The organism is Vibrio nitrifigilis, assembly GCF_015686695.1.
GTDB classification, from domain to species: Bacteria; Pseudomonadota; Gammaproteobacteria; order Enterobacterales; family Vibrionaceae; genus Vibrio; species Vibrio nitrifigilis.
Genome location: NZ_JADPMR010000004.1, coordinates 173,014 through 230,684, shown reverse-complemented (window position 1 = coordinate 230,684; position 57,671 = coordinate 173,014). Strand labels below are relative to the sequence as shown.

The window sequence follows — 57,671 nt, the reverse complement described above, 5'->3', positions numbered from 1 at the left end:
CGCAACTTGCAGGCCAACGCCATCTATTTTTAACGGCAACCGTTGCAGGTAAACCCTTGTATGAAAAGCTCGGATTTCATGTATATGGACGTATTAAGCAATTTCAAGGCAATGCAAAATGTCCGACTGATTATCCATCAGGATCACTAAGCAATGAGCTGTCTTTGCGTCAGTACCAAACCTCAGATCATGACTCAATCATCGAGCTGATGAATAGCGCCAGTAAGATGGAACGAACCAAGGTAGCAGAGGAGATCTTTGAGATTTCAGAAGAGATAGTGCTACTAGAAAAAAATCATCAATTGCAGGGTTTTGCCGCATTTAGACCTTTTGGCCGCGGTTATGCCATCGGCCCCGTAGTTGCCCAAAATCAGAGCGAGGCCACAACATTAATTGAATCAATTTTGGCAAAATATCAAGGTCGTTTTATTCGTATTGATACTCCAATTCAGTTCGATTTAGAACCTATGCTTCTAAAATGGAATTTGCAACAAGCTGATGACGTCACTTTGATGTCGCTTGGTCCTCATCCATATTCAGAGCAAGCCCCCTATACATATGGTGTTGTCACTCAGGCCATAGGTTAATTCTCTTGTAGCAATGGATTCAATTACGGTTAGTGACTAATAACGTATAACGTACAAATACCCAATCACATTTAAAAGATTCAGGTATAGCGTTCTTAACCGCTATACCTCCAAATATTGGGTATGTATCATACAAGGAAATGTAGAACATCATGAAAACATTAAAAATTGCAGTCATTCCTGGCGACGGGATTGGTAAAGAAGTCATGCCGGAAGGGATCAAAGCCATTCAAGCCGCAACCGCTGCCTTAACCGATACAAAATTGCAGTTTGACTATTTTGATTGGTCTTGTGAAACCTATCTAGAAACCGGGAAAATGATGCCTGACGATGGTTTAGATATTCTCGCTCAATACGACGCGATTTATCTGGGCGCTGTGGGTTTTCCCAATGTTCCTGACCATATCTCTCTATGGGGGCTATTGCTGCCTATTCGTCGTCAATTTGACCAATATGTTAATTTACGTCCTGTTCGCTTGTTTGATGGTATCGCCTCTCCACTTGCGAATAAAAAAGTTGGCGATATTGATTTCTGGGTCGTCCGTGAAAACGTAGAAGGGGAATACTCCGACATCGGCGGTCATTTTAAGCCAGGTACCGCCGATGAAATTGTTATTCAGCAAAGTCTATTTAGTAAAAAAGGGTGTGATCGCATCATCAACTACGCCTTTGACTTATGCCAGAAGCAAGAACTTAAACGTGTCACCTCTGCTACAAAGTCTAACGGTATGTTCCACTCAATGCCTTTTTGGGATGATTGTTTTTGGAATATTGCTAAGCAGCATCCAACCATAGATTGCGATCAATTCCACATTGATATTCTGTGCGCTAACTTAGTGAAAAAACCAGAACATTTCGATGTCCTAGTTGCTTCCAATTTATTTGGGGATATTTTGTCGGATTTAGGCCCCGCTTGTACTGGCACCATCGCCATTGCCCCTTCAGCCAACATCAATCCAGAGAAAAACTTCCCTTCTATGTTTGAACCCGTGCATGGCTCAGCGCCAGATATTTATGGGCAAAATATCGCTAACCCGATTGGGACGATTTGGGCGGGCTCGATGATGCTAGACCATTTAGGTCTACCTCAAGAAGCCTCCATCATTATGACGGCTATTGAAAAAGTCATAGCCGCACAAGATAACCTCACTCCGGATATGAATGGTAATGCTTCGACTCAACAACTAGGCGATGCTATTACTCACCTAATAGAACAACAAGTTAGCCACTAGGGATATCCTAGAAAGCAGGTATCACTGACCTGCTTTCTTTATCAAACTCTTGATACCGTCCATTGAACCGTATCCTAACGATCGTACTAATTGATCGATTTGCAATAATAGAACTACTTGTTCCGTGAAAAACTGTGACCACGGATTCAAAGTTTGTTCCTAATGCACATAGTCAGACCGGATGCACGACGCCAATCAGTTTATACTGATATAATTCAACTCTATCAAACTGATAACAGCCTTAGGTGGTCATATGTCTGGTAAAAAATCCCAATTACATCCCTCTCTTTGTCGTCTGTTGACTATCGATGAACCTCCCAAGTTTGAGACAGAAACTCTACCGGGTTATATCGACGGAGTGCAGGTCATGCAAATGGGTAAACCAGAACGAGTTCCAGTCGATTCCATTAGTGATGTTGTGTATTCCCAAGTAAAAAAACAGACCGGAAACCGATTACTGAAAATGTCGTTATTAATTCCACGTACATCACAATTAAAACCGGCCATCGTATTTTTCCCAGGAGGTGGCTTTACTACGGCGGAAAGAGATAAGTTTTTGGAAATGCGGGTTGCTCTCGCCCAAGCTGGGTTTGTTGTAGGCTCCGCTGAATATCGTGTTGTTCCTGATGTATTCCCAGCTCCAGTAGTTGATGGTAAAGCCGCAATTCGCTTCTTACGCACCAATGCCACAGAATATGGCATTGATCCAGCTCGCATTGGTGTCTTAGGTAATTCAGCAGGAGGCTGGTTAGCTGAAATGCTGGGGACTACCATCGATATCGAAGAGTTTGATCAAGGATGGTTTGTTGACCAAACATCGGAAGTACAAGCTGTCGCAAGCTTATATGGCATTTCAAACTTGCTTAACATTGGTGAAGGCTACGAAGGAAGTCACTATAAAACCCATCTCCAAGACAATGTAACCGAAGCTTTATTGGTCAATGGTGTCGCTTTCTCCGACCACCCTGGTGGCACCATTGATAGTGATGAAACGAAAGCACTTTACGCATCACCAATGGGACATGTTAAATCTGGCCTGCCCCCTTTCCTACTGATGCATGGCAGTGACGATACTCTAGTGTCACCTATCCAAGGTTCTCAGTTTTATCAAGCTTTAAAAGAAGAAGGAAACCGTGTTGATTATTATCTGGTCGAAGGAGCCGGACACGGAGATGTCAGCTGGTATCAAGAACCGGTAATTAATTTGGTCGTGAGCTGGTTTAAAGAACATCTCTCCGGCCCACAATCACTCTCTAATGACGAGAAAGAGAACCAATAACAACCCGTTGTTCACACCTAAAAGCGAGGCATTAAGCCTCGCCTCCGTCTTTATTAAATGACGTTACTGGATATAGTGTGGCAAATAGCGCTCAACAAACTCTTTATCTGCAGGATAGAGCTTTTCATGTGGTATATCCGTTAAGGGTAACCATGCCAATATATGCTCTGAGTTAGCTTTGTGCGGAAAAACATCTGCAGCAGGCTCAAGAACCACGTAATGACTATCACCACCAAACCGATTCTTACACGTGTACTCTCCCAAAGTGCGAACACCTGATACACCTGTTTCTTCCCACAATTCACGAATGGCAGCAAATACACCAGATTCATTATCAGCAATAGAGCCACCAGGAAATTCATAAATGACGTCTTTTGCTCCACGATAACGTTGTTGCAATAACACTGTATGGTCTTTAACGACAACAGCCATCGATAAGTTTTTCATTGTATTTATCGCTCCTTGCCTCAACACATCCAAGTTCCAAAACTTTCGAGTTATTTATTTTTATGTCTATTTTAATAGCATGAACCCAAAATTTACCCAAGCTCTATACGCAACAAATTTTACATCCAATCCCACCAAGTGAGAAAGTAATGGAAATCAGTGTCATAAATTCTCACTATATGCGACAAGCGTTTGTGATCAGATCACATTTCACTCCTCTGATGAAATCAATAGACCTATAAATAAAATGATCGAACACGAACGTTTATACCTTTCCTCTCTAGCCACCATCCTCTCCCTTGTTTATTATGTGCGGCATTACTCCTGTTGCACCTTATAAAAGAAGAGCGATTTATGTCATTTATCTCTACACACCTGCCTGTTCAAAAAAGAGAAACGCGTTGGGTTTTGCTAGGTGTGCTATCTCTAATGATATCCATTGCACTTCAATATCTAGGTCTGCCAGCATCGTTCTTACTTGGCCCTATGTTTGTCGCCATTCTCTTTGCGCAAAAAAACATTGTCATGCAGCCAACTAAACCTTTGATTCGTTGCTGCCAAGGAACAATTGGAGTCATGATTTCTCTCGCCCTACCACTCGATGCGATTTCAAATATCAGCCAACACCTCTTGTTATTTTTCGGCGGCGTGCTGTCTGTATTAATCGCGAGTACAGTGCTAAGTGGTATCCTTGCTTACCGTCGAGTGGTGCCTGGTACCGTTGCGATTTGGGGAAGTAGCCCGGGTGCCGCAACTGTGATGACACTCATGGCTCAAGACTATGGCGCTGATGTTAGATTAGTGGCTTTAATGCAGTATTTACGTGTCATTATGGTGTCACTTGCTGCAGTCTTAGTGACCCATTTTTTCATGCCAAACATTGCTGGTAACCAAGATCATCAATTACATCTCTATGAAACCGTGCAATGGGCTAATTTTGTAAAAACACTCGTACTTATTGCAGTTAGTGTGATTGCCAGTAAATACCTCAAGTTACCCTCTGGGCCACTTATTATTGCCATTCTTTTGGGTATTGCGGTTAATTACTGGGGTTGGTTCCAAATAGATTTACCAACCCCATTTCTCTTTTTCTGCTATGCCATTATCGGCTGGAATATCGGTGCTCGCTTTACTGGTGAAGCAACACGTTACGCGATAAAAATAATGCCAAATATCTTCTTTTCAATTCTCTTACTGATTGGCTTTTGTTCGCTACTCTCTGTTGGTTTAGTCAGATACTTTGGCATTGATCCCCTAACGGCTTATTTGGCAATGAGCCCAGGAGGAGCTGATTCAATAGCAATCATCGCCTCTACCTCAAGTAACGTTGACGTATCATTTATTATGGCAATGCAAACATGCCGACTATTCTTTATGTTGATTTTTGGCCCATTATTGGCGACTAAAGCCGCCCAAATTGTTGAGCACTATAGAGAAAATAGAAATTAAATGCGTGCGTTGTCTACAAGTATTTGCTAAGAAACAGCATCTTGAAGGTGCTTGAGTATAATCGTTACATTAATAAGTTAGACGCCCCTCTCATTTATGATAGGAGAGCATCACTCCATTTAAAATAGATGATAACTTTTATTAATCTTTGTTTTGCATAAAAAATTTGATGAATAAGATTTTAGCTCCCATCGTACGCGATAAATCGATATATATCGTAGCGTTAATCATTTGTAGTGTGACTTACGTGATCTGCCATGTCTTCCACGCTATGCAGTATTTCGATTTACTTACTTATGTAAAGTTCATGCTTTATGCACTGGGTGCAACCGGAGCCTTATATTTTATATGCTACTATTTCTATTTACTATTCCATCTAAAACCCAACCCATCAAAACTGTTTATTTCAAAGTTTAAATACTTTTTTTCTTATAAACATGAAATGATCAATATGATATTGCTATTTATAGCATTATCACTGGTTTTATCTTGTTTTACCTCTTTAAAAACAGCAATTTCAATCGTTAACCCATATTATCTGGATCCATTGTTATCACAATTCGATAAGATCACTCACTTTGGATATTATCCTTGGGAGATCACCCATACCTTATTTAAGTCTCCTTGGGTCACCGCCTTTGTTAACTTTTTTTATAACATTTGGATCTTCATTATCTGGATATTTTTTGTTTTCGCAACCTGCCAATTAAAACACCCTGTTAAGCGAGAACAAATCATCATTTCTGTATGCCTAGTCTGGTTTGTCGTTGGTGGACTTATTGCTATTCTTCTTTCTTCAGGAGGACCCGTTTATGCGCATAGGCTATTCCCCAATATGACAGCTTACGAAGATTTAATGTCTCTTCTGCATCAGCAAAATGAATACCTTATTGATCAAAAAAGTTTTTTTACCGTTTGGTCTTTGCACACACAAGAATTTCTTTGGAATGCGTACGCTAGTCAATCACTGTCGCCAGGCATAGGGATATCAGCAATGCCGAGCGTTCATGTATCTAGCGTTACGTTGATCGCTTTATCCATTACTAAGCTGAACAAAAAGTGGGGAATCGTCGCCTGGCTATATGTCGCTGTTATTTTCTTCGGATCAATACATTTAGGTTGGCATTATGCATGCGACGGCTATTTAGGAGCCCTAATTACATTCATAATCTGGAAGTCTGTAGGTTTATGGCAAAGACGTTATTCAAAATTGATGAAAAGTTAAAGCTAAAGATTACCTTCGAAAAAATAGGCCTAGCATAGCTAGGCCTATTTTTTATGAAACTGTTTTAGGATTTGGACCAAATCGATTATCTGATGGATCCCCATTTTTAATTAACAAGTATAAAAAGATAATCCAACCAATGAGAGGAACAATTGGAATAAAAATAAACCATCCAGATTTACCCACATCATGCAACCTTCTAACAGTCACAGCCCAACAAGGTAGTATAATTAACGCAATATAAGTGCCACCTATTTCTAATATCAGTTCTGATTGTAGCAATTGAAAAGAAAAGCCGATTACAAATAAAATGATCATATTAAAAAGATAGAACATCCAATATTCTTTTCGCCTTGCTCTATCTTCAAAGTTAATTGCACGCTTTATAACTTGTATATACCAATTCATACTGATTCTAGCCTCTGAAAAATAATTTTTATCAATGCTTTCGCTCACTATAAACACTGCTTTTGATGCCTGAGTTTATATAATCTCATGGTCAACAATTAAGCCTAAGCAGCGTTATCTGAACAAACGAATCCTAGCAAGGCCGAAAAACAAAGCAATTTATTATTTCCTTGATAAGCTAAATTTGAGAGATGTCACTAAGAGTTATGCCGTTAATTAGACAAAGCTATCAATATAATTATCCGCAAATACCTAGCACTTCGAGTCAGAGCCTTGCCTAAGAGCGAAACCATTCTCGCTGAAACAGCATCTTGAGATTACTGGGGTATATATTAAGGTGACTATTACGTTGACTTGGGATTATCAGAATCTGGATTGTGTTAACAATTGTATCGCTGCATCTAGGTATTGTTGAGTCACGTCGTCAACGGATATGGCTGGTAACTCGAGAGTCACATTCGGCAAACAAATTTGCTCACACCAAGTACCAAAAGACCCCGGAGTTTCATACCCAACATTTGCAACTAACGGTAACTGAAATAAATCCGATAAGCGTTCGCCTAACCCTAGTTTATCTATCGAATCAATACAGGCTAAAGGTTCGTGAAAACTGATCACAAACTTGGGGGATAGGTGCTCAATAAGTTTAATTAATGCTTGTGTTTCAGGTTCTGATGCTTTGCAATGACCAGAACTCAGACGCACATTACGTTCGGGACAATTGCTATTCCAGCGATAGACAGTACCGCTAGGGTCCCAATTATTTGCCGGAAAATTTCTGTTAAGGTCAACACCATTCGCGTTACTTCTGACCCCAAGCTGATTACCATCAGGATTAACCGACAAAATAAGGTGATGGCTCAGCTTAGAGTATTCTATGCTACGTAAAGCGGAAGATAATAGAGCAATAGAGGCGGTTTCATCTCCGTGAGTACCCGCAATAATCAAACCAGTTTCTGGTGAATGAGATTGGGCGGGAAAATAGAATAAAGGAGCCCCTAGAACAGAACGTCCATACTCGACAGGTTTGGAGGTAAACGTTCCTCTCTGGGAAAGTTGCTTATATTGATCACCGTTACTCATATCATCACCAATCCATTATCCATTCGCACATAAATTCAACATCTTGATATTAATCCGATTCTACCCACTGTAACTTAATAGCATAACAGGTATAGTATGTTCATTGTGCATAACCTAGGGCCCGTAACCTTTTCCAAGGACGCGTTTATGAATCCATTAATCAAACAGTCTTGTGCTAGCGTATTCTCACTCGCTTTTAGTGTAACCACTTTTTCCGCCTACGCTGCTCATATCCCCGACAATATCACTCTTACTCCAGCAAAAGAACAAACTCTTGTTCGTGGTAACGATGCTGAGGCCGCTACGCTTGATCCAATGAAAGCGGAGGGCCTAGCTGAAATGCATATTATCCGAGACCTCTTTGAAGGTCTGGTCATACAAGATGAAAATGGTCATATTATTCCTGGTGTAGCATCAAACTGGGTTGTACAAGACAACAAAGTCTATACATTTACGTTACGTCAGGATGCCAAGTGGTCCAACGGACAACCTATCACAGCAGACGATTTCGTTTATTCACTACGTCGACTCGCCGATCCAAAATCAGCATCACCTAACGCGTGGTATCTGAAATTGGCGCAAATTGAAAATGCAGAAGCAATTGTTGATGGTAAAAAGCCGATAGATTCATTAGGGGTAAAAGCGATTGATCCGCATACGTTGCAAATTACCTTATCAAAACCGGTCCCTTACTTTATTGCGATGACCGCTCACACCGCCATGATGCCAGTACCTAAATCGGTTATCGAAAAATATGGGGATCGCTGGGCACGAGCGGGCCATATTGTGTCAAACGGCGCTTACACGCTTAAAAAGTGGGTAGTCAATGAACGTATTGAACTGACCCGTAATCCTAACTATTGGGATAATAAAGACACGGTCATTAATAAAGTGGTTTATATCCCATTTGAGAATCAGAACTCTGCGATGAACCGATACTTAACCGGGGAAGTCGATATTACATCTGATGTTCCAGCGGCAATGGCACCAAAGCTTAAAAAAGAGCACGCAGATGCCTATACAGTGACGCCTCTGCTTTGTACCTACTACTACGCGTTCAATACACAACACAAACCTTTCGATAATCCAAAAGTTCGTCAGGCGTTATCCTATGCAATTCACCGCGATGTAATTACCGATGGCATTACCCAAGTAGGCAACATCCCAGCCTATACATTCGCACATAAGGATGTCGCCGGATTTAAAGCAACCCAACCTAAATATGCGCAAATGACCCAAAAAGAGCGAGATGAGAAAGCTCAAGCGTTAATGAAGGAAGCAGGGTTCGATAAACAACACCCTTTAAAAGGAACTTTGCTGTATAACACCAGTGCAACCAATAAAGAGATTGCAGTAGCGATCACTTCCATGTGGAACAAAACACTGGGAACAGACATTACGTTAGAAAATCAGGAGTGGAAGTCTTATTTGTCATCACGCAAACAAGGCAACTTTGACATTATGCGTGCGTCTTGGTGTGGCGATTACAACGAAGCCTCTACATTCTTAAGTCTTTTTACTGCAGGTAATGAGCGTAATTATGCATTTTATAGTAACCCAACGTATGATGCTGTGATAAATCATGCTCAGGTCGCGACGGACCTTGGAGAACGTAATCATAATTACGACCAAGCAGAATCCATGTTAAGTCAGGATATGCCCATTGCACCTATTTATTATTACATGCAAGCAAGGTTAGTACGCCCTACCGTGGGGGGATTTCCAATGCACAATGCCGAAGGCAAAATTTACACTAAAGATCTGTACATCAAAGCGAAAAAGCCTAAAAGCTAACAAACATTGGCTCAGTCATCTTTGCAACCAGCCCACTCTCGTTAGGGCTGGTTTTCTATTTATATCCCCAAGTAACCTTTATGCTTTGATACCTACTCAGCATTATCAACGTGCTCAATCGATAGCTGCGAGATCATTGTTAATTCAGCCATACGCATATTCACTGCCACAAATTGCTCGTCACATTTTTCAGTCGTAACATAATGAGTAATACATCCACAGATAGGACAATGGTAAAATACAACCTGTTCATCGCCCCAACAATACCCTTTGGGTTCTTCTTTCGACCAAGTCACCAAAAATTGTGGCTTAGGTACGTAACTCCAAAGCGCAGCATATCTATGACAAATCGAACAATTGCAGTCACGAGCCCATGTTGGAGTACACTTTAACTCAAGTGAAATATTGCCACAGTGACAAGCTAGCAAGCATGCATTACTCGTTAAGTTTGCGAATCGATTGCTCAATAAATGTATCTCCCTGAGTTAGCTCAATGATTCTTTTTTCTACTTCTTCATGCTCGACTAAGGCGACCAACGTTGCCGCAACATCTTCACGTGAAATGTCGCCGTAAGGAATCGCTGGCCCCATATTGACCAAGCCACTGCCGACCGTATCCGTTAACGTACCCGGACGCAAAATAACCCACTTTAAAGTGGATTGAGCTAAATAGACATCTGCCGCTTTTTTCACCTGCATATAATTTTCAAACGTGTCAGAAATAAATTTGGCCCTACCCGCTTCGGGAAAAGCAGAGACAAGAATAAACCGTGGCACTTTAGCAAGCAGAGCTGCATCGACACAAAGCTCTAACCCTTTACCATCTATGGCATTGGTCATCGCTTCACCACCTTTACCACCCGCCCCGGCAGTAAAAACAACACATTCAGAATCTTTCATCAAAGACGCTAATTCATGGACGGCTAGTTCTAATAAATCTCCATACACAGCGTGAGAACCATACTCTCGAAGTAGTTCTTGTTGCTCATCGTTACGGACCATCCCTAAGACATCATGACCATTTTTCACTAACTTACGCACTAATTGGTGGCCAACTTTACCAGCAGCCCCTACTACGAAAACAGAACTCATCGGTCATTTACCTCTTTTAATACACACTTATATTACTATATACAATCACAGCACATGCTCAATGTGAGGAAGGTGATAATGAACGGTTGTCACGCAATTAAAACAATAATAAACAAGTTGTTATTATCAAATTTAACGTTTATGAACATCAGAAATATGAACGTTTCCGCTGTGAAATTTTGATAAAAAAAAGCTCATCCCCCGCACTGAACAAAACAATCGGATATTGGCCTCTGACCACCAATTCCACTTGCTTCGCATCAATGATGATGATGAGCAACTAACACGGATGTCTCAAAAACGTTGTATTGAGCGTGTTCACATGAATTAAACAAAATAAGTGTAGAACACTAGAGCAAAAAGTCTAATTACAGAGTCTAATATTTTATATTAATTCATTTCATATTTCGAAGTGACCTTATTACAAAGACGCTAAAGCAAGCATCAACGGCAAAGTCACCAAACTTGCAATGGTTGATAGCGTCAAACTCTTACATGGGAAATCAGTATCTTTACCAGTTAATTGTGCAAAAAGAACGGACATGCCAGCGACAGGGCACGCACTTAACGCCATGGCGATGATTAATAGATTACCTTGAATATTAAGTGAGAATAGCCCAATCAATACAATCCCCGGAAACAGCAGATTACGCATGAATACACTAATCCAGGCGTAGCTGTTGAGCCAAATTTTGCGAATTTCGACTTGAGCCATCGCCGCACCCACCAAAATCATAGATAACGCGGTATTCATCGTGCCAACATGACCAATAGCAGAGTGAACTGGGGTCGGTAAATGGATTGAAAAAACAAAGAATAAACAACCTACGATTGAAGCGATAGTATTAGGGTTTAACGCGACTTTGAGTAAAGAGCGGCGATCAAAACGTCCAGAGTAAGTTAGCAGTCCATGAGTCCACACAAATAGACCGTTTACCGCAATGTAAACTGACCCATAAAAAGCCCCTGCACTACCAACCAGAGCCATGACTAAAGGAAGGCCCATAAAGCCACAATTGGAATAGACCGCCGTAAATTGCATCTGTTCTGCTAGCGAACGTTTTTTGAGATGGCGATTATTCAGTAAGATCTTACTCAGCAGGATATACAGAAAATGGATACCAAACGTTAACCCTGCCATCAGCACAAAGTTGTGCCACAGTTCATCAGTAAACGGAATTTGAAAAGCATTAAAAATCAAACATGGCATGACAACGTAGCACAATAACCAAGTCAGCTTATCGCAAGTCGCTTTATCTAGGACTTTATACTTAACCAAACAATATCCTAATCCCATCAAAAGAAACAACACTATAATCTGATTAACTATGACGTCGACGCCCATTACCTACATTCCGTTAAATAATACAAAGTGCCCTATTATACGTCGTAATGCATAATTGGATAAGACTCAGAAACTAATGGCATTTTTTCTATTAATCCAATTTGATTATATTTGGATTGATTCGCTACAAAAAACAAAAAAAAGGAAAGCAATCACTGCTTTCCTTTTATTTTATAGCGAATCGTTGGGTAAAAAGCCCAAAAATATTTTATCAATCCGTGTATTTAGCCATGTTCTCAATGACTTGTTGAGCAAGCTCTTTATGGTCCATTTCCCAACAACGAGGACTAAACAACTCAGCAGACCAACAACCATCGAATCCAGTAGATTTCACTGCATCTGTCCAAGCTTGAACGTCGATATCACCTTCACCAGGCATGTAAGCTCGTAATACAGTTTCTTCCCAAGCTTCTCCTTCTTTTGGTCGACGACCATCACAGAAGTGAACACCGAAAATCAACTTAGGATCAAGCGCTGCAACATCAGCTGGTGTTGAAGTGCCAGTTGCCCATAGGTGCCAGAAGTCGATAACCAAACCCACATTCGGCTTACCAATACGTTTGATCACTTCTAACGCTTGAGGCAAGGTATTAAATTTAGTATGCGCAATCACTTCAATTTGGTAACGCACACCATGTTCAAGACCGATATCAGCAATTTGAGAGATATTTTCAGTCATGATATCCATGATCTGATCTTGTGGTAAATGGTCAATCCCATGTTGAGCCAAAATTTGGATAGTTGGGCAATCCAACTCGGCTGCAATTTTGGTCAAACGTTCCGCTTCAGCGAGCATTTGTGTTTTTTCTTCACCTTGGTAGCGTTCGATATCAATCAACGCATTCAAACAAGCGACTTTTAGACCATATTGATCAACTCGAGCTTTAAGCTCTGCAGTTGAACCACCATTATCTAAATAACGCAGCAATTTATAATGAAGAAATTCTAGAGCATCATAACCCGCTTCAGCAGCGATTCTAACTTCAGTAAGTACGTTACAGTAATGTGTTGAAACGCCGTGTAATGTTTTAAACATAATTACCTCTTCACGTTATTTGTGGCTGAATGTTCAATTGTTGTAGGGTTCACTGAACGATTCGCCAAATGTTTCATATGGTTTGCGATTAAGTCTTCGATATCTTCCAAGGCAACGCCTTTTGTTTCAGGAACATAACGTGTCAGGAAGAATAGGCAGAACACGTTTAACGCCGCAAAGAGCCACATGGAGAAAGCGCCATTAAAGGCTTCTTGTAGAGCAGGAATATCGTTAATCATTGGGAAAACTTGCGCTACGATGAAGTTAACGATCCACATCAACATAACAGCCAAGCCCATTGAATAACCTTTAATACGTGCTGGGAATATTTCTGAAATCAGCACCCAACAACCAGACCCCCAACTGATAGCGAACATCACGATAAAGAACAGAGCGCCAAAGATAGCTAGGTAACCTGATTGGTGGAAATACATGCTGTAAGAAATTATAAGCAGAGCAAGAACCGAACCAACAGTCCCGATTTGCATCACCGGTCGACGGCCAAAACGGTCAAATAAGTTCATTCCCACAAAGGCACCGATAGCGTTCAACAAACCGATAAAGATAGTTTGGAATAAAATCATTTCTTTCGTAGTATCACCAGTTTGCAAAATAACCGGAGCGTAATACATCACGATGGAAGCCCCTGTCAGCTGTTGCAGAGCAGCGACCGTACAGCCCACAATGAGTCCGTAGCGTAGAACGGGGGTTTTAAAAATAAAGCTTAGGCTGTTTGCACCTTTTGAAGCTGATGCATTGGCTTTTTCTTCTTCAACTCGGCGAGCTTCAAAAATGGCACGTGCTTCTTTTTCGTTTAAATCTGGGTAGATTCTACTCAATATCTTAAGTGCATCATCTACTCGACCATTTTTGATACACCAATCAGGCGATTCTGGAAGAATCAGCGTACATACCAGCATCAATACGACAGGAACAAATTGAGCCCCCATCATCCAACGCCAGCCGATTTCAATCAACCATGTGTCGGCCATACCTTTTGCAATCAAAAAGTTGATTAAAAAGATGACCATTTGTGAGCCCACTAAAGATAGGTTCCAAATCCCTGAAGATTTACCACGAATCTCTGATGGAGCGACTTCCCCCATATACATAGGAGCAACGGTACTTGCAAAACCAATGGCGACACCTGAAATGATACGCGCTATGGAAAATACAGTGAATGAATCGGCAAATGTCGAACCAATGGTTGAAAAAATAAATGCAATGGTAGCAAGGAGTAAGGTTTTTTTACGTCCCCATTTGTCCGCTAGCTTACCGGCGATGACTGCACCAAAAATACAGCCGAAGAAGATACTGGATACAAGCCAGCCAGTTTCAGTGGAATTCAACTGGAAGTGCTGTTGAACAAAGTCCAGTGCACCAGCAATTACCCCAGTTGAGAAGCCGAACATAACACCACCTAAAGTGGCGATACAACATAGCCAGTATACGTATTTGGCATTATAACGAGTACGGTCCATTACCTCCCCCCTCAGTAAGACAGTGATTGCTGTAAAGCAGAAATCGAAGTGGATATGCCCGCTTCAACCGACATAGTTAAGTCTTCCATTTCTAGAGAAACCCAACCATCGTAACCAGTCATACTCAGCACTGAGAAAAACTCTCTCCACCACATCAAGTCATGGCCACACCCTACCGCAACATAATTCCATGTCCGGTTTTTGGTATCAGTGACAGGGCGGTATTCAAGTAAGCCATCAATATCTGCAAGACCACGCTCAATACGAGCATCCTTACCGTGGACGTGATAAATCGAACCTTCCAATTTACGAGCAGCAGCAATTGGATCTGCTCCCATAACAAAGAGGTGAGAAGGGTCTAGGTTCATACCAATAATGCCGCCAACTGCTTCACGCAGTTTCAACAAGGTTGCAGGGTTATAAACTAGTTGATTCGGAAATTCTTCAATCGCAATTTGTTCAATGCCTTGATCTTTCGCGTATTGAGCAAATTTTTTCCACCAAGGGATAGCAACTTCGTTCCATTGATACTCCACAACACCTGGCATGTAATCTGGCCAAGACACAGTCGAAGTGATCCAGTTTGGAATGGTATCTTCAGCGCAACCACCAGGAAGACCACTCATCATTACGATTTTTTTCACCCCTAACTTTCCAGCTAGCTCAGCGGCTGCATAACTGCTTTCACTATGCTGACTACCTAATAGGCCCGGAGCTAGAGGGTTACCTGAACAGTTAAGCGCTGCAATTTCTAATTCATTTTCTTCTAGTTCTGCTTTAAATTGCGCCAGTTTGGCACTGTCGCTTAATAACTCACGTGTGTTTACATGAGGACAAGGAGACCAACCACCAGCGGTCATCTCAACACCTTGTACTCCATAACTTTTTGCTTTTTTCAACATGTCACTGAAAGAGAGGTCCGCCAGTACATCGGTACACAATGCCAGTTTCATAATTCTTCCTCTTACCCATTGTTTCGTTATCGACATCAACAGAGATTCAAGTTCAGAGTGTCCAGTTGTAGGGGTTATTTAGCACGACACTTCTGTTTATTGTTCTTTCCTGCTCTGCGAATGGCATTATCATAAACCCTAATGAAATATAAATTCCATACGTTAAATTAACGGATAATTATCTTCGTTAGGTAGTTCATGCTTTTTGGCCAAAAATAGAAAGAAACAGGAGAACGATCACACTAAAAAGACCCTAATTTCGAGGAACTAAGCATGGATCACAAATTCAAATAAACAACTAAAAAACAACATCTTAAATTAAAAATCAACTTTATAGTGATTATAAGATATCTATTTATATTTCTGTTTATGGAATGGATGGCTCTAAGTATTTTAGCCATATCATATGTAAAGCTTAGAAAAGGTAATTGAATATTTATTTCGTAATTTAGCGATCAAATTTGAATAAATCAGAATTTGGAATGTGTCCATCACTCGAAATGAAGGAAAGAAAACAACAAAAAAAGGAAGAAACTTGCAATAAGCTTCTTCCTTTATTATCCAACAGAAGGTTAATTATGATTACGTCATTACACCTTATAAAGCGCCAGTAACGTACTGAGCTTCACCAAAGCCGAAGCTCCAATCACTCTTATCATTATTGATGAAAGTAATCATCAAATCTTTACCTTCAATACCACAGCGTTCTTTGAACTTGTCCGCCAATAGCTTCAAAAATTTCTCTTTTTGATCGGCAGGACGCGGACTGGTAAACACACGTAATAATACAAAGTTATCAGTGCGTTCAAAGCCTAAACCAGTATCTTGAAAAACCATTTGGTAACGTTTGTTTTCTCGTACTAACTGGTAGCGGTCACGCTCTGGAACTTGAAACGCTTCAAGCACCACTTCGTGTGCGGTATCCAATAATGTTTTAATCTCTGATTCAGAGCGCCCTTCAATAAGATCAAATTGCAGTAACGGCATCCTTTTCCTCCCAAAATACGACATAATTGATGAACCAAGGGCGGTATTCATAGTGGAAAATTCCAGCATGCCGCGAACACCTGATTCTTTAAACTTTGATGCTTATTCATCACTTTTCACATAATAAAAAAATGAAATAAAAATTTCAATTTATTTTTATCATTATCCGTGACAAACAATTTCTGAAAAGATTCTGAACAAATAATTCAGAAAACATGTCGAAATGTAAGAGTGTGACCAACTACCAAATGTTGTACTGATAAAGGGTTAATTTGTAGATTTTCACAAGATAGTAACAATAATTAGAACCGTTGATTGGACAACATCGTTTACGTTTAACAGCTAACAAGAATAAGAGAATGATGAGAGTAGTAAAGATGAGGATTAACATGTTCCGAGATGATATATCCACCTTTATAGTAATGGCAAAGCAGGAACTTCCGGCACTGAAAGACTTCATATTGCTGTTTGAAGATGAAGTAAACCAGTTAACGGAAGCGGACATCAATAAATTTCACTTACGGGAGAAAAAGCTGCAAGACTTGATTCATGAGATATGCTGGCGTTCTATCAGTATCAATATTGAATACACCGCCAACTTTATTCGTGAAGTAGTGACGCTATTCCGGGTAACGTTATTACCTGAAAAAGTGCTTCACTAAATCAGCATCTTAAATACAGACAGGAGTTGCACAACTCAAATGATTTATTCGTATGAAGTATTTGAATTGGGCATCTATCAAATGGAATCGATTACAAGCTAGCTGTTTGGATACATCACTTCACGACAAATAGCCCTGTCTCTATCTCTATGACAGGGCTATTCCATTCTAGATTTCAAACATAACCGCATCTTTTTCTAAAAATGGCCAAGCAAGTTTCAACGGATCTTGATGAGTGTCCTGAGCAAAGAAATAGCCCGCTTGGGGTACTAAATAGAGAATGCCACCGCGGCGAATTTTATCACTATCAAATTGACGATGAGATAAACGCACTTCCCAATACTGATCAGATTCCCACCCTTGAGGTGCTAATTCGACACGGACTTCCGCGCCAATCGGTGTCACTGACATGACTTTAGCGGGTAAAGAGGCTTGTTTATTCTCTTTATTGGCCAATGATATCTCATGACTGCGCACATACAACAACCCATTATGCTGAAACTGGGATTCCTGATGAGGTGTAATAAATGCTTGGCCATTACTCCAATGTTGAGCACCATCCCACTGAGCATTAAACACATTCACATTACCTAAGAAATCAAAAACAAAGCGGCTGTTAGGCTGTTCATAAAGTCTCGCGGGCGTATCCACTTGCTCGATGCACCCATTACTCATCACGACAACACGATCGGAAAGCTCCATTGCCTCGTCTTGATCATGGGTAACAAACACGCTAGTAAAACCGAGCTCATCATGTAGGCTTCGTAGCCAACGACGCAGTTCTTTACGCACTTTTGAATCAAGTGCGCCAAACGGCTCATCAAGCAATAATACCTCTGGCTTGGTCGCGAGTGCTCTTGCCAATGATATGCGTTGCTTTTGCCCACCCGATAACTGCTCTGGATACCGTTTGGCTAAATGACCAAGTTGCACAATATCTAATAAGTCTTTAACGCGCTTTTGAATCTCTTGATTTGATGGCCGTTCTTTCTTGTCCATCACTCGTAAACCAAATGCGACATTCTCTTCGATGGTCATATGACGAAACAGAGCGTAGTTTTGAAACACAAAACCCACGCGTCGCTCCCTAACATGGAGATGAGTCACGTCCCTACCACCAAAATGAATCGTGCCTGTATTTGCTGTTTCTAACCCAGCGATAATCCGTAATAACGTGGTTTTCCCCGATCCAGAAGGACCGAGCAAACCGATCATTTCACCATCATGAATATCGAGTGATAAAGGCGTTAACGCCTGAAACTGGCCAAACGTTTTTGAGAGGTTGTTTATTGAAATACTCATGGGTTATCACTCATTATTATCGTTATCAACTCGTCGTGAACGCGCTTGGCGCCATTCCACTACGGTTTTTAATGCTAGGGTAATCAAGGCAATAAAGGCCAGCAAAGACGCACTCGCGAAGGCGGCTTCCGATTGATAATCTTCATACAGTAATTGAACATGTAATGGCAGCGTATTGGTCTCTCCACGAATATGACCAGACACAACCGACACCGCCCCAAACTCCCCGACCGCGCGAGCATTAGTTAAGATCACACCATAGATCAGCGCCCATTTAATATTGGGTAAGGTCACTTTGCGAAACATTTGCCACCATGAAGCGCCAAGGATCACGGCGGCTTCTTCATCCGAACGTCCTTGTTGTTGCATCAAAGGAATCAATTCACGTGCGACAAATGGACAGGTCACGAATACCGTCACCAATACAATACCGGGCCAAGCAAACATAATTTGAATGTTATGCTCAAATAGCCACTCTCCGAGCCAACCGCTACTGCCATATAAGAGTAAATACAGTAAGCCCGCGACAACTGGCGACACCGCAAACGGTATGTCAATTAAGGTAATAAGTAGTTTGCGACCAACGAATTCAAAACGAGTGACAGCCCATGCAAGCATAACGCCAAACACGAGGTTAATCGGCACGGTTAATACCGCCACCAACAGAGTCAGCAAAATAGCATGCTGAGTGTCTGGTTCGGATAAATTATGCCAGTAAGCGCTCAATCCGCTTGAGAAGGCGTGATGAAAAATACTAAATAGCGGAACAAGAAGTAATATGGCGGATAAAAACAGGGCAAGCAGAATCAATGTCCATTTTACGACTGGTTGATCGCCAACACGTCTAACTTGGGTCATCATATTTTCCTTACTTACCGTGAATGCGGCGCAAATAGCGCCCTTGCCAAATGTTGATCGCCAGTAATAACAGCAGTGATGCCATCAATACTACCGAGGCAATGGCACTCGCTCCTGCAAAATCAAATTCTTGCAGTTTGACAAAAATCATTAGCGAGGTGATTTCGCTGATATAAGGCATATTGCCCGCTAGGAATATAACGGCGCCAAATGGACCATTGGCAGAATAGGCGTTGCTAAAGTGATACCTGCTACGGCAGTGGGTAGAGCGAATGGTAAATCGACTAATGCATCCAGTAAACGCTTACTGGGAAAATCATAACGAACCAATACCCACGCCAGCAATAAGCCAAAAAAGCTATTTAAAATGGACGCAAAAGCCGCTAGAGAAATCAGCAATAAAAAGCGGTGATCCTTTCGAATCGATAGACTAAGTGAAATGAAGTGAATAATAAATACAATCGATATAACCTTTTAGAATACAATCAATCAATTACTTTTATTATAAATAGCCGATTTACGTCGCACGCTGTACTCCAAGTGGTATTGTCATTATTATTACCGCAACAAACTTTGCGAGTAAACGTTTCTTTTTCACTCGCCGAACAACACAAAGGAAATAGACGTGTCAGATTTTCCAACCATCGAATCATTTGTAGGTAACACGCCATTAGTTCGCCTACAGCGTTTACCGAGTGAAAACTCAGGTACTGTTCTTGTTAAGCTAGAAGGCAATAACCCAGCAGGTTCTGTGAAAGACCGCCCAGCTCTTAATATGATATTACAGGCAGAAGCTCGTGGTGAGATCAAACCAGGTGATACTATCGTTGAAGCAACCAGCGGTAACACTGGGATTGCGCTTGCAATGGCAGCTGCGATTAAGGGCTATAAAATGGTACTGATCATGCCAAAAAGCTCAACTCAAGAACGTATTGATTCAATGAAAGCCTATGGTGCGGAATTGATTTTGGTCGATGGCATGGAAGTCGCCCGTGACCTTGCTTTACAAATGCAAGAAGAAGGTAAAGGCATCGTTCTTGATCAGTTCAATAACCCAGATAACCCTGATGCGCATTTTAAAACCACAGGTCCAGAAATTTGGCAGCAAACTCAAGGCAAAATCACCCACTTTGTGTCTAGTATGGGAACAACTGGTACTATCATGGGTACCTCTAAATATCTGAAATCTCAGAGTGAAGATGTCCAGATTGTTGGCTTACAACCAGCAGAAGGCAGCAATATCCCGGGCATTCGCCGCTGGCCACAAGAATACCTTCCAGGTATTTTCGAAGCGGCCCGTGTTGACCAAGTGATCGACGTAGAAGAAAGCGATGCGAAAGAAACCGCAAGAGAATTAGCTCGTATTGAAGGCATCAGTGCGGGGGTAAGTTCTGGCGGCGCCGTATTTGCAGCCTTAGAAATTGCTCGCAATAATCCAGATGCAGTAGTCGTTGCTATTGTTTGTGACCGTGGCGACCGTTACTTATCATCAGGTCTATTTTCGTAATCAGCCAAAGCAACACTGAATTTAAAACACCTCGCCAATGCGAGGTGTTTTTTTTAGATCTTCACAATGCTTATGCACCCATTGAGAAAACTTCTGGATCTGGGCCTAATCGCTGCCCCTTTTCTAAAGCTGCTATCAGCGTCATATCATCATGATCTAACTCAAAATCAAACACATCAAAATTTTGCTTAATGCGTGACGGCGTCACTGATTTTGGTATAACAATCACTTGGTTATCTAAATGCCAGCGGATGACAATTTGAGCGGGTGTTTTGCCATGCTTTTGGGCAATTTGCCCGATAACAGCATCATTTAATGCCTTGTTTTGTGCTAATGGACTCCACGCTTCTGTACGAATTCCAAGTTGTTGATGGGCATCTCGTAAAACGTTCTGCTGCATATAAGGGTGTAACTCGATCTGATTTAATACCGGTTTAATTGCGGTTTCTTGTATCAATCGTTTCAGATGTAATTCCATAAAGTTAGACACACCAATCGATTTAACTAACCCTTCTTGTTGCAACTCAATCATGGTACGCCAAGTCTCGATATATTTATCTTTCATTGGCAATGGCCAGTGAATTAACAGCAAATCCACGTAATCAGTATCTAAACGTTCCAAACTTTGCATAAAGGCGTCTCGGGATTGACTTGCGCCTTGAGCATCATTCCAAATTTTGGTCGTCACAAACACATCTTCGCGCGGTACACCACTTTGTTTAATGCCTGCGGCGACACCTTCTTCGTTACCATAAATTGCAGCGGTATCGATATGTCGGTAACCATTCAATAACGCTTCACGAACCGCAAGTGCAGCTTGTTCATTGGAAGCTTGCCACACACCAAGGCCTAACTGAGGAATAGAATGCCCATCATGAAATGAGATCTGGTTTGGAGTGTTCGTCATACTACTTTCTCCTTAATAAATGAATTGGCTAACTTATATTATACCTTGCCAAAGAACGCATAAAAAACCAACGCTTGGCAGCAGAATTGACGTAAAAATGATGCAAGAGCAATTCGCTTGTTGGGTGCATAAAAGTACGTTAATTTGATTAGGTAGCTTACTTACATTATTAATTGAAAAGGAATTTCAATGTTAGATACCCACTCTTTACTCGGCTTTTTAGCCATCGCAATAATCGCGACGTTATCTCCAGGTCCTGCAGTCTTACTGGCTATCTCGAATGGAGCCAATCACGGTATGAAAAAAGCCCTATGTGGCATTGCAGGTAATGAATGTGCCATGATTTTTTATGCTTCTTTAGCAGGATTAGGTATGAGCACACTTTTACAATCCACTGGAGCATGGATGATTCATGCCGTACAGATCATTGGCGGTCTGTATCTGTGCTTTTTAGGGGTTAAAGCACTAAAAAGTAACGTTCACACGATGACAATGGAAGCGCGCAATGCGAATAGCCGCAGTCTATTTATACAGTCGACATTGGTTGGATTATCTAATCCCAAAGCCATTTTATTTTTCTCGGCACTACTACCGCAATTTATTAATCCTCAAGCTGATCCAATGATACAGTCATTTGAATTAACGGCGATTTTTGCTAGCTGCTCATTTATTGCTTTAACCTCCTATGCTCTATTGGCTCATCGTTTATTAGTTGGACAAAGCAAATCATGGTTTAACCTGCTCAATCGATTGTCAGGTGTGTTATTTATGGTTTTCGGTGGCGGGTTAATTGTGAATGGTATGCGTCAACGTTAACCCGTATTAGAGTGATTCAGCCAATAAAAAAGGGCGAACTACGTTCGCCCTTATGCAATTGCAATAAACAATTAGTTCGCTAGTGCTTGCTTCGCTAAGTACTCATCGTAAGTACCGTGGAAATCGTTCACACCATCTTTTGAAATTTCGATGATACGTGTGGCAATCGAAGATACAAACTGACGGTCGTGAGAAACAAAGATTAGGGTACCTTTGTAGTTCTCTAACGCCAAGTTAAGCGCTTCAATCGATTCCATATCCATGTGGTTGGTCGGTTCATCCATTAGCAGGATGTTTGGTTGTTGCATGATCAATTTACCAAACAGCATACGACCTTGCTCACCACCAGAAATCACTTTAACGGATTTCTTGATATCGTTTTGTGAGAACAGCATACGACCAAGAATGCCACGGACAACTTGCTCATCGTCGCCTTCTTTTTTCCACTGCCCCATCCAATCTAAGAGGCTCATGTCTTCTGCGAACTCATGGGCATGATCTTGTGCGTAGAAACCAATATTATTGTTTTCTGACCATTTAATTTCACCCTGCATCGGTTCCATAGCACCTGCAAGCGTGTTCAACATCGTTGATTTACCGATACCGTTCTCACCGATGATCGCAATGCGCTCACCCACTTCCACCATCATGTTCACATCATTAAACAGAATGTTATCGTCGTAACCTTGTTTCATTTCAGTCACTTCAAGAGCGTTACGGAACAACTCTTTCGCTTGGTCAAAACGAATAAATGGCGATTGACGGCTCGAAGGCTTCACATCATCTAGCTGAATTTTATCGATTTGTTTCTGACGAGAGGTCGCTTGTTTTGCTTTTGATGCGTTCGCAGAGAAGCGGCTTACAAAGGTTTTCAATTCAGCAATTTGTGCTTTCTTCTTCGCATTATCAGCAAGCAAGCGCTCACGAGCTTGCTCAGCAGCTATCATGTATTCATCGTAGTTACCGCTGAACATACGAAGTTCACCGTAATCCAAGTCCGCCATATGTGTACATACGGTATTCAGGAAGTGACGGTCGTGGGAAATGATGATCATAGTACAGTTACGTGCTAATAGCGTTTGCTCCAACCATGCGATGGTGCTCATGTCCAAGTTGTTGGTTGGTTCGTCTAGTAGCATGATGTCTGGTTCAGCGAACAGAACTTGCGCCAACAATACACGAAGTTTTAGGCCTGGCGCGATTTCACTCATCAAACCAAAATGCTGCTCTTCAGCAATCCCTAAGCCCAACAGTAATTCACCCGCACGAGCCTCTGCCGAGTAACCATCCATTTCCATGAATTCAGTTTCCAGATCGCCCACACGCATGCCGTCTTCATCAGACATTTCTGGCAGAGCATAGATACGATCACGCTCTTCTTTCACAGCCCACAACTCTTTATGACCCATAATCACCGTGTCGATAACCGTGTACTGTTCGTAAGCAAACTGGTCCTGACCTAATTTCGCCATGCGTTCATTAGGATCAGAAGAAATAACTGTGCCCCCGGATTGCTCCAGTTCACCACCTAAAATTTTCATAAAAGTGGATTTGCCACAGCCGTTCGCACCGATCAGACCATAACGGTTACCATCGCCAAATTTGACGGAGATGTTTTCAAACAATGGCTTATCGCCAAATTGCATTGTGATGTTTGCAGTTGAGAGCACAAGTATTCCTAATATCGTTTTTAAATAGCGTGTAAACACGAAAAAAGTTGGCATGAAGCCAACTTTTTAAATTTGTGACATAGTAGCAGTTTTTTTTCAGCTCTTCAGCCCTTACTAGTGATTTGATATCAATCACACTATTTTTATTATCACCATTAGACCGAACTGCTGACCTACCATTTCTTTTCCAACCAATGAATGCACTGTTGTATCGACATCGTTTCTTCATTATATGCAAACAGTTCTGCTACATCCGCAACTTGCTTCTGTTTAAAACCAGAGATACCACTAGCGACTACTAAGCGTATAGTTTTCACGTCTTGTCTTGTCGCTTTAAGATACCAAGACCCAGACTGGTAACTGACTTCTTGCCCCTTACTGGCAGGCAAATCTTTCAATATGTCAGCAAGTTTACGATCACTTTTAATATGATACAGATAACCGCCTGCGATTTTTTGGCGTGACCAATAGTCTCTATCATTCAATATAATAGGGTTATCACAAGCGACTAACACTGCACTTTGTGTCTGCTCAGGCACTATCGCAACAGGCGTACATTTAAATTCCGGTTGTCCCGAATAGGCATCAACTCGTGGGTCAACTAAGCTGCAAGGTTTGGCATCAGCGGCGGTTAATTCATTCCAATGAATGGGCATAAAAAGCTCACCGCGTTTCATCCCATCGTTAAACATCACCTTAGCCCGCACTTTACCTTGCTGATTGCTCACTGCGGCAATGTGCCCGTCATTGAGCTGATATTGCTGCGCGGTATCGGGATGGATCATAAGGTAAGGGTCGCTGTGAAATGAGGCTAGGCGCGTTGATAATCCGGTACGTGTCATCGTATGCCAATGATCCCTGGTTCGTCCGGTATTGAGCAACAACGGATATTGCGTTGAGATCTGCCGCTGAGGCACTCGATGACTCACCGCTAAAAAATTCGCTTTGCCGTTGGCGGTATAAAACTGCTTATCGGTAAAAAGGCGCTGATTAACTAACTCAGATTGATACTCAAGCACGGGCCACTGCTGTGGCATCAAGTGGTGATACTCTTGATCAGTCAGTTTAGCCAAACCAATCAAGTTCAAATCCCGTGGTTTCACATGCTGATTCAGCCCCGTCATCTCTGCATATTCGCGAAATACTTCCCCTTCGTGGTGATAATCGAACTGCTCTTTAAACCCCATACGCTGCGCCACTTGACTGACGATCCACCAATCAGGTTTCGCTTGCCCCGGACTGGCGAGCAATTTTCGTTGTCGCGAGATGCGGCGTTCAGAGTTGGTGACGGTGCCGGATTTTTCACTCCAACCTTGCGCAGGTAAAAGTAGATCGGCGCAGCGAGTGGTAGCGGTATCAGCAATGCAATCGGATACCACCACAAATGGGCAATTTTCCAGTGCAGTCTTTATTTTGTCGCTGTTCGGTAAACTCACCACCGGATTGGTCGCCATAATCCAAATCGCTTTAATCTTTCCCTCAGCAACCGCATCAAACATATCCACCGCTTTGAGTCCCGGCTTGGTGGCGAGCGAGTCGGTGTGCCAAAATTCGCGGATCGCTGCTATCTCTTCAGGCTGATCAAACTCCAAATGCGCTGCAAGGGTGCTGGCTAACGCCCCCACTTCTCGTCCTCCCATGGCATTGGGCTGACCTGTCACAGAAAACGGGCCACACCCCGCATAGCCAATTTTGCCACTCGCAAGGTGACAGTTGATGATGCTGTTGACTTTATCTGAGCCCTGAGTGGATTGATTGACCCCTTGTGAGTAAATGGTCACTACCCTTTTATGTTCAGCAAACGCTCGATAAAACTGCTCCAGTTCACCGCTTGATAATCCCGTCACATCTTGCGTATTGGTTTCTTGCTGAGCAGAGGCGAGCGCCATGTCAAAGTGGTTGGAGTGCTTAGTAATAAACTCCCTATCGAGCGCTTGATGGTCGGCAAGATAACCCAATAAACCATTAAACAACGCGACATCAGAGCCGGAATGAATGGGCAAATGCAGATCGGCGATATCGCAGCTTTCATTACGCCGTGGATCCACCACCAGCACTTTAAGACCAGGGTTATTTTCCTTGGCGACACGCAAACGTTGATACAACACTGGATGACACCATGCGAGGTTCGAACCGACCAGAATCACTACGTCAGCTTGTTCCAAATCTTCATAGACCACCGGCACACTGTCCATACCAAAGGCACGTTTGTGTCCGACGACTGACGATGCCATACACAAACGCGAATTGCTGTCGATATTGCTGCTGCCAATAAAGCCTTTCATTAATTTATTGGCGACATAGTAGTCTTCGGTAAGGAGCTGACCTGAAACATAAAAAGCAACGGAATCAGGGCCATATTCTGCAATGGTTTGCGCAAATTTATCAGCAACGGTAGTCAGGGCTTCATCCCAAGCCACTCTTTGCCATTCCCCCGCAATGCGTTGCTGAGGATAAAGTAAGCGACCATCTTCAATGACCGTATCGCCCAAGGCGATGCCTTTGGTGCACAGCTTGCCGAAGTTGGCAGGATGACTTTTATCTCCACGCACTTCTAGCTTTCCACTGCCTAAAACACGGGCTTCAATACCACAACCGACTCCGCAGTAAGCACACGTTGACTTGGTCCATCCATCATGCGTCACCATACATTTCCCTTACTATTTCTACTTTCAGCATAGAAAAGCAATTTATAGACCAATACCCTCATGCAAACCAATCAAATATTTGAATTTATTATATAAAATAATTTCCCTACCCACTATTAGGTAGAGATGGTTACCCAAGGCTACTACCCACTTTTATGTATTTTTCACCATGAAAAGAAATCGTCGCACATCCATGGACCATTTTTCTCAATCTCGCCCATTCTCGCTGGTGACTCATTTATGGTAATTCTTTGGCAATCACCTCATCTAACGTATTGAAAAATAGCATTTTAAAAAAGTCTTCTTTCATTACCTCACCTATTTGGCATTCAACTTGCTCTAGAGGGAAAAAGCGCTGTCGGAACAATCGACGCCCAAACTTAATCACCATGACGAGGCACTGGAATGATGAAGACAATCACAAGCTCAACGATCACATTCGGTAATGTGGCTTTGGTCGGCGCAGGTCCTGGCGATCCAGACTTGCTCACTATGAAAGCGGTCAAAGCCATTGATGCTGCGGACGTCATCATTTACGACAATTTGGTGAGTCGTGAAATTCAAGCGACCTTCCCGCATGCTGCTCAGCATGTCTATGTGGGGAAAGCCAAAGGCCACCACAGCATGAAGCAAGAAGAGATCAATGAACTGATTGCCAGCTACGCCATGCAAGGGTTGCAAGTGTGCCGAGTCAAAGGCGGTGATGCGTTTGTCTTTGGTCGCGGTGGTGAAGAGATGCTGTTTCTGGCTCAAAGAGGGATCCGAGTTGAAGTGGTACCGGGTATCACCGCCGCTTCAGGTTGCAGCACTTACGCCAATATTCCTTTAACTCATCGAGGGCTCGCACAAGGTTGCACCTTTATCACCGCTCACGCCGATAAATCCCTCGATGTGAATTGGGGCGCACTGGCGTCACTGAACCAAACCTTAGTCATTTACATGGGCTTATCGAAAGCGCAATGGATTCAAGAGACCTTAATCAAACATGGCATGGATCAAAGCACCCCTGTTGCGATTATTGAGAATGGCTGCACCACTCGCCAACGCACCTTCACTGGCGAATTAACCGAATTACACCATTTAGCAACACACCACCAAGTCTGTTCGCCTGCCTTGATCGTCATCGGTCAAGTGGTCAAAGTGGCGTCACAAATGGAGTGGCTAGAACAATTAACAGAACGGGAAGCAAAGTCAGACACCACAACCATTCGCCTCACCGCGTAATCACAGCACTGACTCTAAAAACAAAATAAGGACATCATCATGAGCAAAAAACGCATTATTGTGGCAGGCAACGGCATGGTCGGTCACAAGTTTATCGACAATGTGATTCAATCTGGCAGCAATGAGTATGAGATCATCACCTTTTGTGAAGAAGCCCGTCTAGCCTATGACCGTGTGCATTTAACCTCTTATCTTACTGGCAGCACGGCCGCCGATTTAGCCCTCACCACCGAAGAGTATTACCAAACTCACGGCATTCAATATCGCTTGAACGCCAAAGTTGCCGCGGTCAATCCCGAACAGCGCACCGTGACGTTAACCAATGGTGAAACCCTAGCCTACGACAAACTGATTTTAGCGACCGGTTCATTCCCTTTTGTGCCCCCAATTGCGGGTAACGATGGTGAACATTGCCATGTGTATCGCACCCTTGAAGATTTAGATGCCATTGAAGCCTCTAGCCAATCCAGCACCAGCGGTGTGGTTGTGGGTGGTGGCTTGCTGGGATTGGAAGCGGCGAATGCGATTAAGAATTTAGGTCTGACGACGCATGTGGTGGAATTTGCACCTCGCCTCATGGCAGTGCAGCTCGACCAAGATGGCGGTGAATTGCTACGCCGTAAAATTGAAGCCATGGGCGTGAACGTGCACACGGAAAAAGCCACCACGGAAATCGTTGCTGGCGAGTCGGCACGTTATCGCATGAACTTTGCCGATGGTTCACACCTTGAAACCGACATGATTGTCTTCTCCGCAGGGATTCGTCCTCGTGACGAACTGGCACGCAACTCCACCATTACCATCGGTGAACGTGGTGGGATTGTGATCAACAATCACTGCCAAACCAACTATGACGATATTTATGCCATTGGCGAATGTGCCCTGTGGAATAACCAAATTTTTGGCTTGGTCGCACCGGGCTATCAAATGGCAAAAGTTGCCGCACAGCACATCTTAACGCCTGAGCAAGCTGCTGAATTTACCGGCGCAGATATGAGTACCAAACTCAAATTACTGGGTGTCGATGTGGCAAGTATCGGTGAAGTGCACGACAAAACCGCAGGGGCTCTATCGTACACCTACAAAGATGACATTGAGCAAGTCTACAAACGCCTGATTCTCTCTCACGATAAGAAATCCATTGTCGGTGCCGTTTTGGTCGGCGATGCGCAATGCTACTCCAACTTGCTGCAACTGCGTCAAAACAACATGACGCTGCCAGAAACCCCATCAGTGCTGATTTTACCGAACGTGGCAGAAGATGAATCGTCCGCCATGGGCGTCGATGCCCTGCCTGATAGCGCGGTGATCTGTTCATGTTTTGATGTCACCAAAGGCACCATTGTCGAAGCCGTTAAAGCCGGCTGCACCACCATGGCAGAGCTGAAAGAGACCACCAATGCCTCGACGGGTTGTGGTGGTTGTAGCGCTCTTGCTAAACAAGTATTAGACAGCGAACTGGCGAAATTGGGCGTCGAAGTCAACAACCATGTGTGTGAGCACTTCGCCTACTCACGCCAAGAACTGAGCGATTTGATTCGCGTCCATCAAATCAAAACCTTCGACGAACTGCTTGCTCAATATGGTTCGGGCTTAGGGTGTGAAATTTGCAAACCGGCAGTGGGTTCTATCCTTGCCTCTTACTGGAACGATTACATCCTGCGCCAAGAGCACATTGAGCTGCAAGACACTAACGATTTGTTCTTAGGCAATATGCAAAAAGATGGCACTTACTCGGTTGTGCCACGGATTCCGGGCGGCGAAATCACCGCAGAAAAACTGATTGTACTGGGAGAAGTGGCCAAAGATTTTGGTTTATACACCAAAATCACCGGCGGACAACGTATCGACCTATTCGGCGCACAACTTAACGATTTGCCGCTTATTTGGCGACGTTTGGTCGATGCAGGCTTTGAAACCGGTCATGCTTACGGTAAATCTCTGCGTACCGTCAAATCCTGCGTGGGACAAACTTGGTGTCGCTACGGCGTGCAAGACAGCATGGGGCTCGCGATTGACTTAGAAAACCGCTACAAAGGGCTGCGCTCACCACACAAACTCAAGTTTGCTGTCTCTGGCTGTACCCGTGAATGTGCTGAAGCGCAATCCAAAGACATCGGCGTGATTGCCACTGATAAAGGTTTCAACCTCTATATCTGTGGTAACGGCGGTATGCGCCCTCGTCATGCAGACCTATTTGCGACCGACCTTGACCAAGCTACTTTAGTGAAATACATCGACCGCGTGCTGATGTTCTACATCCGCACTGCCGACCGCCTGCAACGCACGTCAGTGTGGATAGAGAACCTTGAAGGCGGCTTAGATTACGTCAAAGAGGTAGTGATTGAAGACAAACTTGGTCTTTGCACCGAACTCGAGCAAGCCATGGCATACAACATCGCTAAATACCAATGCGAGTGGAAAACCACACTAGAAACACCCGAAAAATTGCAACGCTTTAGCCACTTCATCAACAGTGATGACCGTGATGATAACGTCCAGTTTGTCGATATTCGCGGACAAATTGCCCCTAAAGCGCACCGCGATGATCTCGCTATCGAAATCACCCAAGTTCAATAATTGGCTAAAGAAGGAAGCACAAGATGAGTCAATGGCAAACCATTTGTAAAACCAGCGATATTGCACCGAACAGCGGCGTTTGTGCCAAGGTAGGCGATAAACAGGTCGCAATCTTCTTTAGTCAACGCACCAACCACTTTTATGCGATTGGCAACTATGACCCGATTGGCAAAGCCAATGTGCTGTCGCGCGGGATCATCGGCTCCATCGACAATGAACTTTATGTGGCATCCCCCCTTTATAAACAACACTGGAATTTAGCGACTGGTGCTTGTTTAGAAAAGCCGGAACTGAGCATCGCCACTTATGAAGTTCAGCAAGCCAATGATGAGATTCAAATAAGAATCTAGTTACTCACATCGTTTATCACTATTTCGTACACACAGTGCTGGCTACAGCACTGTGCGGACCAACACACTCTACAGTTAGGAATTAGATTATGGACAATACTAAATTTTCGCTGTTCTCATTTAGCGGCAAGATGAAGATCCTCCACCTCAGCTGGATCGCCTTTTTCATCACCTTTGTTATCTGGTTTAACTTTGCGCCGATGCTGCAAATGGTCAAAACCTCCCTTGGGCTATCAACGGAAGAGATCAAAACCTTGTTGATTCTCAACGTCGCCCTAACCATTCCTGCTCGCGTGCTGATTGGTATGTTTACCGACCGCTTTGGTCCACGCGCAGTTTACTCAGCGCTCCTCGCCATCTGCTCCATTCCTTGTTTTGCTTTTGCCTTTGCCGACAGCTTTATTCAAGCAGCGATTGCTCGCTTCTTACTTGGCTTTATCGGTGCCGGCTTCGTGGTGGGCATTCGTTTAGTCTCTGAATGGTTCCCGCACAATCAACTGGGCACAGCAGAAGGCATTTATGGCGGCTGGGGTAACTTTGGTTCAGCAGCTGCCGCGTTTACTTTACCTGCATTGGCTTTAGCGTTCGGCGGTGATGACGGCTGGCGCTATGCGACTGCACTAACGGGCTTAATGAGTTTGGTGTTCTCTGTTATTTTCTATCGTAACGTCACCGATACACCAAAAGGCGCCACCTATTTTCGACCTAAACATCTATCAGCGATGGAAGTGACTTCTAAAGGCGATTTTGTTTTCCTCCTGCTGATGAAAATCCCGATGTACGCCGTACTTGGTTTACTGGCATGGAAACTCTCTCCAAGCGGTATCAATATGCTCAGTGAAGGGGTGGTTATCGGTATTTATGTTGGCCTGACTGCACTTTATCTTTTCGATGCGCTGCAAGTTTGGAAAGTGAACAAAACCATCTTCACCACTCCGGTTGAACCTGCACACCAATACAAATTCAAACAAGTCGCAGTGCTAAACGTACTCTATTTTGCGACCTTTGGTTCTGAGCTTGCCGTGGTATCAATGCTACCTCTGTTTTTCTCTGACACATTCCAACTAACGCCCGTAATGGCGGGGATGGTGGCCTCTTCATACGCCTTTATGAACCTGATGTCTCGTCCTGGTGGCGGTATCTTGTCTGACAAATACGGCCGTAAGATGACGCTACTGATTTTGACTGCGGGTTTGGCTGTGGGTTACTTCTTGATGGGGCAAGTGAACGGTTCATGGCCACTATGGCTGGCAGTTGCGGCAGCGATGGCGTGTTCGTTCTTCGTCCAAGCTGGTGAAGGTGCGGTTTTTGCTACCGTTCCACTGATTAAACGTCGCATGACAGGTCAAATTGCAGGGATGACAGGCGCTTACGGTAACGTGGGGTCGGTAGTTTATCTGACGATTCTCTCTTTTGTGAGCTACCAAACCTTCTTCTACGTGATTGCAGCAACCGCTGTGGTTGGTTTTGCTACGCTGTTCTTTATGGAAGAGCCTAAAGGTGAAATAACTGAAGTGAACGAAGACGGTTCAGTTACGCTGATCAAAGTCTCTTAAGGTTGTGTTCCCTTAGCTCCTCAGTCGATGGCTGAGGAGCTTTCGTTATTGATGGTTCACACCACAAGGAGCAGTTTGAGGATGGATAAATCACTCCAACGGGTCACCTTCGGCGGTACATCGCTCACCGGTGTTCGCGCTGAAAATCAGGATGCCTTTATTGTTAAACACCCGCAAAGGCAAGATGAGCTGACGTTCAAAGGCACCGTAGTCTGCATTGCCGATGGCGTCAGTTGCAGCGACCAAGGTCAGCAAGCCAGTCACACGGTTACCACGCAATTTGTCCAAGACTATTACGCCACGCCTCACAGTTGGAGCGTCTCTCATTCTGTTACTTCGCTTTTAAGTCAACTTAATCAATGGCTTTATACCCAAGGCCAAGATGCGCTGCGCCATAACGGTATGGTCACCACATTTAGCTCGCTAATCCTCAAATCCAATACCGCTCATTTGATTCATATTGGTGATAGCCGTATCTATCGCTATCGCCGCCACAAGCTCACCCAATTGACCCGCGACCATCAACGCATGACCGCCAAAGGAACGGGCCACCTCACCCGAGCACTCGGCATGGATGAGAACGCCGATGTGGACTATCAAACGCTAGAAGTGAACCGACATGATCGTTTTTTGCTTACCACCGATGGTGTCCACCAAACACTCTCCCCTGAGCAAATAAGCGCAGTGTTAGCGCAGCAAGACAGTGCCGAAGCGCTGAGTGCTAAGCTTTGCCAACTCGCCATCGACAATGGCAGTCAAGATAACTGCACTTGTGTCATTTTCGATATCATGGCGTTGCCAGAAAAGAGCTTACCAGAACTGGAACAGCAACTTATCAGCCGCCGCATTCCTCCGGTACTCAAAGCCGGAATGAGCCTCGACCACTTTAAAGTGCTGCGCACCTTGCACGATGGCTCGCGTAGTCACGTCTATCTGGTGGAAGATACACACATAAGAGAGCAGCGAGTACTTAAAGCGCCATCAGTCAATGCCAGCGATGATCTGCCAACTTTACGCCGATTCGCTAACGAATATTGGATTGCCTCACAACTCAATAACCCACGCATAATGAAAATGTACGCGCCCCCAGCAGAAACGCCGTTTCTCTATCAAATCAGTGAGTGGATTCCCGGAGCTACATTACGCCAATGGATGTTTGATCATCCCAATCCTTCTCTCAATGAGGTTCGGACACTGCTCACCGAATTGGTGCGAGCAGTACGAGTGTTGCAGCGTGCTGATATGGTTCATTGCGATCTCAAACCCGAGAACATCATGATTACGCCAGAAGGGACAGTGAAATTGATCGATTTTGGTACTGTCGACGTAAAGGGACTCAAAGAGGCACAAGCACAACAAGATGACCCGTTCCCACTTGGCACGGTGAACTACATTGCGCCGGAATACATCAATACAGGGCGCGCCACCACCTTATCGGATCTGTTCTCCATTGCCGTTATTGGTTATGAGATGCTGAGCGGCTACTTGCCCTTTAAAGAAAATACCTCACAAGCGATTCAAAGTGCCCGTCATACCAAATGGCATTATCAGTCGCTACAAACTCATCGCGCCGACATTCCGCTTTGGGTCGATTTGGCCTTTCGTAAAGCAACTGAAGAGTCACCTCAGCAGCGCTATCAAGCATTAGGCGATTTTGTTACCGACTTGAGTATACCCAATACCGCACTCATCAATAGTCCAAGCAATCGACCGCTAATGACTCGCCATCCCGTGCTATTTTGGAAAATGATTTCCCTTGCAGCACTGTTTGTCGCTATTGTAGAGGCGCTGCTTTTGCTGAATCACTAGGTTCTCGCTGTGCGTAACGGTGAGAAAGTCCAAAGGAAAAGAGTGAAAAAAGCAGCGAGAAAATGGATGTGTTAAAAGAAAAAGGACGTTAGATTGCCCAAACTTAGCCGCTCGATTGTCATGAAGATCACCGCGATCATGGTCAGTTTGATCTTGATGGCGTTCGTCAGTATTTTCTCATCGATGTATATGTCGCAAATCAGCGAGTACGACGGCAAAACCATCAACCTTTCTGGCTCTCTGCGCATGATGAGTTACCGTATCACCACTCAGGTGACGCTACTGCAAAGCGAAGATTCCCCAGAGAATCGCCACAAAGTACAGCAACTGATTCAACAGTTTGAAACCCTGTTTAACGACCCTGTGTTAAAAAAGGATTTTATTCGCTTTCATCAGGTAACCATTAAAGACGAATACGACCAAGTCGCACACACGTGGAATCAAGAGATTAAGCCAACACTGGCGAACGCCAACGCTCAATTTCAACTAGGGCCGTTTTTGCCCAAACTCGAAAGCTTTGTGCAATCCATTGACCGTCTGGTTTACGGCTATCAAAAGGTGTTGGAAGAGCGCCTGCAAGAGTTAAAAATCATTCAGACCATTACACTTACTATCACATTGGGTCTTATTCTTCTCTCGATTTATTCGATTCACAAATACATCGCGCGCCCTCTGCGCGAGCTAACCGACGTGGCGGAAAGCTCGTCACAAGGTGATTGGAGCCAACGCTGTTTGGTGCATCGCGATGATGAGCTTGGTCTTTTGGCCAAAACCATCAACAAAGCCAATCAAAGCATGCAGTCGATTCATCAAGATCTTGAACAGCGCATTGCTGAAAAGACCCAAGCGCTCAGCCAGAGCAATCAGATGCTCACGTTCTTGTACAACGTGGCTCAACAGGTCAACCAATCTCATTATGGTCAACTCGATTTTGAGGTGATTTTGCAGCAATTAAGCGCCGTTAGCCAACTCAATAACCTAGAGCTGACACTCTTTACCTCGCAGCCTGAACTGCCTTATCACCAAGTGCTCATTGGTTCAGAGCTGGGAAATAGCGCATCGAACCAAACCGTTCACTTTCCAATAGAACGCAATGACAACCACTATGGTGACATCCGTGTATTTACCCAATCGCCAATGGCAAATTGGCAGCGTGATTTGGTGGAATCCTTAGTAGATCAATTGGGCATTGCACTGAGTTTTTCGAACCAACTCAACCAAGAGAGACGCATCGCGCTACTGAGTGAACGAAATATTATTGCGCGCGAGCTGCATGATTCTTTGGCTCAATCCCTTTCGTACCTCAAATTTCAGGTCGCGTGTATTGAAAAAGGCATTGAGAAAGAGCCAGTGAGCGAGCGAGTCACTACCCCAGTTTATGAACTCAAAGAAGGTGTCGTATCGGCTTATCGTCAACTGCGCGAGCTCCTCACTACCTTTCGTTTGCAGATTGACAGTGGCGGCTTGCAAGCGGCACTGAGTGATACCGTGCAGACCTTAGCGAAACACAGCGCCATGCAAATCCAACTGCATTACGACTGTCGCCATGTGCCCTTTGAGCCCAATGAAGAAATTCACCTATTGCAAATCACCAAAGAAGCGGTGCAGAACGCCGTCAAACATTCGCAAGGCTCACACATCACCATTTCTCTAACGGAAAACGAGGAGAAAAACGTCGTCCTGTTGGTACAAGACGATGGAATAGGCTTTACTCAAACCGAGCGGGTGCTTAACCATTACGGTACTGAAATTATGCAAGAGCGTTGTCATTCATTGAAAGGAACACTGGCGATCAACACCTTACCCGATGGCGGAACCGAAGTGAGTTTGGTGTTTACCCCGAATTACCTCAACAATAACAAGGAACTTGGGTAAACTATGCCACAACATTATCGTTTGACGTTTACTAACACCTTTCACTCAAGCAGCAAAGGAGAGCCAAATGAGTAATGGGAAATCTACTATCATGATCGTCGATGACCATCCCTTATTTCGTAAAGGATTACAGCGTTTTATCGCCTATGAAGAAGACTTAGAAGTGACCAAGGAATGTCACTCCGGTGCTGAAGCGTTAGAGAGTGCGCTGCAAGATGATCCTGATTTAATTTTGCTTGATTTGAACATGCAAGGGATGGATGGGTTAGAAACCCTGCGCCAAATGCGCGCTAAAGGCGTCACCGCAAGAATCGTGATGCTCACCGTTTCTGACACAGAAGAAGATGTGCTTACCGCAATGCAATATGGTGCAGATGGATATCTACTTAAAGATATGGAACCCGAAGATATTGTCGCCAACATCAAACAAGCCGTGCTCGGTAAATTGGCGCTGTCTGATCGGCTCACGCAAGTGCTCGCCCAATCATGGCATAAGCCCAAAACGACTGAATCCGACAAATTATCAACGTTAACGGATCGGGAACATCAAACTCTGCTACTACTCTCTCAAGGAATGAGTAACAAACTGATTGCGGAGAAAATGAAAATTTCAGAAGCTACAGCTAAGGTTCATGTGAAAAATTTGCTGAAAAAACTGGAACTCCATTCCCGCTTAGAAGCAGCAGCTTGGCTAATGAAACAGCAGTCTAAATCGTAACAAGTTAGATGACAACAACGCCATCTAACTTGCCTTTGAGTTTTATACTCAATTAATCGAGCTTGAGATCACCGACTTTAACCCAACCGAGTTTCACGACATAGCGGTGAACCAAGAATGCAATAATCGCAGGAAGAACAACACATACCAGAATAAGCGCTAACCAATCCATACCAGTAATGGCCATTTTTGATCCGTTAGCAATATCCGCCAGCCAACCCGTATACACACCAATTGGGCCAACCAAACCACATGTGCCCATACCAGAGGCAACCGCTGGGCCATTCATTTTCAGTTGGAATAAGGTTGTTGCTATTGGCCCGGTAATGGCAGAGGTGACGATAGGCGCAATCCAAATTCGCGGATTTTTCACAATATTGGGCATTTGTAGCATAGAAGTTCCAACCCCTTGCGATATCAAACCACCCCAGCCATTTTCACGAAAGCTAATGACCGCAAACCCAATCATTTGCGCACAACACCCAGCTAGTGCAGCCCCACCAGCCAAACCAGTAATGCCTAATGCCGCACAGATCGCCGCACTGCTGATCGGTAAAGTAAGGGCAATACCAATTACCACAGAAACCACAATACCCATCATGATTGGGCGTAGCTCGGTTGCCCACATAATCAACTGCCCAACAGAACTCGCCGCCTGACCAATAGAAGGGGCTAACCAAAGCGACAATATCGTACCAATAAAGATGGTCACAAAAGGCGTGACGATAATGTCGACTTTCGTTTCTTTAGAAATTAATTTACCAAGCTCTGCCGCAACAATCGTGATGATTAACACTGCCAAAGGGCCACCCGCGCCCCCCAAAGAATTGGCGGCACCACCAACGGCGACCAGAGAAAATAGCACTAAGGGTGGCGACTTTAATGCATAACCTATCGCAACCGCCATAGCAGGACCAGTGGCCGCTGCTGCGTAACCACCTACCGTAACCAAAGCGGCGATATCTAACTTAGCACCGAGGGTTTTCATTATGGTGCCAATCAATAGTGAAGCAAACAAACCGTGGGCCATAGCGCCCAAGGCATCGATGCCGTAATGTTTTAATGACAGCTCAACATTTTTTTTACGTAAAAATGCAGCAAATGCAGAAGCTGAACCAGCCTTTGAAGACATGCGTTTCTCCTTTCGTCATTCTGCATGGATCAAATTAAGGGGCATAAGTGTAAGCGTATCAGTTAGAAAGTACAGCCAATTAAATGAGAATTCATATAATTAAACGTTATGTTATTCAGGTGACCGACTCTATCCAAGTCACCTAAATAGGCAGGGTTGGCGAGAATGTATGCGTTTAAGGTACGAATTTGAACAGAGAAAATCCGTCACACAGAACAGGAGTAAAACGAAGAAGCTACAAACCTTTGTTCAACTTCATTGTCTGGCGTCTAGCTGTTCAAAGCATTAAACCAACTGCTTTATCACTTCAACGAAAGCTCGCGCGCTTTCTGCTTCATATTGATGCACACCTCGTTCCACTACGTGTTGTCCTGCAACATACACATCGGTAATCCAAGATTGGTGAGAGGCAAATAACCATCGATTAAGCAGATCCCCATCGTGGCTAGATGCAACAAAAGGCTGGCTTTCATCTAAGACTAGAAAGTCTGCCCTATGACCAACTTGTAACCCAAGTGCCACATTACAAGCCTGATTTCCACCATGAAGCGCTTGCTGATAGAGATGTTCTCCCACCGATGGATGCTTCGAAGAATAAAGGCGGTTTCTCTGCTGTTCATTTAGGCGCTGACTGTATTCCAAACTGCGCAATTCATCGACTAACGACATTCCCACATGACTGTCTGATCCTATTGCCCACTTTCCAGCAAAGCGCTGATATTCAGTCGCAGGGAAAATACCGTCGCCTAAATTGGCCTCAGTGGTTGGACACAATCCAGCCACCGCACCACTTTGCGCAATAGTTTGTATTTCATGTTGGTTTAAATGAGTGGCATGAATCAAGCACCACTGTTGGTTAATACCTATATGTTCTGCCAGCCATTCCACTGGGCGCTGTTGACTCCATGCAAGACAATCATCCACTTCCCGCTGCTGCTCAGCAATGTGAATGTGAATGGGCTGCCCAGAGTCCAGTTCTTGCAACACGTCATGAATTTGCGCTTCAGATACCGCCCTTAATGAATGAAAACAGAGGCCAAGTTGATGCTTGCGACTAGAATTTAATGCTTGATTAAGCTTCTGATAAAGATTGATATAAGAAGCCGATGTGTGAATAAAGCGCTGTTGTCCAAGATTGGGCGCTTGAGCACCAAATCCTGCATAAGAATACAACACTGGCAATAATGTCATACCGATACCGGCTTGGTTAGCCGCTTCAATTAACTGATGAGAGATTTCTGCGGGATCGGTATATGTCTTGCCCTGCTGGTCATGATGCAAATAATGAAATTCCCCAACTTGGCTATAACCTGCTTTCAGCATTTGAATATACAAATGAGTGGCAATAATACGTACTTGTTCTGGGTTAAGTTGACTAACCATGTGATACATACGTTCACGCCAGCTCCAGAAACTGTCATTTGGATTCGTACAGACTTCAGCAACACCTGCCATCAAATATTGAAAAGCGTGGGAGTGCACATTGGCAAGGGTGGGTAACATCGGCCCACTGAGGTGGATATCTGCCTTTTTTGCATCACTATTTGGCTCAATATGTATAAACACCCCATCTTTGATAGTAAACGTCACATTATGTTGCCAACGACCCGACATCCATGCTCGACGAGCAAAGATCGTTTGTTCCCCGCCATTATCCCTTTGCATTATTTTTCCTTTCACAATTTCACTAAATGACCTAGGGTTAGTGTAATTGACATAACTTGTCTATACAAGATATGTCAACATTAAGGATCTCACCTGTTAAGGGATCCCATTTACCGTTATAATACAAACCCTTATTTTCTAGTGGATGACGTTAATGACAATCGCAAATTCAACCACCCATATGATGACCCATTTATCGCGGCTGATTGATGATGCGCCTGGCCCTATCTATGCCAAGGTAAAGCAAGCCATTACTCAACAGATTCACAGCGGTGAATGGCAGCCCGATCAACGTGTGCCTTCTGAATCTGAAATGGTTAAAGCGCTTAACGTTAGCCGTATGACAGTCAACCGTGCTTTAAGAGAGTTAACCGACGAAGGTATCTTAATTCGTCAGCAAGGCGTTGGAACATTTGTTGCACGCAAGAAAGCTCATTCCGCTCTATTTGAAGTGCATAATATTGCCGATGAAATCGCAGGGCGAGGCCACCAGCACAAAGCCAAATTGATTGAAATCGTCAAAGCCAAAGCCAGCATGGAAGAAGCCGTCAACCTAGGCGTGAGAACCAATCACCCTATCTTTCGTGCTATCATCCTACACTGTGATAACGACACTCCAATTCAGATCGAATATCGTGTGGTGAATGCTGAGCTTGCACCTGACTATGATCGCCAAGAATTTCAACATAATGAAGCGTATCACTACCTCAACCAAGCCGCTCCGATTACCGCGGGTGAACATTTGGTGGAAGCGATCATTGCGACGCCTGAAGAGTGTGCCCTGCTGCAAATCGATCAAAGTGAACCATGTTTACAAATCAAACGTCGCACTTGGTCACACGATCAACTGGTCACAAACGCTCGACTTTTATCACCCGGTTCTCGCTTCCAACTGTTCGGTCATTTTGAACAATAAATCATACCTTAACGAGACTCACCGTTTGTATTTTACCTAGCACAGCGAACGTTCACTGTGCTAACGAGTCGCGCCTGTGCGTTTATTTTTGATCTTTTTGCACCATAACGCTTGAACTCTCTCCATTTTGAATTTATCGTTTATAACAACTTGTATAGACATGTAATGTCATGGAATTAAATTGCACGATCTCATTTAAATGATCGTGATGGAGAACTCAGCTCATGCTTGAATTTACACTTCACCCAGGGAAATTAACACTAGCCGCTCTACGAGAGATCAGTCGTCACCCTGTCACACTAACTCTTGATGAAAATGCGATTGCCGGAATTAATGCAAGCACTCAAGTCGTGAATGACATTATCTCTGAAGACAAAGCGGTCTATGGTATCAATACCGGTTTTGGTTTATTGGCTAATACCCGAATTGCTGCAGAAGATTTGAATGAGTTACAACGCAGTATCGTTTTATCTCACGCCGCAGGCACCGGTGAGTTGATGAACGATGAAACTGTACGTCTTATCATGACACTGAAAGTCAATAGCCTTGCACGCGGCTTCTCTGGGATTCGCTTGTCGGTGATTCAAGCGTTAATCACTTTGATCAATAAAGAGATTTATCCTTGTATTCCAAAGAAAGGGTCCGTTGGCGCCTCGGGCGATCTTGCGCCCCTAGCCCACATGAGTGCAGTACTGTTAGGTGAGGGACAAGCTCGCTACAAAGGTGAAGTGTTATCTGGCGGTGCGGCTCTTGCTATCGCGGGCATGGAACCGATTGAACTAGCGCCGAAAGAGGGTCTGGCATTACTTAATGGGACTCAAGCATCCACCGCGTTTGCCCTGGAAGGACTGTTCCACGCAGAAGATCTTTATGCTTCAGCTATAGTATGTGGTGCGCTCTCTGTAGAAGCTGCGCTCGGTAGCCGTCGCCCATTTGATCCTCGTATTCATGAAGTGCGTGGGCATCAAGGTCAAATCGATGCGGCAGCAGCATATCGTCACCTTCTCACAGAAAACAGTGCGATTGGCCAATCACACCTTAATTGTGAAAAAGTACAAGATCCCTACTCACTACGCTGTCAGCCTCAAGTTATGGGCGCTTGTTTAGAGCAAATTCGTCACGCGGCGAACGTATTATTGGTGGAAGCGAACTCGGTCTCAGATAACCCATTAGTCTTTGCTGAAGATGGCGATATTATCTCTGGTGGTAACTTCCATGCCGAGCCTGTTGCCTTTGCTGCTGACAATCTTGCACTGGCGATTGCCGAGATTGGCAGCTTATCTGAACGTCGTATGGCGCTATTGATCGATAGTAGCTTGAGCAAACTGCCACCCTTTTTAGTCGATAATGGCGGTGTAAACTCTGGCTTTATGATTGCTCAAGTAACGTCTGCAGCATTGGCCAGTGAGAACAAAACGTTCGCGCATCCGGCATCCGTTGATAGCTTACCGACCTCTGCAAACCAAGAAGACCATGTTTCAATGGCGACTTTTGCCGCACGCCGCTTAAAAGATATGTCTGAAAATACTCGCGGTATCTTGGCAGTGGAATTACTTGCATCCGTACAAGGTCTCGATTTTCGCGCGCCGCTGAAATCGACTGAACGTTTAGAACAAGCCAAAGCAGAATTACGCGCTCGCGTCCCTTTTTACGATAAAGACCGGTACTTCGCGGCTGATATTGAACAAGCAACGAACCTTTTGGCAGAAGCGCCCCATCACAGCCTAATGCCACAAGGATTATTACCAAGTCTATAAGGAGCCCCGAAATGTCATCAGAACTGCACTTCGATTCACTCTGGCAAGGCTTCCACGTAGCAACAATGACCTCGGGTCATTACAACATTATTGAGGACGCCGCCATCGGCGTCACTCAAGGTAAGATTGCTTGGATAGGTCCAGAGCAACAATTACCGACTCATCAAGCCAAGCACCGGTACCAACTTGATGGTGGTTGGGTAACACCTGGGCTGATTGATTGCCATACTCACCTTGTGTTTGGCGGCAATCGAGCTAATGAGTTTGAACAGCGCTTAAACGGCGTCAGTTACCAAACCATTGCCAAAAATGGTGGAGGCATTGCAGCAACCGTCAGTGCGACTCGAGAAGAGGATGAAGCACAGCTCCTCCAGTCAGCTAGTAAACGGCTCCAGTCACTCATCCACGATGGTGTTACCACAGTAGAGATTAAATCGGGTTACGGACTGAATACCAGCGATGAAAGTAAGATGCTCACGGTAGCCAAAGCACTGGCTAATAAGTTTGCTGTTGATGTGCGCACAACCTGTTTAGCAGCCCACGCTTTGCCACCTGAATTTCAACACGATGCTGATAGCTATATTGACTATTTGTGCGATGAATTGTTACCACACATTGCTCAGCATGATCTTGCCGATGCTGTAGACGCATTTTGTGAAAGCATTGCTTTTAGCACTGAACAAGTACAGCGCTATTTTACCAAGGCACAATCATTAGGCTTACCCGTAAAAATTCACGCAGAACAGCTCTCCTCACTTGGCGGCACCACTATGGCGGCTGGCTTTGGCGCTATATCTGCGGATCATTTGGAGTATTTAACCGAAACCGATGTGTTAGCGATGGCTAAGTCAGGTACGGTTGCTGCCCTGCTCCCAGGTGCGTTTTTTACTCTAAAAGAAACCCAGAAGCCCCCCATTGATCTACTCCGAGAACATAACGTTCCGATTGCAATCGCCACCGATTTAAATCCAGGGACATCCCCTGTTTTATCTTTACGTTTAATGATGAATATGGCCTGCACTCTGTTTAGGTTAACTCCTGAAGAGGCGCTTGCGGGGACAACCTACCATGCCGCACAAGCACTAGGAATTGCTGATACCCATGGTGAACTGTGTGTGGGAAAAGTTGCCGATTTTGTCTGTTGGGATGTCGAAAGCCCAGGTGAGCTCAGTTATTGGTTAGGTGGAAATCTGGTGACACAACGAGTAAAAAGGGGAATCAAAGCATGAGCCAAGGCCGTGTTTATCCAGTAGAAAATTTACCTACTCCCTATCACTTTCAGCAAGGTGACAGCCCACTGCTCGTCAGTATGCCGCACTGTGGGACAGAACTGTTACCCCACATGAAGGATTCACTGACTCCAGAAGCACAAGCTTTACCCGATACGGATTGGTATATTCCTGAGTTATACGATTTCTTAGGCTCACTCAATGTCAGCACACTGAGTGCGCGCTATTCCCGTTATGTGGTGGACCTCAATCGCCCTAGCGATGATAAACCCCTTTATCACACCAAAACCACAGGGCTTTTCCCCGATATTCTGTTTTCTGACCAACCCATTTTCTTAACCGGTCATGAGTTTGACAGTGCAACAAAAGCGTTCATTACTGAGCATATTTGGCAACCCTACCACCAAAAAGTGGAGAGCGAATTGCAACGCATTCAACAACAATTTGGTTACGCGATTTTGTTTGATGCCCATAGTATTGCTGCGCAAGTCCCCATGTTATTTACCGGTACCCTCCCGGATTTTAATCTTGGCAATAATAGTGGTAAATCCTGCGCGCCAGCGATGTTACAAACGATCGCAGCACTTGCTGAACAAAGCCCATACACGACGGTGACTAACGGTCGCTTTACTGGCGGCTATATCACACGTCATTTTGGTCAGCCCCACCACAATATTCATGCGGTGCAGCTTGAACTGTCTCAAGCCACTTATCTGCGCGATGACTGCACTAGCTATCAATTAGACCCAGAGAAACTAGCGCATGTAAGAACCGTACTAAAACCCATGATTGAATCCCTGTTAAACATGGGAAATCCCGCAGATTTACGCTCGAATAAGGACAATAAAGGTGAGTAATATGACTTTCAAGGACATGATTTTAGAAGGCATTCCAGCAGTTTTGCCACCCAAGCGCGAGCGTGATGAAACGCTCAGCCATGCCCCAAAACGCAAAGATATCTTAACTAAAGAAGAAAAAAAATTGGCGGTTAAAAATGCACTGCGCTATTTCGACCCTCAACATCACCAAACGTTAGCACCAGAATTCTATGCGGAACTAGAAAAATACGGGCGCATTTATATGTACCGTTTTATGCCCGACTATGAAATAACCGCCCGCTCGATTGATGAATTTCCTCATCAGTCTAAACAAGCCGCAGCCATTATGCTGATGCTCAGTAACAACCTCGATAATGACATTGCACAGCATCCTCAAGAATTGATCACCTATGGTGGCAACGGCTCGGTTTTTTCTAACTGGGCCCAATATCGTTTGACCATGAAATATCTTGCAGAGATGACCGATGAACAGACGTTAGTGCTTTATTCTGGGCACCCTATGGGGCTGTTCCCTTCTCACGCTAACGCGCCGCGTGTTGTTGTGACCAATGGCATGATGATCCCTAACTATTCAAAACCTGACGATTGGGAAAAATTCAACGCGCTTGGTGTCACTCAATATGGCCAAATGACCGCGGGTTCCTTTATGTATATTGGCCCACAAGGTATCGTGCATGGCACAACCATTACGGTACTTAACGCGGTACGGATGCAAAAAAATCGTGACACATCAACATTGCCCATTTTTGTCACGTCAGGCCTTGGCGGCATGAGTGGCGCACAACCGAAAGCAGCAGTGATTGCTAAAACAATTGGTGTAGTGGCGGAAATTAACCCGAAAGCGGCCTACAAACGTCACGAGCAGGGTTGGGTCGATGAAGTGCATCCTAACCTTGATGAGTTGATCGAGCGCATTCGTCGCGCAGTTGCAGAAAACCAACCGGTGTCGCTTGCGTATCTTGGCAATATTGTGGATCTGTGGGAGCGTCTTGCGACAGAAGATCTTGCTATCACACTCGGCTCTGATCAAACCTCACTCCATAACCCTTGGGCGGGTGGATACTACCCAGTAGGTTATAGTTTTGACGAATCAAACCAATTAATGGCCAACGATCCTGAAGCATTTAAAACAGCGGTCCAAGCGAGTTTACAACGCCACGTCAGTGCGATTAACCGCTTGACGGCAAAAGGCATGTATTTCTTCGATTACGGTAATGCGTTCTTATTAGAATCAAGCCGTGCTGGCGCAGATATTTTGCAAGCAGACGGTAACTTTAAATACTCATCTTACGTGCAAGATATTATGGGCCCAATGTGCTTTGATTACGGTTTCGGTCCATTCCGCTGGGTGTGCTCATCATCTGATCCTGCCGATTTAGCCATGACCGATAAAATCGCTGAACAAGTGTTATCCGAAATGGCAGCAGAAGCCCCAGAGGAGATTCGTCAGCAAATCGCCGACAACTTACTATGGATTCAACAAGCGCAGCAAAACCATCTTGTGGTGGGTTCACAAGCCCGTATTCTGTATGCTGATGCAGAGGGTCGAATCAAGATTGCCCAAGCGTTTAATCAGGCGTTAAAAGACGGAAAGATTTCTGCTCCTGTCGTATTAGGCCGAGACCATCACGATGTATCTGGGACAGACTCACCATATCGTGAAACGTCTAATATTTACGATGGTTCGAAATTCACCGCCGACATGGCGATTCAAAATGTGATTGGCGATTCTTTCCGCGGCGCAACGTGGGTCAGTATTCATAATGGTGGCGGCGTTGGCTGGGGTGAAGTGACCAACGGTGGATTTGGTATGGTACTGGATGGCTCTGAGGATTGTGAACGACGTTTAAAATCGATGCTTTACTGGGATGTGAATAACGGTATTTCGCGCCGCAGCTGGGCACGTAATGAAGGCGCCGTTTTCGCCATTAAGCGTGCAATGGAACTAGAACCTAATCTTAAAGTCACGTTGCCTCAAATCGCAGATGATGAGTTGCTTAATCAGATTATTAATGAGTAACTTCATACTGATTTGAATAATTAATTTTTCAAATCAGTACCTTGTCTAAGAGCGAATGCATTTTCTCTCAGGCACCTTAAGGTTGGTTGGGTATAAAACAAAGCCGTCTGAATGATGGCTTTGTTTGACACCACATTTATTGGCTTTAATGTCCCTCAGCCAGCAAATGCTCAGGTTTTCTGCCATTAAGCGCATCTATCACCTGACGAGCACACTGAGTCGCTGTTGCAATTAGGGCTTCTTGGGAAGACCCTGCAACATGCGGAGTGAGAAGTACATTAGGTAAACTGGCTAACACTGAAGATGGTGCCAGTGGCTCTTGTTCAAAAACATCTAAACCAGCACCAAATAAACGGCCACTTTGGAGTGCCTCAACCAATGCGTTTTCATCAATTAAACCACCTCGTGATGTATTCACTACGATGGCGCCGGGTTTAATAATCGACAACGTTTTGGCATTCAGCGTGTGAGCAGTATCTTTACGTAGCGGACGATGTAATGACACAACATCAACTTCGCTTAATAGCTCGGTTAAGGTACCAATTTTCTGTACCCCTGGTTGTGTGAATTGATCATCTGAGGCATTGGGCGACCAAACAAAAACTCGCATACCAAGCCCTTGGCTAGCCATTTGTGCCAAAATTTTTCCCGTACGTCCCCACCCGATAATCCCTAAGGTTTTATCGTAGAGAGATAACATAGGTTCATCAAATTTAAACTGCCAGTTTCCAGTGCGAGTCGCCGTATCCGCTTTAGCCACTTGTCTTGCCGTGGCTAACATTAACATAAAGGCATGTTCCGCTACTGCGCGAACATTGGCATCGGGCGTATTAGTCACAGTGATGCCCTTCTCATGAGCATGCATAACATCAACGTTATCCGTTCCTGTGCCATGATTGGCAATGATTTTTAACTTAGGAGCCGCATCCATCATATCGGCTTTTAAACCATTGTTACGTACAATCACTGCATCAGCATCTGCGAGCGATTGCGTCAATGCAGCTGGGGTAGATTCATGAGGATATTCGACGTTAATTCCAGCTTGCTCTAATAACTCGATACCTATCGAGTGGATCGGTTCCGCGATCACACACTTCATCCTTGTTTCTCCTTCATATCGCTACCTTGCGATTTACCTATTCTATTTGGTATCTAATTGGTACCCTTTTTTATTAAGAAAGTCGATGATTTGAAACATCTGCTCCATGGTTTTTTCATCAGCGTTCATACCAGGATGGCGCACTTTAGCTGTTGTAAAGACTCCTAGCGCTTGCAATAACTGCTTACGCAAAGAGATGCCGACTCCTGGCTGAAATTCCCAGCGAGTGAGGGGTAAAAAGTCGTAGAATAGCGTTTTCGCCTTTTCCCACTCGCCAGCGCGAGCATAATTGTACAACTCAACCAACAGTTCAGCGTAAACAAACCCTGTCATAATCCCAACAGCACCGAGTTGTAATTCTTCAAGCGCGTAATTGCCACCTAAAGCGCCAAACACATGCAAATCTCGCCCTACCACTTGCTGCAACTGGCGCATTTTCATTCCTGTAGGTGGCTCTTCTAGCTTAATGTAATTCAAATATTCTGACGATTCATACATTTGCTTAATCAGATCCACAGACATGGTTATTCCTGTTACCGCAGGGTAATCATGAATAATGCAGGGGATCTGCGCTGCTTGGGCCACTTGCTGATAATATTCCAACAATGCTTTATCTTTTTGCACACCATGTGGCCCTAACAGCAAGGCATCTGCGCCTAAATCTCTTGCTTGTTGAGCCATGATTTTAGCAGGATCAGTTGCGACGGCTCTGGTTCCGACCACTAACTTCATCGAATCTGGCATCAACTTTCTGTATGCCACAATAATGTCATTACGTTCTTCATTGGTCAGCTTTGGTCCTTCGCCTAGCGCTCCCATAATCGCAATCCCATGCACCTGTTTTGCGGTTAATCGTTCAACCAAACGTTCGATACTGGCGTAATCCACTTGACCATCTTCAAAAAATGGCGTTGGTACAATCGGAAAAATCCCATGCAAGTTCATTTTATTTCCTTATAACAAGTTGTTATGCATTGAGTAATTCCGCCACTACTCGCGCAACAAGGCGTTGTGGGCATATGACGGGAACTGACGTTAACGGCTGAGCTAAAGTGACAGATTCAGCAGAAAACCCCATACAATCGAGCACTAAACAGTCTGCGGTAGAGCGCTCCGACACCTCTTTTACAGCCAAAGAGAATTCATCTCTCTTTAATGGTGATGCGCTGGCTCCATCAACGGTAAACCCTTCGCTACGCCAACTCTCCAATGCAACGGGTAACTGCGCTTGGTTAGGGCTAATAATATGAATGCGCTTTTTCGCACTGATACTGCCCACCACCGCACTGATTAATCGCTGCGGATAGATCACTGGCACATCAATATCTAAATCAGGGAATCGCCCTGCGCACATAAGCACCAGTACCTGAGCACCTTGCTGACGCAGCTCTTGTGCCTTTTGATTCAGCTTAGGTAATAATTGGTAAAGACAAATTTCTCGAGTTGAGCCATCCGCTAATATCGTGAGTAGCGGGTACTGCGCGGGAGGCTGGGCTAACTGTTCAATCTCTTCATGAGACATACCGTCCAATCCACCAGCAAATAAAAACTCAGTATCAGGTAAATAATGTCGGTATGCCTGTTCAATATCTCGTCTCGGTGTTTGTCCGAGAATAACAAATCCTAATTTGGCCATATCTCTTACTCATCAGTAAGATACTCTACTACGCCACTCCGATTTATGACTTATCTTTCATTGCGCGACTTTGATAAGTAAAGGTCTCAAAATGTTCATATAACGATTCTAATCGACGATACTTTTCCTCGACGCGGTCAGCGTTTTTCTCAACCAACATCGACATTAATGAGTTCATTAACGTGATGGCTGCGGTGTAAGAATCGAAGGCAGACAACCCAGTTGTACTGATTTGAAAAAGACAATCAGCAAATTGGTTTGTCGGTACAATCGGAGAATCCCCAAACACCACAACTTTGGCATTTTGGTTTTGCGCGTATTCGCACGCTTTAAGGTGGTAGCTAGAGTATCGGCGAAAATCAAATACAACCAGAACATCGTCACGTTCCAGTTGTACCAGTTGATCCACTAAATTTGAGGGTTCTAGCCAATGAATATCAGAGTGAAAACTCGCCGCTTGATAGAAGAAATAATGGGCTAAAGCCGCTTCTTTACGTGTGCCTAAAACAAACACTTTACGTTTAGAATCACTCATTAATTCAACAAATTCATCAGCCGTTGGCTTTGAAACTGCCCGAACAGTATCTTGCATATTGACAATATCTTGCTCGACGGTCCATCCAAAAATATCGTTATCTAAATGACTTTTATGATCGCTACGAACACGATCTGCTGGCGAATTGATTAAGAAGCGAATATCTTCCCGGAAGTCGGTTCGTGCCTCTTTGATATTGTCATAACCAATTTTTGGGAAAAAACGGGTGACTGTCGAGGCGGTGATATTCAGTTCTTCAGCAATTTCCGCAGCGTTTTGCAGCAACCCCAAAGGGTAGACACGCAATAAGTAGTCTGCAATTTTTCTGTCACTTGGGGTCAATAACTCAGACCCTTGACTAATTTTGTCAGCGAAACGATTTTTGGGATGCTCTCTCATTTAGTGTAATCCTATGACTAAACCTGTGTTGCTAGGTGTCGGACCGCATCCATCAGAACTTGGCAGCCATTACTGGCATCTTCCTCCGTAATCCACTCTTTTGGATTGTGACTAACACCTGCTAAACAGGGAATAAAAATCATCCCCGTAGGGACTGATGGTGCGAATGATTGAGCATCATGCCCAGCTCCACTAGCCATCGTAATATAAGGTAATTGTGCGGCTTCTGTTACAACAGATAAACAAGAAATCATACGATCATCTAACACCACACTATCTTTTTCATAAATAGTTTCAATGTTCCAGCCGTGACGAAGATTGGCATAATTTATTAATTTGTCACGAACTACTTGCATGTCTTGTGACTGCTGAGATCTCAACTCAACCAAAAAACGACATTCTTTAGGTACTACGTTACTCGCCCCAGGCAAAACCGTCACTTGCCCTATGGTTCCTACCATCTCTGGATTTTGCTCATGCACCCATTGCGGTATTAAAGTAAAGACTGGCGCCGCCTCAACCAATGCATCTTTGCGCATTGACATGGGGGTGGTTCCAGCATGGGCGGCTTCTCCCGTGACAGTAACGATATAACGGTATACTCCAACAATCCCGGTCACGACACCAATCGATTGTTGGCGTGATTCCAACACTTTGCCTTGCTCGATATGCGCTTCAAGAAAACAGAGAAACTCATCTGCGTTACGCTGCGCCGTTTCAACGGTGGCAAATGAATGACCCAGTTGTTCTAAGAAATAGCGAAACGGCTTCTCTCCTTTAATTTTTGCTTTTTCTAACTCGCCAGGAAGTAACCGCCCCATCATTGCACGGCTTCCGACCGTTCCTGCATTATGAGCCGCTTCTTCATCACAAAAGCTGATGACTTCCACATCAAACGGCAAAGTGACTTGGTTTTCTTGTAAGCTTTTTACGCATTCCAGAGCGGCCAGAACCCCATAGGCACCATCAAATTTTCCACCATTTGGGACAGTATCGATATGCGAGCCCATTGCGACAACTTGCTCCGTTTTAGGCGATTGCGATTTTAACCGCCCAATAACGTTTAACGCACCGTCCACCTTCACTTCAAGCCCCATACTCTCCATTTGCGAGACCAACCACTCTCGAGCTTGCTGATCTTCTGGTGAGAGTGCTGGCCGATACATACCGCCATTATCTTGTTCACCGATTTTTCCCAAAGCCATCAGGCTTTGCCATAATCGTTCGCTATTAATTGTTACCTGCTGCATCCTTGCCTCCTTGATTAGGGTATGTAGTTGAATGTCGTCTCCCCTAGTCATTCACCCTCAGCAAAGAGGGTGAATTTCTCCACTAGATTAACGATGAGCACCTACATACGCACCATCACCTTCTTTTGATAACACCTTACCTTGGTCAAAAATGGTGGTACCACGCAGCACTGTTTTTACTACGCGACCAGTGATTTTTTTACCATCATAAGGAGACCATTTTGCTGAAGATTGAGTTTCTGCAGCATTGAAAAACCACTCTTCATTCGGATCGATAATGGCAAAGTCGGCATCCATACCCACAGCAATTTTGCCTTTACGGTGATCAAGCTTGAAGCGTTCAGCAGGGTTAGCGGCTAACAGTTGACCAAGTTTCACCAAGTCAATTCCGCGTTTCACTACACCTTCACTGAACATTAGAGGGAGAATAGATTCAACGCCAGGAGCACCAGACCCATTATCAAAAATCACCTCATTACTTTTACGTTCCAATGGCCATGGTGCGTGATCGGATGCCACCCAGTTAAGGCGTCCGTCAATCAAGGCTTGCCACATTCCTTCAACGGCTTGAGGGTCGCGCATTGGCGGGTTAATTTTGGCAAATGCTTTTTTCTCTGACATATCTTCATCAGAAATCAATAAGTAGTGCGGGCAAGTTTCAACGGATACATCCACACCTTGCTCTTTATACCAATCGATCATATCTAAACAGCGAGGGTGAGAATTATGGTAAACATGCAAAGAGAACTTAGTCCAATAAGCAAACTCAAGTAATTTACTCACGGCCAATGTTTCTGAAATCGGTGGACGCGTTTCACAGTGCGCTTTAGGGTAAGTTTTCCCCTCTTCTTTGTACTGAGCAATGAGAGCTTCAATGATGACATCGTTTTCACAGTGAAAACCCACAGGTAAACCTGTTTCAGCCAGTTTAGGTAAAATCGTCCACAGCACATCATCATCAATACGTGGGAAACGATATGGGTCGGTTTCAAATGCACTTAATTTAAAACCACAGGTACCTAATTCGACTAAGGCATCCACTTCACTGAGATCACCTTGTTTTTTGATAGTGGAAAGCAGTGCCACGTCCACTTTCGCCTTATCTGCAATCCACGTTTGCTTTTCTTTAAATTGAGCGACATCGAACACCGGGCCACAAGAGTCATAAGGCATTTCGATGATCGTCGTTACCCCACCGGCCGCGGCGGCAGCGGTTGAATGAGTAAACTGCTCATGCATATTACTGTACGAATGCACGTGCGCATCAACCATGCCTGGGAAAATAATTTTTCCTGACGCATCAATAAACTCTTTGTATTCAGGTGCATTACCATCTGCATAAATACCAACGATAAGCCCATCTTTTACGCCAACATAGGTATCTTTTGATACATGGTCTGATAAAACAACATCACCTTTGAGCAATAAATCAACAGTAGTTGAAGACATAACTAAACTCCTTTTCTCTTATTGTCTGTTATCCAAGTAATAAATTAGGTAGCCATAGTGATAGCTGAGGGAACATAACCAAGAGCACAAGAATCCCCAGTTCACACAAACAAAATGGCCATATTCCTTTAAAAATATCTTCCAACGAGATATTCATTTCTTTTGAAATCACCCCTTTCATGGCAAAGGCATTCAACCCCACAGGTGGCGTAATTGAACCGATTTCAGTCAGTTTGAGTGCTATAACACCGAACCAAATAGGGTCATAGCCCAACGAAGTTAAAAGAGGAAATACAATGGGAAGTAGCAAAGCATAGATACCAACTGGCACCATGATCATTCCGAGCAAGAACATGATCACCAAAATACCTATGAGTATGACAATCGGTGGCACATTCATATGCTGCAATGAATTGGTTAACTCAACAGGCAAGCGAGTGATGGCCAATGTGCGGCTATAAAACAATGCGCCAATGTTAACTAGGAACAACATCGCCGTCGTGTTCGCCGACTCTTTCATCGCTTGACTGACATCGCCTAGTTTATGGAAAGCACCCAGTGCAATGCCCAATACGAGAGTAATCAAAGCCCCCACAGCGGCTGCTTCAGTTGGGGTAAAATAACCACTGTAAATCCCGCCTAATACTGCAACAGCGATAATAGCAACAGGCCAAACTTTCCCAGCTTCTTTCATCCGCTCTTTTCTTGGTATCGTGATCTCATCAGGGCTAGGCGCCAGTTTGGGATTACGTTTCACCATATAACGGATGACTAAGATGTAACCAATCGCGGTCATTAAACCAGGTACAACCCCCGCCGCAAAAAGCTTACCCACCGATTGCTGGGTAAACAGTGCGTAGATGATCATCATGGTGCTTGGTGGAATCATTGAAGCAAACGTCCCAGCAGAAGCAATACAACCGGCTGAAAATGACTTATCGTAATTAAGACGATTCATTTCAGGCAGCGCCATCTTGCCAAAAATAGCGGTTGTCGCTAATGAAGAACCAGAAACTGCGCCAAATACCGCGCAACTAAAACATGTCGCAATTCCCAGAGAACCTTTAATGCCCATACTCATAGCATATACAGCCGAGTAGGCACGACGAGCTAATCCACTAGAAGCAGCAAATGCCCCCATCAAAATAAATAGGGGAATCGATGCCCAAGTCGGCGTTGCGATAGAAAAGTAAGTGGCCTGCCCCAGTAGGGATAAAGAACTATGCATTCCGAGCAAGAGAGCACTAACGACCACTCCGCTCAAAATAAACGAAAGACCAATTTGCAACCCTATTGCCATCAAAAAGAGCAATAGCCCGATACAGATGATGCCTGCAGTTAGAAAATCCATAATCAAATTCTTCCTTGAAAGAGAAGAACAGCAGAAAAGTGCCTCAAACCCACTGTTCTCTCTTGTTTAGCAGCTGATTAAGCGCTAACTTCAATGTATAAGTTCACCCGTTGCCGCCGTGGCCTGAAATGACCGAATCAACGTTTTCGCTGTTCGAGTAACCTTGAGTCATGCTTGCAACATGAACGCGGCTAAACCGACCAACATTAACGCTTTTACTGGCCAGATTTTAAACTGCATCACCCCCTCGACCGATTCGTTAGACATATACGAATCTAAGGAGTTTGAACTCACTGCATACAGTAGAAAACCTATCGTTACTACGGCTAAACTTTGCGCGATAACCTGAGTGAAAAGTCGACTGCGATACGGCAATTTATTCGTCACCAACTCTAAGCTCACGTGTTCTTCATACTCCTCACAACGAGCTAGCCCGAAATAAACCACAATAATCATGACAAATACCGAGAGATCAGAAAGCCCTTGTATGGCAATGCCCACAGTGCGAAAGAGAATATCGGCAATGAGCAACAACATAATTCCGACCATCAACCAACCAGATAGACCAGCGAGTGACTGACTGACGCTTGTGATAGAGTTTTTCATCACGCTATCCCTCTTTGGAATCTTCACGCTTCATCGCTTGCGCATAGATGTCTTTGACCTGCTTCATCACTTGTTCAGCATTCTTTAACCCAGCCTGCTGAGCTTCTTTCACCCATTGTTGTTGCAAGCCTTCCAGTTCATCAGAGTCTTCCCATTTGATGAGGTCATCGTCAGTCATAAAGGTGACTTTCACACCAGCTGCACGTTCATCTTTTACGATTTGTGTAAACGCATCATCGTAAACTTTGGCAAATTTCTTCTCAGCAATATCTGATGCATCCAAAATCTCTTGTTGCGTTTTTTTCGATAAGCGATTGAAGGTGTTTTCATTGATTAGATGTAAAAATGGAATGCCGTACCAGAGCGATTTTGAAACCAATACATTCGGCGCTGTTTCATCAAACTTCATAAGATGCGCACCATCATAGTTGGTATAACAGCCGTCAATCGCACCAGTTTGCAATGCCATGTAGGTATCACCCCATGGAATAGAAGTTGGCTGCGCACCTGCATTTTGTAGGAAACGTAGGCTCCATTTATCACCTGCGCGCCATTTTTGACCTTTGATATCAGCTAAGCTGTGCAACGGTTTTTTCCCAACAAAAGCACCGGGTAAGCCTGCTGTAAATAGTAAGGTTTTGACATGGGCTTTCTTTAGCTCAGCTTGGAAAGCCGGTACTTTTTTATATACCTCACGATAAAACCACAACATATCTGCGAATTTCTTTGGACCGCGAGGAAACAAACGGAAAATAGTATGAGCAGGTAATTGGCCTGGATAATGACCGGGATAAACAAATCCCATCTCAGTAATACCATCACCAATCCCTTTCAGGATTTCTTTAGACCCCAGTAATGAGCCGCCCCAAAACGTTTGGATATCGACATCATCGCCAGCCTTTTCTTTGATTGTTTTCAACCAAACTTTATCGACGAAGTCTGTTCTCATCCCATTCGTTGGATCATGATCTGAATATTTTAATGTGGTACTTGCTGCAGCCATCATTGGTGCAACCGCTAACGTAGAAGCGACCAAAACTGCTATTGCGGCGGGACGCCATTTTATTGCTCTCATTGTATGTTCCTCCTGAACGTTTAACTCTCAATCCTTATCAGCTTCCGAGGTGATAAAATCCGCTCACCTCAAAAAAAATGCAATAAAAAAAACATTTAATAAATATCTGCAATTTTTTTATCAATTATTCACACAGCTTGTCAAGGGGTTTAAATTAATTAAAATATTTACAATTAAAATCAATTACTTATTATCATCAACTTTAAAAAGGTTAAAATATAGGCTTGAATTATCGGACATTAATGGTTACAAAGTGAGGAGATAAAACGATGTGAATCTTTATAATTGTCGACAATTTTAATTAGATATAGAAAGGGTAGCGCTACGTGCCAAACCATGAAAACGAAAGTGATATTGGCGAATGGATCGCAAATAAAGTATCCAGAGGAGAATGGAACTTCGGCCACAGCGTTAACGAAAGAGAACTGACAGAAGCGTTTCAGCTTAGCAGGCACAAAGTAAGAGAGTCGCTAAATATACTTTGTATTGAAGGCATCTTAGAGAAAAAACCGAACAAAGGTTATTTCGTGGTCGAATATGACACTAGCGAAGCTCACGATGGCTATCGAGTGAGAGCCAATTTAGCTTACTTAGCGGGTCAACTTTTAGCAGAAAGAATTTCACTCGATGCTCTTCAAACCTTACGTCAGTTACACAGCCAGATGGTAAGCGCACTCGAACGGATGGAAATAGAGCAATATTTTGTGCTCAATAAGCAGCTCCATGATGTACTTTTTGAAGCAACAAAATGTGCGCCGTTAATACAGTTTAATAAGATATTGCAGAAAAAATTATCGCTTTTTCTGCACAAAGAGATGAATAATCCCATTGGGTTGAAGTTATCGAATCAAGAGCACTTAGCGTTAATTAATCATATTGCGGAAGGTAACGCCAAAGCCGCCGCGACGTGTTTCGAGCAGCACATACTTAAGGGAATAAAATCGTTATAACTCGCTATGTTTATCACGCCCAAATGACTGCCATATGCAACATTACAGCGACTTGGGCGTAACTAGTCTAACTTATTGATTCAAAGGATGATTAGTCATGAATATTGCAGATAGAATGAGTGACATCCCGTTTTCAGGGATCCGAAAAATACTCGAAAAAGTCAACCAAATGGAAAAGGATGGACGTGATGTGGTTCGACTGGAAATTGGTCGACCCGATTTCGATACTCCGCAACATATCAAAGATCATGCGATTGCCGCTCTAAATAGCGGGGAAGTTCATTACAGCTCTAACGCAGGTATCAATGCTCTAAAAGAGGCGATTGCAGAAAAACTAGAGCGCGACAATCAACTGCACTATTCTAGCAGTGATATTATTGTTACTGCGGGGGCAAATGAAGCGGTTTTTATCGCTATGATGGCGACACTCAACCCTGGCGATGAAGTGCTGATTCCCGATCCAAGCTGGGTGGCTTACTATCCTTGTGCCACAATGGCTGGTGCCAAACCAGTCCCCTACCCGACCACATTCAAAAATGGCTTTATTCCTCGTATCGAAGACATTGAAAAACGGGTAACCGACAAGACCAAAATGATCGTGATTAATAGCCCACATAACCCAACAGGTGTTGTCTACGATCGACAAATCCTTTCTGAGATAGCAGCCCTCGTTCGACGCCATGATCTGTTTGTACTGTCTGACGAAATTTACGAACGCATCATCTACGATCATTGTCATCACCTTAGCATCGCAACACTGTCAGACATGCATGAGCGCACTATCGTCGTCAATGGCATGTCAAAAATTTACTCTATGACCGGTTGGAGAATCGGTTATACCGCAGCGCCAAAATTAATGACCGACGCTATGTTGAAAGTTCAC

Annotated in this window: 50 protein-coding genes and 1 pseudogene (2 of these 51 only partly in view); 23 read left to right on the top strand and 28 right to left on the bottom strand. The window is 44.0% G+C overall.

The features are described 5' to 3' along the window. From I1A42_RS17265 to I1A42_RS17255, 3 genes are all read left to right on the top strand, one after another. A protein-coding gene (locus I1A42_RS17265; RefSeq protein WP_196124186.1) for a GNAT family N-acetyltransferase crosses the window boundary here: on the top strand, positions 1-587 show its 3' portion. 286 nt of this gene lie to the left of the window's left edge; the window shows 587 of its 873 coding nt (coding positions 287-873); the start codon falls outside the window, past its left edge; it ends in the stop codon at positions 585-587. Between the two features lie 152 nt (positions 588-739). Next, positions 740-1,819, top strand: a complete 1,080-nt coding sequence (locus I1A42_RS17260) for a tartrate dehydrogenase (protein ID WP_230389624.1) — start codon at positions 740-742, stop codon at positions 1,817-1,819. Between the two features lie 253 nt (positions 1,820-2,072). After that, positions 2,073-3,098 (top strand): alpha/beta hydrolase, encoded by a 1,026-nt coding sequence (locus I1A42_RS17255; protein WP_196124185.1) that lies wholly within the window; start codon positions 2,073-2,075, stop codon positions 3,096-3,098. A 63-nt stretch (positions 3,099-3,161) separates the two neighbouring features. On the opposite strand, the gene I1A42_RS17250 is transcribed toward I1A42_RS17255, so the two are convergent. Further along, positions 3,162-3,545: an NUDIX hydrolase gene (locus I1A42_RS17250; protein WP_196124184.1), complete on the bottom strand. Its 384-nt coding sequence runs from the start codon at positions 3,543-3,545 to the stop codon at positions 3,162-3,164. Positions 3,546-3,899: 354 nt separating this feature from the next. On the opposite strand from I1A42_RS17250, the gene I1A42_RS17245 reads away from it, so the two are divergent. Beyond that, positions 3,900-4,994 (top strand): AbrB family transcriptional regulator, encoded by a 1,095-nt coding sequence (locus tag I1A42_RS17245; protein WP_161156257.1) that lies wholly within the window; start codon positions 3,900-3,902, stop codon positions 4,992-4,994. 307 nt (positions 4,995-5,301) lie between these two features. Further along, positions 5,302-6,219, top strand: coding sequence for a phosphatase PAP2 family protein (locus tag I1A42_RS17240; RefSeq protein WP_196124183.1), 918 nt, complete (start codon positions 5,302-5,304; stop codon positions 6,217-6,219). A 51-nt stretch (positions 6,220-6,270) separates the two neighbouring features. Here the strand turns inward: I1A42_RS17240 and I1A42_RS17235 are convergent, their stop codons facing one another. Beyond that, entirely contained in the window at positions 6,271-6,675 is a 405-nt protein-coding gene (locus I1A42_RS17235; RefSeq protein ID WP_329604836.1) for a DUF805 domain-containing protein, read from the bottom strand. A 315-nt stretch (positions 6,676-6,990) separates the two neighbouring features. Further along, positions 6,991-7,710, bottom strand: coding sequence for a murein tripeptide amidase MpaA (mpaA, locus tag I1A42_RS17230; protein WP_196124182.1), 720 nt, complete (start codon positions 7,708-7,710; stop codon positions 6,991-6,993). A gap of 147 nt (positions 7,711-7,857) precedes the next feature. Here mpaA and I1A42_RS17225 point away from each other — a divergent pair, with 147 nt between their 5' ends. Then, complete coding sequence (locus I1A42_RS17225; protein WP_196124181.1) at positions 7,858-9,504, top strand: peptide ABC transporter substrate-binding protein; 1,647 nt, start codon at positions 7,858-7,860, stop codon at positions 9,502-9,504. A gap of 92 nt (positions 9,505-9,596) precedes the next feature. Here I1A42_RS17225 and I1A42_RS17220 read toward each other — a convergent pair whose 3' ends face one another. From I1A42_RS17220 to I1A42_RS17190, 7 genes are all read right to left on the bottom strand, one after another. Next, the gene (locus tag I1A42_RS17220; protein WP_230389622.1) at positions 9,597-9,971 is read right to left on the bottom strand and encodes a GFA family protein; all 375 of its coding nucleotides are present in this window, start codon (positions 9,969-9,971) and stop codon (positions 9,597-9,599) included. Next, entirely contained in the window at positions 9,940-10,596 is a 657-nt protein-coding gene (locus I1A42_RS17215; RefSeq protein ID WP_161156245.1) for an NAD(P)H-binding protein, read from the bottom strand. Before I1A42_RS17215 ends, I1A42_RS17220 begins: the two co-directional genes overlap by 32 nt. A 421-nt stretch (positions 10,597-11,017) precedes the next feature. Then, positions 11,018-11,941, bottom strand: a complete 924-nt coding sequence (locus I1A42_RS17210; RefSeq protein WP_161156243.1) for an AEC family transporter — start codon at positions 11,939-11,941, stop codon at positions 11,018-11,020. A gap of 211 nt (positions 11,942-12,152) precedes the next feature. Beyond that, complete coding sequence (locus I1A42_RS17205) at positions 12,153-12,977, bottom strand: sugar phosphate isomerase/epimerase family protein (protein WP_161156241.1); 825 nt, start codon at positions 12,975-12,977, stop codon at positions 12,153-12,155. Between the two features lie 2 nt (positions 12,978-12,979). Further along, on the bottom strand, positions 12,980-14,458 hold the full coding sequence (locus tag I1A42_RS17200) for a sugar porter family MFS transporter (protein ID WP_161156239.1): 1,479 nt from the start codon (positions 14,456-14,458) through the stop codon (positions 12,980-12,982). Positions 14,459-14,469: 11 nt separating this feature from the next. Then, entirely contained in the window at positions 14,470-15,411 is a 942-nt protein-coding gene (locus tag I1A42_RS17195; RefSeq protein ID WP_161156237.1) for a sugar phosphate isomerase/epimerase family protein, read from the bottom strand. 597 nt (positions 15,412-16,008) lie between these two features. Further along, positions 16,009-16,398: a tautomerase family protein gene (locus tag I1A42_RS17190; RefSeq protein WP_161156235.1), complete on the bottom strand. Its 390-nt coding sequence runs from the start codon at positions 16,396-16,398 to the stop codon at positions 16,009-16,011. Between the two features lie 389 nt (positions 16,399-16,787). On the opposite strand from I1A42_RS17190, the gene I1A42_RS17185 reads away from it, so the two are divergent. Next, a complete protein-coding gene (locus tag I1A42_RS17185) occupies positions 16,788-17,060 on the top strand; it encodes a hypothetical protein (RefSeq protein WP_161156233.1) in 273 nt (90 codons plus the stop codon). A gap of 168 nt (positions 17,061-17,228) precedes the next feature. Here the strand turns inward: I1A42_RS17185 and I1A42_RS17180 are convergent, their stop codons facing one another. The 3 genes and pseudogenes from I1A42_RS17180 to I1A42_RS17170 all read right to left on the bottom strand — a co-directional run. Beyond that, a complete protein-coding gene (locus I1A42_RS17180; RefSeq protein ID WP_196124180.1) occupies positions 17,229-18,362 on the bottom strand; it encodes a sulfate/molybdate ABC transporter ATP-binding protein in 1,134 nt (377 codons plus the stop codon). 6 nt (positions 18,363-18,368) lie between these two features. After that, entirely contained in the window at positions 18,369-19,223 is an 855-nt protein-coding gene (gene cysW / locus I1A42_RS17175) for a sulfate ABC transporter permease subunit CysW (RefSeq protein WP_408063538.1), read from the bottom strand. A gap of 7 nt (positions 19,224-19,230) precedes the next feature. After that, positions 19,231-19,625: pseudogene (locus tag I1A42_RS17170) on the bottom strand (molybdate ABC transporter permease subunit); the annotation flags it as partial. Positions 19,626-19,845: 220 nt separating this feature from the next. Here I1A42_RS17170 and cysM point away from each other — a divergent pair. Then, complete coding sequence (cysM, locus tag I1A42_RS17165) at positions 19,846-20,727, top strand: cysteine synthase CysM (RefSeq protein ID WP_196124179.1); 882 nt, start codon at positions 19,846-19,848, stop codon at positions 20,725-20,727. A gap of 70 nt (positions 20,728-20,797) precedes the next feature. On the opposite strand, the gene I1A42_RS17160 is transcribed toward cysM, so the two are convergent. Further along, positions 20,798-21,634, bottom strand: a complete 837-nt coding sequence (locus tag I1A42_RS17160) for an aldo/keto reductase (protein WP_196124178.1) — start codon at positions 21,632-21,634, stop codon at positions 20,798-20,800. 189 nt (positions 21,635-21,823) lie between these two features. Between I1A42_RS17160 and I1A42_RS17155 the strand changes: the two genes are divergently transcribed. After that, positions 21,824-22,450: a LysE family translocator gene (locus tag I1A42_RS17155; RefSeq protein WP_196124177.1), complete on the top strand. Its 627-nt coding sequence runs from the start codon at positions 21,824-21,826 to the stop codon at positions 22,448-22,450. 71 nt (positions 22,451-22,521) lie between these two features. On the opposite strand, the gene I1A42_RS17150 is transcribed toward I1A42_RS17155, so the two are convergent. From I1A42_RS17150 to I1A42_RS17140, 3 genes are all read right to left on the bottom strand, one after another. Further along, a complete protein-coding gene (locus I1A42_RS17150) occupies positions 22,522-24,120 on the bottom strand; it encodes an ABC-F family ATPase (RefSeq protein ID WP_161156222.1) in 1,599 nt (532 codons plus the stop codon). 173 nt (positions 24,121-24,293) lie between these two features. Further along, positions 24,294-26,768, bottom strand: a complete 2,475-nt coding sequence (locus I1A42_RS17145; RefSeq protein WP_196124176.1) for a molybdopterin oxidoreductase family protein — start codon at positions 26,766-26,768, stop codon at positions 24,294-24,296. 238 nt (positions 26,769-27,006) lie between these two features. Then, complete coding sequence (locus I1A42_RS17140; protein WP_196124175.1) at positions 27,007-27,159, bottom strand: hypothetical protein; 153 nt, start codon at positions 27,157-27,159, stop codon at positions 27,007-27,009. 14 nt (positions 27,160-27,173) lie between these two features. Between I1A42_RS17140 and cobA the strand changes: the two genes are divergently transcribed. The 7 genes from cobA to narL all read left to right on the top strand — a co-directional run bounded on the left by cobA (position 27,174) and on the right by narL (position 36,880). Next, positions 27,174-27,992, top strand: coding sequence for a uroporphyrinogen-III C-methyltransferase (gene cobA, locus I1A42_RS17135; RefSeq protein ID WP_230389612.1), 819 nt, complete (start codon positions 27,174-27,176; stop codon positions 27,990-27,992). Positions 27,993-28,031: 39 nt separating this feature from the next. After that, positions 28,032-30,572: a nitrite reductase large subunit NirB gene (gene nirB, locus I1A42_RS17130; protein WP_196124174.1), complete on the top strand. Its 2,541-nt coding sequence runs from the start codon at positions 28,032-28,034 to the stop codon at positions 30,570-30,572. Positions 30,573-30,595: 23 nt separating this feature from the next. Further along, complete coding sequence (nirD, locus tag I1A42_RS17125; protein WP_196124173.1) at positions 30,596-30,922, top strand: nitrite reductase small subunit NirD; 327 nt, start codon at positions 30,596-30,598, stop codon at positions 30,920-30,922. Between the two features lie 89 nt (positions 30,923-31,011). Beyond that, on the top strand, positions 31,012-32,478 hold the full coding sequence (locus I1A42_RS17120; protein ID WP_196124172.1) for a NarK family nitrate/nitrite MFS transporter: 1,467 nt from the start codon (positions 31,012-31,014) through the stop codon (positions 32,476-32,478). 81 nt (positions 32,479-32,559) lie between these two features. After that, complete coding sequence (locus I1A42_RS17115; protein WP_230389610.1) at positions 32,560-34,287, top strand: bifunctional protein-serine/threonine kinase/phosphatase; 1,728 nt, start codon at positions 32,560-32,562, stop codon at positions 34,285-34,287. 93 nt (positions 34,288-34,380) lie between these two features. Next, positions 34,381-36,162, top strand: a complete 1,782-nt coding sequence (locus I1A42_RS17110) for a type IV pili methyl-accepting chemotaxis transducer N-terminal domain-containing protein (protein ID WP_196124171.1) — start codon at positions 34,381-34,383, stop codon at positions 36,160-36,162. A gap of 67 nt (positions 36,163-36,229) precedes the next feature. Next, complete coding sequence (gene narL / locus I1A42_RS17105) at positions 36,230-36,880, top strand: two-component system response regulator NarL (protein WP_161156206.1); 651 nt, start codon at positions 36,230-36,232, stop codon at positions 36,878-36,880. A 52-nt stretch (positions 36,881-36,932) separates the two neighbouring features. Here narL and I1A42_RS17100 read toward each other — a convergent pair whose 3' ends face one another. Continuing rightward, positions 36,933-38,012, bottom strand: a complete 1,080-nt coding sequence (locus I1A42_RS17100) for a PTS transporter subunit IIC (RefSeq protein WP_161156204.1) — start codon at positions 38,010-38,012, stop codon at positions 36,933-36,935. 285 nt (positions 38,013-38,297) lie between these two features. Next, positions 38,298-39,677, bottom strand: a complete 1,380-nt coding sequence (locus I1A42_RS17095; protein WP_196124170.1) for a formimidoylglutamate deiminase — start codon at positions 39,675-39,677, stop codon at positions 38,298-38,300. A gap of 154 nt (positions 39,678-39,831) precedes the next feature. On the opposite strand from I1A42_RS17095, the gene hutC reads away from it, so the two are divergent. The 5 genes from hutC (at position 39,832) to I1A42_RS17070 (ending at position 46,438) form a co-directional block, all read left to right on the top strand. Continuing rightward, entirely contained in the window at positions 39,832-40,593 is a 762-nt protein-coding gene (hutC, locus tag I1A42_RS17090) for a histidine utilization repressor (RefSeq protein ID WP_230389608.1), read from the top strand. Between the two features lie 224 nt (positions 40,594-40,817). After that, entirely contained in the window at positions 40,818-42,350 is a 1,533-nt protein-coding gene (gene hutH / locus I1A42_RS17085) for a histidine ammonia-lyase (protein ID WP_196124169.1), read from the top strand. An 11-nt stretch (positions 42,351-42,361) separates the two neighbouring features. Further along, entirely contained in the window at positions 42,362-43,579 is a 1,218-nt protein-coding gene (hutI, locus tag I1A42_RS17080) for an imidazolonepropionase (protein ID WP_196124168.1), read from the top strand. Then, entirely contained in the window at positions 43,576-44,436 is an 861-nt protein-coding gene (gene hutG, locus I1A42_RS17075) for an N-formylglutamate deformylase (RefSeq protein ID WP_196124167.1), read from the top strand. The genes hutI and hutG overlap by 4 nt, the downstream gene beginning before the upstream one ends. 1 nt (position 44,437) lies before the next feature. Further along, positions 44,438-46,438, top strand: a complete 2,001-nt coding sequence (locus I1A42_RS17070; protein ID WP_196124166.1) for a urocanate hydratase — start codon at positions 44,438-44,440, stop codon at positions 46,436-46,438. A 145-nt stretch (positions 46,439-46,583) separates the two neighbouring features. On the opposite strand, the gene I1A42_RS17065 is transcribed toward I1A42_RS17070, so the two are convergent. The 9 genes from I1A42_RS17065 to dctP form a co-directional block, all read right to left on the bottom strand. Further along, entirely contained in the window at positions 46,584-47,537 is a 954-nt protein-coding gene (locus I1A42_RS17065) for a hydroxyacid dehydrogenase (protein ID WP_196124165.1), read from the bottom strand. 42 nt (positions 47,538-47,579) lie between these two features. After that, positions 47,580-48,482, bottom strand: coding sequence for a dihydrodipicolinate synthase family protein (locus I1A42_RS17060; protein ID WP_196124164.1), 903 nt, complete (start codon positions 48,480-48,482; stop codon positions 47,580-47,582). A gap of 22 nt (positions 48,483-48,504) precedes the next feature. Further along, the gene (locus I1A42_RS17055) at positions 48,505-49,173 is read right to left on the bottom strand and encodes an AroM family protein (RefSeq protein ID WP_196124163.1); all 669 of its coding nucleotides are present in this window, start codon (positions 49,171-49,173) and stop codon (positions 48,505-48,507) included. Between the two features lie 43 nt (positions 49,174-49,216). After that, a complete protein-coding gene (locus tag I1A42_RS17050; protein WP_196124162.1) occupies positions 49,217-50,107 on the bottom strand; it encodes a MurR/RpiR family transcriptional regulator in 891 nt (296 codons plus the stop codon). A 17-nt stretch (positions 50,108-50,124) separates the two neighbouring features. Beyond that, entirely contained in the window at positions 50,125-51,357 is a 1,233-nt protein-coding gene (locus I1A42_RS17045; protein ID WP_196124161.1) for a Zn-dependent hydrolase, read from the bottom strand. An 87-nt stretch (positions 51,358-51,444) separates the two neighbouring features. Beyond that, on the bottom strand, positions 51,445-52,806 hold the full coding sequence (locus tag I1A42_RS17040) for a dihydroorotase (RefSeq protein ID WP_196124160.1): 1,362 nt from the start codon (positions 52,804-52,806) through the stop codon (positions 51,445-51,447). A 28-nt stretch (positions 52,807-52,834) separates the two neighbouring features. Then, positions 52,835-54,157 carry a TRAP transporter large permease gene (locus I1A42_RS17035; RefSeq protein ID WP_161156165.1) on the bottom strand — a complete coding sequence of 441 codons (1,323 nt, stop codon included), beginning with the start codon at positions 54,155-54,157 and terminating at the stop codon, positions 52,835-52,837. Positions 54,158-54,325: 168 nt separating this feature from the next. Continuing rightward, on the bottom strand, positions 54,326-54,763 hold the full coding sequence (locus tag I1A42_RS17030; protein WP_196124159.1) for a TRAP transporter small permease subunit: 438 nt from the start codon (positions 54,761-54,763) through the stop codon (positions 54,326-54,328). A gap of 4 nt (positions 54,764-54,767) precedes the next feature. Next, positions 54,768-55,838 (bottom strand): TRAP transporter substrate-binding protein DctP, encoded by a 1,071-nt coding sequence (gene dctP, locus I1A42_RS17025; RefSeq protein WP_196124158.1) that lies wholly within the window; start codon positions 55,836-55,838, stop codon positions 54,768-54,770. A gap of 326 nt (positions 55,839-56,164) precedes the next feature. On the opposite strand from dctP, the gene I1A42_RS17020 reads away from it, so the two are divergent. Beyond that, positions 56,165-56,788, top strand: coding sequence for a GntR family transcriptional regulator (locus I1A42_RS17020; protein ID WP_196124157.1), 624 nt, complete (start codon positions 56,165-56,167; stop codon positions 56,786-56,788). 97 nt (positions 56,789-56,885) lie between these two features. Beyond that, positions 56,886-57,671 carry the 5' portion of a pyridoxal phosphate-dependent aminotransferase gene (locus I1A42_RS17015; RefSeq protein WP_196124156.1) on the top strand. 393 nt of this gene lie beyond the right edge of the window, so the window shows 786 of its 1,179 coding nt (coding positions 1-786); its start codon is at positions 56,886-56,888; its stop codon lies beyond the right edge, outside the window.

What these genes read in the sequence shown, in the direction of transcription:
- I1A42_RS17240 (WP_196124183.1), top strand. Translation starts at nt 5,302, where the DNA reads ATGCTTTATGCACTGGGTGCAACCGGAGCCTTATATTTTATATGCTAC.
- cobA (WP_230389612.1), top strand. Translation starts at nt 27,174, where the DNA reads ATGATGAAGACAATCACAAGCTCAACGATCACATTCGGTAATGTGGCT.
- hutH (WP_196124169.1), top strand. Translation starts at nt 40,818, where the DNA reads ATGCTTGAATTTACACTTCACCCAGGGAAATTAACACTAGCCGCTCTA.
- I1A42_RS17100 (WP_161156204.1), bottom strand. Translation starts at nt 38,012, where the DNA reads ATGTCTTCAAAGGCTGGTTCAGCTTCTGCATTTGCTGCATTTTTACGT.
- cysW (WP_408063538.1), bottom strand. Translation starts at nt 19,223, where the DNA reads ATGATGACCCAAGTTAGACGTGTTGGCGATCAACCAGTCGTAAAATGG.
- I1A42_RS17215 (WP_161156245.1), bottom strand. Translation starts at nt 10,596, where the DNA reads ATGAGTTCTGTTTTCGTAGTAGGGGCTGCTGGTAAAGTTGGCCACCAA.
- I1A42_RS17070 (WP_196124166.1), top strand. Translation starts at nt 44,438, where the DNA reads ATGACTTTCAAGGACATGATTTTAGAAGGCATTCCAGCAGTTTTGCCA.
- I1A42_RS17180 (WP_196124180.1), bottom strand. Translation starts at nt 18,362, where the DNA reads ATGAGTATTTCAATAAACAACCTCTCAAAAACGTTTGGCCAGTTTCAG.
- I1A42_RS17190 (WP_161156235.1), bottom strand. Translation starts at nt 16,398, where the DNA reads ATGCCGTTACTGCAATTTGATCTTATTGAAGGGCGCTCTGAATCAGAG.
- I1A42_RS17115 (WP_230389610.1), top strand. Translation starts at nt 32,560, where the DNA reads ATGGATAAATCACTCCAACGGGTCACCTTCGGCGGTACATCGCTCACC.
- I1A42_RS17155 (WP_196124177.1), top strand. Translation starts at nt 21,824, where the DNA reads ATGTTAGATACCCACTCTTTACTCGGCTTTTTAGCCATCGCAATAATC.
- I1A42_RS17050 (WP_196124162.1), bottom strand. Translation starts at nt 50,107, where the DNA reads ATGAGAGAGCATCCCAAAAATCGTTTCGCTGACAAAATTAGTCAAGGG.
- I1A42_RS17060 (WP_196124164.1), bottom strand. Translation starts at nt 48,482, where the DNA reads ATGAACTTGCATGGGATTTTTCCGATTGTACCAACGCCATTTTTTGAA.
- I1A42_RS17140 (WP_196124175.1), bottom strand. Translation starts at nt 27,159, where the DNA reads ATGGTGATTAAGTTTGGGCGTCGATTGTTCCGACAGCGCTTTTTCCCT.
- hutG (WP_196124167.1), top strand. Translation starts at nt 43,576, where the DNA reads ATGAGCCAAGGCCGTGTTTATCCAGTAGAAAATTTACCTACTCCCTAT.
- I1A42_RS17255 (WP_196124185.1), top strand. Translation starts at nt 2,073, where the DNA reads ATGTCTGGTAAAAAATCCCAATTACATCCCTCTCTTTGTCGTCTGTTG.
- dctP (WP_196124158.1), bottom strand. Translation starts at nt 55,838, where the DNA reads ATGAGAGCAATAAAATGGCGTCCCGCCGCAATAGCAGTTTTGGTCGCT.
- I1A42_RS17200 (WP_161156239.1), bottom strand. Translation starts at nt 14,458, where the DNA reads ATGGACCGTACTCGTTATAATGCCAAATACGTATACTGGCTATGTTGT.
- I1A42_RS17250 (WP_196124184.1), bottom strand. Translation starts at nt 3,545, where the DNA reads ATGAAAAACTTATCGATGGCTGTTGTCGTTAAAGACCATACAGTGTTA.
- I1A42_RS17205 (WP_161156241.1), bottom strand. Translation starts at nt 12,977, where the DNA reads ATGTTTAAAACATTACACGGCGTTTCAACACATTACTGTAACGTACTT.
- I1A42_RS17065 (WP_196124165.1), bottom strand. Translation starts at nt 47,537, where the DNA reads ATGAAGTGTGTGATCGCGGAACCGATCCACTCGATAGGTATCGAGTTA.
- I1A42_RS17040 (WP_196124160.1), bottom strand. Translation starts at nt 52,806, where the DNA reads ATGTCTTCAACTACTGTTGATTTATTGCTCAAAGGTGATGTTGTTTTA.
- I1A42_RS17045 (WP_196124161.1), bottom strand. Translation starts at nt 51,357, where the DNA reads ATGCAGCAGGTAACAATTAATAGCGAACGATTATGGCAAAGCCTGATG.
- hutC (WP_230389608.1), top strand. Translation starts at nt 39,832, where the DNA reads ATGACAATCGCAAATTCAACCACCCATATGATGACCCATTTATCGCGG.
- I1A42_RS17245 (WP_161156257.1), top strand. Translation starts at nt 3,900, where the DNA reads ATGTCATTTATCTCTACACACCTGCCTGTTCAAAAAAGAGAAACGCGT.
- nirD (WP_196124173.1), top strand. Translation starts at nt 30,596, where the DNA reads ATGAGTCAATGGCAAACCATTTGTAAAACCAGCGATATTGCACCGAAC.
- I1A42_RS17185 (WP_161156233.1), top strand. Translation starts at nt 16,788, where the DNA reads ATGTTCCGAGATGATATATCCACCTTTATAGTAATGGCAAAGCAGGAA.
- I1A42_RS17030 (WP_196124159.1), bottom strand. Translation starts at nt 54,763, where the DNA reads ATGAAAAACTCTATCACAAGCGTCAGTCAGTCACTCGCTGGTCTATCT.
- I1A42_RS17035 (WP_161156165.1), bottom strand. Translation starts at nt 54,157, where the DNA reads ATGGATTTTCTAACTGCAGGCATCATCTGTATCGGGCTATTGCTCTTT.
- I1A42_RS17055 (WP_196124163.1), bottom strand. Translation starts at nt 49,173, where the DNA reads ATGGCCAAATTAGGATTTGTTATTCTCGGACAAACACCGAGACGAGAT.
- I1A42_RS17260 (WP_230389624.1), top strand. Translation starts at nt 740, where the DNA reads ATGAAAACATTAAAAATTGCAGTCATTCCTGGCGACGGGATTGGTAAA.
- I1A42_RS17160 (WP_196124178.1), bottom strand. Translation starts at nt 21,634, where the DNA reads ATGACGAACACTCCAAACCAGATCTCATTTCATGATGGGCATTCTATT.
- mpaA (WP_196124182.1), bottom strand. Translation starts at nt 7,710, where the DNA reads ATGAGTAACGGTGATCAATATAAGCAACTTTCCCAGAGAGGAACGTTT.
- I1A42_RS17120 (WP_196124172.1), top strand. Translation starts at nt 31,012, where the DNA reads ATGGACAATACTAAATTTTCGCTGTTCTCATTTAGCGGCAAGATGAAG.
- I1A42_RS17195 (WP_161156237.1), bottom strand. Translation starts at nt 15,411, where the DNA reads ATGAAACTGGCATTGTGTACCGATGTACTGGCGGACCTCTCTTTCAGT.
- nirB (WP_196124174.1), top strand. Translation starts at nt 28,032, where the DNA reads ATGAGCAAAAAACGCATTATTGTGGCAGGCAACGGCATGGTCGGTCAC.
- I1A42_RS17225 (WP_196124181.1), top strand. Translation starts at nt 7,858, where the DNA reads ATGAATCCATTAATCAAACAGTCTTGTGCTAGCGTATTCTCACTCGCT.
- hutI (WP_196124168.1), top strand. Translation starts at nt 42,362, where the DNA reads ATGTCATCAGAACTGCACTTCGATTCACTCTGGCAAGGCTTCCACGTA.
- I1A42_RS17210 (WP_161156243.1), bottom strand. Translation starts at nt 11,941, where the DNA reads ATGGGCGTCGACGTCATAGTTAATCAGATTATAGTGTTGTTTCTTTTG.
- I1A42_RS17095 (WP_196124170.1), bottom strand. Translation starts at nt 39,677, where the DNA reads ATGCAAAGGGATAATGGCGGGGAACAAACGATCTTTGCTCGTCGAGCA.
- I1A42_RS17145 (WP_196124176.1), bottom strand. Translation starts at nt 26,768, where the DNA reads ATGGTGACGCATGATGGATGGACCAAGTCAACGTGTGCTTACTGCGGA.
- narL (WP_161156206.1), top strand. Translation starts at nt 36,230, where the DNA reads ATGAGTAATGGGAAATCTACTATCATGATCGTCGATGACCATCCCTTA.